General features: G+C 66.6%; 51 protein-coding genes and 1 tRNA gene (1 of these 52 only partly in view). 13 read left to right on the plus strand and 39 right to left on the minus strand.

What is annotated here, in order from left to right; all coding sequences use genetic code 11:
- The 3 genes from ACDC67_RS11730 to ACDC67_RS11740 form a co-directional block, all read right to left on the minus strand.
- Nucleotides 1-456 (minus strand): transposase (locus ACDC67_RS11730; protein WP_376693542.1); only part of this gene is annotated, 456 nt, incomplete at its 3' end.
- 227 nt (nucleotides 457-683) lie between these two features.
- A complete protein-coding gene (locus ACDC67_RS11735; RefSeq protein WP_376693353.1) occupies nucleotides 684-1133 on the minus strand; it encodes a hypothetical protein in 450 nt (149 codons plus the stop codon).
- The gene (locus ACDC67_RS11740) at nucleotides 1130-3052 is read right to left on the minus strand and encodes a CBS domain-containing protein (RefSeq protein ID WP_376693354.1); all 1923 of its coding nucleotides are present in this window, start codon (nucleotides 3050-3052) and stop codon (nucleotides 1130-1132) included. The genes ACDC67_RS11735 and ACDC67_RS11740 overlap by 4 nt, the downstream gene beginning before the upstream one ends.
- Nucleotides 3053-3209: 157 nt before the next feature.
- Between ACDC67_RS11740 and ACDC67_RS11745 the strand changes: the two genes are divergently transcribed.
- Nucleotides 3210-4898 carry an AMP-binding protein gene (locus ACDC67_RS11745; RefSeq protein ID WP_376693355.1) on the plus strand — a complete coding sequence of 563 codons (1689 nt, stop codon included), beginning with the start codon at nucleotides 3210-3212 and terminating at the stop codon, nucleotides 4896-4898.
- 10 nt (nucleotides 4899-4908) lie between these two features.
- Here ACDC67_RS11745 and ACDC67_RS11750 read toward each other — a convergent pair whose 3' ends face one another.
- From ACDC67_RS11750 to ACDC67_RS11820, 15 genes are all read right to left on the minus strand, one after another.
- A complete protein-coding gene (locus tag ACDC67_RS11750) occupies nucleotides 4909-5976 on the minus strand; it encodes a DNA polymerase IV (RefSeq protein WP_376693356.1) in 1068 nt (355 codons plus the stop codon).
- 17 nt (nucleotides 5977-5993) lie between these two features.
- Complete coding sequence (locus ACDC67_RS11755; RefSeq protein ID WP_376693357.1) at nucleotides 5994-6332, minus strand: PilZ domain-containing protein; 339 nt, start codon at nucleotides 6330-6332, stop codon at nucleotides 5994-5996.
- Nucleotides 6333-6336: 4 nt separating this feature from the next.
- A complete protein-coding gene (gene holB / locus ACDC67_RS11760; RefSeq protein WP_376693359.1) occupies nucleotides 6337-7287 on the minus strand; it encodes a DNA polymerase III subunit delta' in 951 nt (316 codons plus the stop codon).
- Complete coding sequence (gene tmk / locus ACDC67_RS11765; RefSeq protein WP_376693361.1) at nucleotides 7287-7913, minus strand: dTMP kinase; 627 nt, start codon at nucleotides 7911-7913, stop codon at nucleotides 7287-7289. The genes holB and tmk overlap by 1 nt, the downstream gene beginning before the upstream one ends.
- Nucleotides 7910-8908 carry an endolytic transglycosylase MltG gene (gene mltG, locus ACDC67_RS11770; protein ID WP_376693363.1) on the minus strand — a complete coding sequence of 333 codons (999 nt, stop codon included), beginning with the start codon at nucleotides 8906-8908 and terminating at the stop codon, nucleotides 7910-7912. The genes tmk and mltG overlap by 4 nt, the downstream gene beginning before the upstream one ends.
- Entirely contained in the window at nucleotides 8896-9714 is an 819-nt protein-coding gene (gene pabC, locus ACDC67_RS11775) for an aminodeoxychorismate lyase (protein WP_376693366.1), read from the minus strand. Before pabC ends, mltG begins: the two co-directional genes overlap by 13 nt.
- Complete coding sequence (locus tag ACDC67_RS11780; RefSeq protein ID WP_376693368.1) at nucleotides 9707-11044, minus strand: aminodeoxychorismate synthase component I; 1338 nt, start codon at nucleotides 11042-11044, stop codon at nucleotides 9707-9709. The genes pabC and ACDC67_RS11780 overlap by 8 nt, the downstream gene beginning before the upstream one ends.
- A complete protein-coding gene (gene fabF / locus ACDC67_RS11785; protein WP_376693370.1) occupies nucleotides 11041-12288 on the minus strand; it encodes a beta-ketoacyl-ACP synthase II in 1248 nt (415 codons plus the stop codon). The genes ACDC67_RS11780 and fabF overlap by 4 nt, the downstream gene beginning before the upstream one ends.
- A gap of 53 nt (nucleotides 12289-12341) precedes the next feature.
- Nucleotides 12342-12581, minus strand: a complete 240-nt coding sequence (gene acpP, locus ACDC67_RS11790) for an acyl carrier protein (protein WP_376693371.1) — start codon at nucleotides 12579-12581, stop codon at nucleotides 12342-12344.
- Between the two features lie 162 nt (nucleotides 12582-12743).
- A complete protein-coding gene (fabG, locus tag ACDC67_RS11795) occupies nucleotides 12744-13493 on the minus strand; it encodes a 3-oxoacyl-ACP reductase FabG (protein WP_376693373.1) in 750 nt (249 codons plus the stop codon).
- Nucleotides 13490-14437: an ACP S-malonyltransferase gene (fabD, locus tag ACDC67_RS11800; RefSeq protein ID WP_376693375.1), complete on the minus strand. Its 948-nt coding sequence runs from the start codon at nucleotides 14435-14437 to the stop codon at nucleotides 13490-13492. The genes fabG and fabD overlap by 4 nt, the downstream gene beginning before the upstream one ends.
- 55 nt (nucleotides 14438-14492) lie before the next feature.
- Nucleotides 14493-15458, minus strand: a complete 966-nt coding sequence (locus ACDC67_RS11805) for a beta-ketoacyl-ACP synthase III (RefSeq protein ID WP_376693377.1) — start codon at nucleotides 15456-15458, stop codon at nucleotides 14493-14495.
- A 25-nt stretch (nucleotides 15459-15483) separates the two neighbouring features.
- Nucleotides 15484-16485, minus strand: a complete 1002-nt coding sequence (gene plsX / locus ACDC67_RS11810) for a phosphate acyltransferase PlsX (protein ID WP_376693378.1) — start codon at nucleotides 16483-16485, stop codon at nucleotides 15484-15486.
- Nucleotides 16486-16502: 17 nt separating this feature from the next.
- The gene (gene rpmF, locus ACDC67_RS11815) at nucleotides 16503-16715 is read right to left on the minus strand and encodes a 50S ribosomal protein L32 (RefSeq protein WP_376693379.1); all 213 of its coding nucleotides are present in this window, start codon (nucleotides 16713-16715) and stop codon (nucleotides 16503-16505) included.
- Nucleotides 16716-16738: 23 nt separating this feature from the next.
- The gene (locus ACDC67_RS11820) at nucleotides 16739-17248 is read right to left on the minus strand and encodes a YceD family protein (RefSeq protein ID WP_376693381.1); all 510 of its coding nucleotides are present in this window, start codon (nucleotides 17246-17248) and stop codon (nucleotides 16739-16741) included.
- 47 nt (nucleotides 17249-17295) lie between these two features.
- Here ACDC67_RS11820 and ACDC67_RS11825 point away from each other — a divergent pair, with 47 nt between their 5' ends.
- The 5 genes from ACDC67_RS11825 (at nucleotide 17296) to ACDC67_RS11845 (ending at nucleotide 23743) form a co-directional block, all read left to right on the plus strand.
- A complete protein-coding gene (locus ACDC67_RS11825) occupies nucleotides 17296-17886 on the plus strand; it encodes a Maf family protein (protein ID WP_376693382.1) in 591 nt (196 codons plus the stop codon).
- A gap of 72 nt (nucleotides 17887-17958) precedes the next feature.
- Complete coding sequence (locus ACDC67_RS11830; protein WP_376693384.1) at nucleotides 17959-19944, plus strand: 3-hydroxyacyl-CoA dehydrogenase NAD-binding domain-containing protein; 1986 nt, start codon at nucleotides 17959-17961, stop codon at nucleotides 19942-19944.
- The gene (locus ACDC67_RS11835; protein WP_376693386.1) at nucleotides 19944-21419 is read left to right on the plus strand and encodes an acetyl-CoA C-acetyltransferase; all 1476 of its coding nucleotides are present in this window, start codon (nucleotides 19944-19946) and stop codon (nucleotides 21417-21419) included. The genes ACDC67_RS11830 and ACDC67_RS11835 overlap by 1 nt, the downstream gene beginning before the upstream one ends.
- 137 nt (nucleotides 21420-21556) lie before the next feature.
- Nucleotides 21557-21973 carry a CPBP family intramembrane glutamic endopeptidase gene (locus ACDC67_RS11840; protein WP_376693388.1) on the plus strand — a complete coding sequence of 139 codons (417 nt, stop codon included), beginning with the start codon at nucleotides 21557-21559 and terminating at the stop codon, nucleotides 21971-21973.
- A 57-nt stretch (nucleotides 21974-22030) separates the two neighbouring features.
- Entirely contained in the window at nucleotides 22031-23743 is a 1713-nt protein-coding gene (locus tag ACDC67_RS11845) for a serine/threonine-protein kinase (protein ID WP_376693389.1), read from the plus strand.
- A gap of 1 nt (nucleotide 23744) precedes the next feature.
- On the opposite strand, the gene ACDC67_RS11850 is transcribed toward ACDC67_RS11845, so the two are convergent.
- The 6 genes from ACDC67_RS11850 to folD are packed head-to-tail and all read right to left on the minus strand — an operon-like array spanning nucleotide 23745 to nucleotide 29441.
- Nucleotides 23745-24899: a LysM peptidoglycan-binding domain-containing protein gene (locus tag ACDC67_RS11850; protein ID WP_376693391.1), complete on the minus strand. Its 1155-nt coding sequence runs from the start codon at nucleotides 24897-24899 to the stop codon at nucleotides 23745-23747.
- 29 nt (nucleotides 24900-24928) lie between these two features.
- Complete coding sequence (locus tag ACDC67_RS11855; protein ID WP_376693393.1) at nucleotides 24929-26206, minus strand: TRAP transporter large permease; 1278 nt, start codon at nucleotides 26204-26206, stop codon at nucleotides 24929-24931.
- Entirely contained in the window at nucleotides 26203-26730 is a 528-nt protein-coding gene (locus ACDC67_RS11860) for a TRAP transporter small permease (RefSeq protein WP_376693395.1), read from the minus strand. Before ACDC67_RS11860 ends, ACDC67_RS11855 begins: the two co-directional genes overlap by 4 nt.
- Complete coding sequence (gene dctP / locus ACDC67_RS11865; RefSeq protein ID WP_376693544.1) at nucleotides 26717-27715, minus strand: TRAP transporter substrate-binding protein DctP; 999 nt, start codon at nucleotides 27713-27715, stop codon at nucleotides 26717-26719. Before dctP ends, ACDC67_RS11860 begins: the two co-directional genes overlap by 14 nt.
- Before the next feature lie 8 nt (nucleotides 27716-27723).
- The gene (locus tag ACDC67_RS11870; protein WP_376693397.1) at nucleotides 27724-28572 is read right to left on the minus strand and encodes a TRAP transporter TatT component family protein; all 849 of its coding nucleotides are present in this window, start codon (nucleotides 28570-28572) and stop codon (nucleotides 27724-27726) included.
- Nucleotides 28572-29441 carry a bifunctional methylenetetrahydrofolate dehydrogenase/methenyltetrahydrofolate cyclohydrolase FolD gene (gene folD, locus ACDC67_RS11875; protein ID WP_376693398.1) on the minus strand — a complete coding sequence of 290 codons (870 nt, stop codon included), beginning with the start codon at nucleotides 29439-29441 and terminating at the stop codon, nucleotides 28572-28574. Before folD ends, ACDC67_RS11870 begins: the two co-directional genes overlap by 1 nt.
- 53 nt (nucleotides 29442-29494) lie before the next feature.
- On the opposite strand from folD, the gene ACDC67_RS11880 reads away from it, so the two are divergent.
- Entirely contained in the window at nucleotides 29495-29974 is a 480-nt protein-coding gene (locus tag ACDC67_RS11880; RefSeq protein WP_376693400.1) for a hypothetical protein, read from the plus strand.
- Between the two features lie 27 nt (nucleotides 29975-30001).
- Here the strand turns inward: ACDC67_RS11880 and der are convergent, their stop codons facing one another.
- The 8 genes from der to ndk all read right to left on the minus strand — a co-directional run bounded on the left by der (nucleotide 30002) and on the right by ndk (nucleotide 37938).
- A complete protein-coding gene (gene der / locus ACDC67_RS11885) occupies nucleotides 30002-31408 on the minus strand; it encodes a ribosome biogenesis GTPase Der (RefSeq protein WP_376693401.1) in 1407 nt (468 codons plus the stop codon).
- Between the two features lie 12 nt (nucleotides 31409-31420).
- The gene (gene bamB, locus ACDC67_RS11890) at nucleotides 31421-32581 is read right to left on the minus strand and encodes an outer membrane protein assembly factor BamB (RefSeq protein ID WP_376693403.1); all 1161 of its coding nucleotides are present in this window, start codon (nucleotides 32579-32581) and stop codon (nucleotides 31421-31423) included.
- An 8-nt stretch (nucleotides 32582-32589) separates the two neighbouring features.
- Complete coding sequence (locus tag ACDC67_RS11895) at nucleotides 32590-33237, minus strand: YfgM family protein (protein WP_376693405.1); 648 nt, start codon at nucleotides 33235-33237, stop codon at nucleotides 32590-32592.
- A gap of 53 nt (nucleotides 33238-33290) precedes the next feature.
- The gene (hisS, locus tag ACDC67_RS11900) at nucleotides 33291-34568 is read right to left on the minus strand and encodes a histidine--tRNA ligase (protein ID WP_376693407.1); all 1278 of its coding nucleotides are present in this window, start codon (nucleotides 34566-34568) and stop codon (nucleotides 33291-33293) included.
- 86 nt (nucleotides 34569-34654) lie between these two features.
- Nucleotides 34655-35602, minus strand: coding sequence for a RodZ domain-containing protein (locus ACDC67_RS11905; RefSeq protein ID WP_376693409.1), 948 nt, complete (start codon nucleotides 35600-35602; stop codon nucleotides 34655-34657).
- On the minus strand, nucleotides 35595-36383 hold the full coding sequence (pilW, locus tag ACDC67_RS11910; protein ID WP_376693411.1) for a type IV pilus biogenesis/stability protein PilW: 789 nt from the start codon (nucleotides 36381-36383) through the stop codon (nucleotides 35595-35597). The genes ACDC67_RS11905 and pilW overlap by 8 nt, the downstream gene beginning before the upstream one ends.
- The gene (gene rlmN, locus ACDC67_RS11915) at nucleotides 36380-37498 is read right to left on the minus strand and encodes a dual-specificity RNA methyltransferase RlmN (RefSeq protein ID WP_376693412.1); all 1119 of its coding nucleotides are present in this window, start codon (nucleotides 37496-37498) and stop codon (nucleotides 36380-36382) included. The genes pilW and rlmN overlap by 4 nt, the downstream gene beginning before the upstream one ends.
- A 20-nt stretch (nucleotides 37499-37518) precedes the next feature.
- Nucleotides 37519-37938, minus strand: coding sequence for a nucleoside-diphosphate kinase (gene ndk / locus ACDC67_RS11920; RefSeq protein WP_376693414.1), 420 nt, complete (start codon nucleotides 37936-37938; stop codon nucleotides 37519-37521).
- A 302-nt stretch (nucleotides 37939-38240) separates the two neighbouring features.
- Here ndk and ACDC67_RS11925 point away from each other — a divergent pair, with 302 nt between their 5' ends.
- From ACDC67_RS11925 to ACDC67_RS11935, 3 genes are all read left to right on the plus strand, one after another.
- A complete protein-coding gene (locus ACDC67_RS11925) occupies nucleotides 38241-41150 on the plus strand; it encodes a ligand-binding sensor domain-containing protein (RefSeq protein WP_376693416.1) in 2910 nt (969 codons plus the stop codon).
- A 115-nt stretch (nucleotides 41151-41265) separates the two neighbouring features.
- A tRNA-Asn gene (locus ACDC67_RS11930) sits at nucleotides 41266-41342 on the plus strand.
- 64 nt (nucleotides 41343-41406) lie between these two features.
- Nucleotides 41407-42156, plus strand: a complete 750-nt coding sequence (locus tag ACDC67_RS11935; RefSeq protein WP_376693417.1) for an SOS response-associated peptidase — start codon at nucleotides 41407-41409, stop codon at nucleotides 42154-42156.
- A gap of 186 nt (nucleotides 42157-42342) precedes the next feature.
- Here ACDC67_RS11935 and ACDC67_RS11940 read toward each other — a convergent pair whose 3' ends face one another.
- Complete coding sequence (locus tag ACDC67_RS11940; protein WP_376693419.1) at nucleotides 42343-43770, minus strand: Y-family DNA polymerase; 1428 nt, start codon at nucleotides 43768-43770, stop codon at nucleotides 42343-42345.
- Nucleotides 43751-44413 carry a hypothetical protein gene (locus ACDC67_RS11945; protein WP_376693420.1) on the minus strand — a complete coding sequence of 221 codons (663 nt, stop codon included), beginning with the start codon at nucleotides 44411-44413 and terminating at the stop codon, nucleotides 43751-43753. Before ACDC67_RS11945 ends, ACDC67_RS11940 begins: the two co-directional genes overlap by 20 nt.
- A gap of 87 nt (nucleotides 44414-44500) precedes the next feature.
- Between ACDC67_RS11945 and ACDC67_RS11950 the strand changes: the two genes are divergently transcribed.
- Both ACDC67_RS11950 and ACDC67_RS11955 read left to right on the plus strand, forming a co-directional pair.
- Nucleotides 44501-47959: an error-prone DNA polymerase gene (locus ACDC67_RS11950; protein WP_376693422.1), complete on the plus strand. Its 3459-nt coding sequence runs from the start codon at nucleotides 44501-44503 to the stop codon at nucleotides 47957-47959.
- 77 nt (nucleotides 47960-48036) lie between these two features.
- Nucleotides 48037-49491: a hypothetical protein gene (locus ACDC67_RS11955; protein ID WP_376693423.1), complete on the plus strand. Its 1455-nt coding sequence runs from the start codon at nucleotides 48037-48039 to the stop codon at nucleotides 49489-49491.
- Here ACDC67_RS11955 and ACDC67_RS11960 read toward each other — a convergent pair.
- From ACDC67_RS11960 to smc, 4 genes are all read right to left on the minus strand, one after another.
- On the minus strand, nucleotides 49484-49924 hold the full coding sequence (locus ACDC67_RS11960) for a universal stress protein (protein WP_376693425.1): 441 nt from the start codon (nucleotides 49922-49924) through the stop codon (nucleotides 49484-49486). The two genes, ACDC67_RS11955 and ACDC67_RS11960, sit on opposite strands and share 8 nt — an antisense overlap.
- Before the next feature lie 86 nt (nucleotides 49925-50010).
- Nucleotides 50011-52035, minus strand: coding sequence for an NAD-dependent DNA ligase LigA (gene ligA / locus ACDC67_RS11965; RefSeq protein ID WP_376693427.1), 2025 nt, complete (start codon nucleotides 52033-52035; stop codon nucleotides 50011-50013).
- A 7-nt stretch (nucleotides 52036-52042) separates the two neighbouring features.
- Nucleotides 52043-52777 carry a cell division protein ZipA gene (gene zipA / locus ACDC67_RS11970; protein ID WP_376693429.1) on the minus strand — a complete coding sequence of 245 codons (735 nt, stop codon included), beginning with the start codon at nucleotides 52775-52777 and terminating at the stop codon, nucleotides 52043-52045.
- A 67-nt stretch (nucleotides 52778-52844) separates the two neighbouring features.
- Complete coding sequence (smc, locus tag ACDC67_RS11975) at nucleotides 52845-56330, minus strand: chromosome segregation protein SMC (protein WP_376693431.1); 3486 nt, start codon at nucleotides 56328-56330, stop codon at nucleotides 52845-52847.
- 65 nt (nucleotides 56331-56395) lie between these two features.
- Between smc and queF the strand changes: the two genes are divergently transcribed.
- Nucleotides 56396-56785: a preQ(1) synthase gene (gene queF, locus ACDC67_RS11980; RefSeq protein ID WP_376693433.1), complete on the plus strand. Its 390-nt coding sequence runs from the start codon at nucleotides 56396-56398 to the stop codon at nucleotides 56783-56785.
- 4 nt (nucleotides 56786-56789) lie between these two features.
- Here queF and ACDC67_RS11985 read toward each other — a convergent pair whose 3' ends face one another.
- Nucleotides 56790-56913 carry the 3' portion of a peptidylprolyl isomerase gene (locus tag ACDC67_RS11985; RefSeq protein ID WP_376693435.1) on the minus strand. The gene runs 716 nt beyond the window's last position, so 124 of the gene's 840 nt are visible here — the last part of the coding sequence; its start codon lies beyond the right edge, outside the window — the gene reads right to left on this strand; its stop codon occupies nucleotides 56790-56792.

Consider the following 56913-nt stretch of genomic DNA (forward strand, 5'->3'; position numbering starts at 1 on the left):
TTCGGTCATCTGGTCGATGACCGCGTCGGTGACTTTCGAGACCAGCGTCGACGAGACCTCGGCGCCGTACATCTCCTGGAAGGCCTCGACGATCTGGCGCGTCGTCATTCCCTTGGCGTACAGGCACAGGATCTGGTCGTCGAAGGCGGTCAGGCGGGTCTGGTACTTGCCCAGCAGCTTGGGTTCGAAGGTGCCGTTGCGGTCCCGCGGCGTGTCGATCTCGACCTCGCCGTGCTTGCCCTTGAGCTTCTTCGAGGACTTGCCATTGCGGCTGTTGCCGGTGTTGCGGCCCTCCGGGGCGTGCTTCTCGTAGCCCAGGTGGTGCTCCATCTCGGCGCCGAGGGCGGTCTCGACCGCCATCTTCGTCAACCGGTCGGAGAGTTCGCCGAGGTCCTTCTCCGTCTTGACGTCCTTGGCTAGCTCGGAAACCAGCTCCTTCAGCCTTTTTTCATCCACTACTGCGTCCATTGATAAACTCCTGATTTACAGTACGTATCAATGGGCAGTTACACAAATCTCAGGACAGTCCCCGGCATCGAAATAAGGGCAGCTATTCCTGATCGCGCTTCAACACCCTCCGCAAAGCCGTTCTTCTTTCAAGCCTTTTTGTCTTTTCAATCTGTGTTCATCTGTGTTCATCTGTGGACATATTTTTTCTTTTCACTATTTCTGATCGTTCAGCCTCATCCGCGACCCGCAACGGTCTCCCAGCGCGCCGAGATCAGCATCCATTCGTCGTCGTCGAGCCGCCAGCCGGTGGTCAGCTTGTACCAGCCGCCGGTCCGGGGGATCAGGCCCGTTCCGCCCGTCACGACCGCGTGCATGGTCGCGGTCGCCCGATTCTCGCCCTGAAGCTCGACTTCGATATCGGCCAGGCGGGCTCTGAGGCTGTCGTGGGCCATCATTTCCCGCCGCAGCAGGAGACCCGCCGCCCGGCGATCGAGGTTGCGGGTGGCGGCGCTGAAGTCCTCGGCGATCGGCGACATGAATGCGCGCGCCCGGCCTTCGGCCAGATCGGACTGCATGGTCTCGATGCGATCGCGGATCTGCTGCTCGGCCGGCGGGCGTTCGCCGCAGGCGGCCAGCATGGCGATACACAGAATCGGCACCCAGACCGACCGGCATGGGTTCACGTGAGCTGATCCTCGCTCAGGTAGGACTCGAGCAGGCGCGAGGCGACGACGATCAAGTCGTATTCGGTGACCAACCCGACCAGCTTGCCCCCCTCCACCACCGGCAGACTGCTCAGACGATTGTCCCGCATCAGGCGAATGGCCTCCACGGTGGTCGTGTCGGGCGAGACCGTGATGGGGTCCGGGCGCATGATATCGCGAACCGTCACGGCTTCCTCGCCGCGGTTGCCGCGGGCAATCAAGCGCAGGAGCTGACGATGGGAGACCAGCCCGAGCAGCTGACCGGTATCGTCCTCGACCGGAACGTGCCGGACATGGCGCCATTCCATCAGGCTGGCAGCAAAATCGACGATGTCGTCGGGACGCACCGTGAACAGGTCGGTGGCCATGAACTGGCCGACGTTTCGGTAGCTGTCGCGCCAGTCCTGCTGGCTGCAAAGGCTGGCCAGCGCCCAGTCCGAAACCGGCTTGCCGGACTCGGACTGTTCGACCATCGAGGAGACGAGGGCGCGCAGCCGTTCGTGCTCGTTGCCCTGCTCGCGCATGTTTTCCAGCGACTCGAGCTGCCAGCGCGCCCCGGTTCGGCGGTTGTCGACGCGGGCGCGGATGACCCCGAGGTAGCGGTCGATATCGCGCTCGTCGATGCCGGCCTCGAACAGCCCTTCGCGCGCCATCGGCAGCAGCTCGTCGATGATGAGTTCCTGGGCCGTGACCTGTTGGTTGTCAAACCACACTTGCTGCGCCCTGAGGCCCTCGCGCGCCGCGGCCAGGAAATTGCTCTTGGCGTCGCTGAAATTGAGGTGCTCGCGGATGTCGTCGACGGTATGCGACAGGCGCGACATCATGCCGAAGAAGAACGCGGCATTGGCCACTTCGTCGAGCACGGTCGGACCGGAGGGAATGACCCGGTTCTCGATGCGCAGATGCGGCTTGCCGTTGTCGGAAATGCCGTAACAAGCGCGGTTCCAGCGATAGACGGTGCCATTGTGCAGGCACAATGCGCGCAGCCGCGGCACCTCACCGCGGGCGACCATGCCGATGGGGTCCTTTTCGAACTCGGTGGTCAGCACGACCCGGAATCGCGCGATATCTTCCTTGAAGATCTCGATCACCGACTCGTCGATCCAGTGGTCGCCGAAGTGCACCCTCGGCTTGTGACCGCGGGCGGCGTGCGCCTCGGAACGGGCGTCGATGGAATGCTCGAACACGGCGATGCGCGTTTCGTGCCAGAGCCGCTTGCCAAGCAGAATGGGTGAATTGACGCAGCTGGCCAGCAGCGGCCCCGTGACGGCCTGGGCAATATTGTAGAGGTGCGCGAACTCCTCCGCGCCAACCTGGAAATGCACCTGGAAGCTGGTGTTGCAGGCTTCGAGCATCAGGTTGTCGTGATTGAAGCTGAGCTGGTCGATGCCCTTGATGGCGAACTGGAAATTGCTGCCGCGAAGGCGCAAGAGGGCCTCGTTGAGGGCGAAGTAGCGCGCCGTCGGCACCATCGCATCGAGCGACATGTGCTCGCGCGTGAGCGTCGGCAGGATACCCACCAGGGCGACACGGCTGCCGACATCGGCCGCCTTGCGGCGAGCAATTCCGAGCACCTCGTCGGCTTCCTTTTCGAGCTGCCGCAAACAGTCTCCCCCGAGCTCCAGCGGCGAGAGATTGGCCTCCATGTTGAACAGGCCCAGCTCGTGCGTGAAACGCGGATCCTCGATCGTCTCGAGAATCTGCATCGCGGTCAGGGCCGGCCGGGAGGCCTGGTCGACCAGGAACATTTCCTGCTCGGCACCGATGCGCCGGATGCCGGACTCGATCATTCCGGCGTCGAGCATGTCCTCGAGCGCGCGCACCTCGTCGAGCAGCGCCTTCATGAAGGCGCGACGCGTCTGCTCGTCGGCGGTTTGTTCGACGTTTTGTTCGCCCATGGGAACGCTCGCCCCTCGCTGACTTTCCGGGGATCATAAACGCCCCCCGTCAAAGGGGCAAATACAACCCTCCGGCGCTACCCGGGCGCTTGTCTCCGCGCACGTCCTGTGCCAAGCTTTAACGCTACCGAAACAGAACGGATGGAAGGGAGACCCGATGAGCGACAAGCCCTGGCTTGAACAGTATCCGGAAGGGGTGCAGGCCGAGATCGACATGGACGAATTCGATTCCGTCGTCGACGTGATCGATACCAGCTGCAACGAATTCCGAGACAAGGTCGCCTACTCGAATTTCGGTGCCGAATTGACCTTCGGCCAGGTCGACCGCTATAGCGCCGCGTTCGCCGCCCGCCTGCAGGCCATGGGCCTGGAAAAGGGCGACCGCATCGCGATCATGATGCCCAACGTGCTGCAGTACCCGATCGCGGTATTCGGCGCGCTGCGGGCCGGGCTCGTCGTCGTCAACACCAATCCGCTCTATACCGCCCGGGAACTCAAGCACCAGCTCAACGATTCGGGCGCCAAGGCGATCGTCATCATGGACAATTTCGCCAGCGTGCTCGAGGCGGTCATCGACGATGTCGAGATCGAGCACGTGATCCTCACGCGCATGGGCGACATGCTCGGCACCCTGAAGGGCGCATTGACCAATTTCGCGGTGCGCTATGTCAAGAAGATGGTGCCCGCCTACAACCTACCCACGGCGCAATCGTTCAACACCATACTGCGCGAGGGTGCCGAGGAGCGCTTTCTTCCGGTCGAGCTCGGGCACGAGGACATCGCCTTCCTGCAGTACACCGGCGGCACGACCGGCGTATCGAAGGGCGCGGTGCTCACCCACGGCAACATGGTGGCCAACATGCAGCAGGCCTCGGCCTGGCTGGGCGGCCGTCTCAACGTCGGTGAGGAAACCATCATCACCGCCCTGCCCCTTTACCACATCTTCGCCCTGACGGCGAACTGCCTGGTCTTCATCAAGCTCGGCGGGCGCAACGTGCTGATCACCAACCCGCGCGACATGGCGGGCTTCGTGAAGGAACTTTCGAAGGTGAAGTTCACCGCGATCACCGGCGTCAACACGCTGTTCAACGGCCTGCTCAACACCCCCGGGTTCGACGACCTGGACTTTTCCAGCCTGCGCATGACGCTTGGCGGCGGAATGGCCGTTCAGCGCGCGGTGGCCGAACGCTGGAAGAAGGTCACCGGCGTGACCCTGGTCGAGGCCTACGGGCTGACCGAGACGTCGCCGGCGGCCTGCATCAACCCCATGGACCTGGAAGACTACAACGGCGCCATCGGCCTGCCGATCTCCTCGACCGAATGCCGTGTGATCGACACCGAGGGCAATCCCCTGCCGGTAGGCGAAACCGGTGAGCTGTGCGTGCGCGGCCCGCAGGTCATGCGCGGCTACTGGAACCGCCCGGAAGAGACCGCCAAGGTCCTCGGCGACGATGGCTGGTTGAAGACCGGCGACATGGCGAAGATGGACGAGAACGGTTTCTTCTACATCGTCGATCGCAAGAAGGACATGGTCCTGGTCTCGGGCTTCAACGTCTATCCCAACGAGGTCGAGGATGTCGTCGCCACGCACCCGAAGGTGCTGGAGGTCGGCGCCATCGGTGCACCCGACGAAAAATCGGGCGAAGTGGTCAAGGTGGTGGTCGTGCGCAAGGACGACTCGCTGACGGTCAAGGAACTGCGCGAGTTCTGCCGCAAGGAACTGACCGGCTACAAGGTGCCCAAGTACGTCGAGTTCGTCGAGGAACTGCCCAAGACCAACGTCGGCAAGATCCTGCGGCGCGAGCTGCGCGATCTCTACGGCGAGGCGCGCAGTTCACAGGACTGAGGGCTCGCGCCTACTCGAGCAGGTCGGATTCGTCCGGCCGCTCTGACAGCCCGGATACGCCGACGCCGATCAGGCGCACGGCGAACTGCTTGCGCCAGCCGGCCCACCCCTCGATCAGCGACCGCGCCCCCTCGAGTATTCGCTCGGCGTCGCGCGTATACCCGCCCAGGCCCTGGCTGCGCGTAATGGTGGAAAAGCCGCTCGAGCGCAGCTTGATCGTGACCGTGCGCGCGTAGAGGCCGCGCTCGGCCATTCGCCGCGCTACTTTTTCCGCCTGCCCGCGCATGACCGTCGCCAGGCTCTCGATGTCGTGGTGGTCTTCGGAGAACGTCGTTTCCTGGCTGATCGAACGCCGCACGCGCTCGACGCTGACTTCCCGTTCATCGATACCGGCCGCGCGTTCGATCAGCTCCACGGCGTGATCCCCGAACACGCCCGACAGGACGTCGAGATTGGTGCGCCGAAGCTGGCCGACGGTGAACACGCCGATATCGTGCAATCGCTCGGCGGTGCGCGGGCCGATCCCCCACAGGCGCCGGATCGGCAACGGATCGAGAAAGCGCCGGACCCGGTCGGCCGGGATATGCACGAGGCCGTCGGGCTTGTCGTAGTCGGATGCGATCTTGGCGAGCAGCTTGTTGTGCGACATGCCGACCGAGGCCGTCAGGCCGGTTTCGGCGGCAATCCGCTGCTTGAGCCGGCTGCCGATCGCCACCAGCGACTCGCCGTGCACGTGGACGCGATCGGAAACATCGATAAAGGCCTCGTCGAGGCTCAGACCCTCGACGCGGTCGCCGATCTCGTGAAACAACTCGAACACACGGCGCGAGACATCGCGGTAGCGATCGAAGCGCGCTGCGACGAAAACGCCCGCCGGACAAAGCCGTCGCGCCCGCGCCCCCGGCATTGCCGATCGAACGCCGTACTGCCTGGCTTCGTAGCTGGCCGCGGCAACCACGCCGCGCGCGCTGCCGCCGCCGACCATCACCGGCCGGCCGCGCAGTTCGGGATGATCGCGCTGCTCGACGCTGGCGTAGAAAGCATCCATGTCGACGTGCAGGATGGCCCGCCGGGTCACGGGGACTCTTGCGTCAATCAGATGGTGCGCGTCGGCTTGTCGCTGTCGAGCATGCCGGCAAGCAGGGACACGATGGTGCTCTGGGCCTGCTGGCCTTCCGCGCTGTCGGAAAACTGCACGCCGACACCGCTGTTGGCGGTATGGCGTCCACCCGAGGGCGTCAGCCAGGCGACCTTGCCGGGAATCGCGATTCGCTCCTCGCCCATCAGGCCAAGCAGGATCAGCACCTCGTCGCCCAGCTGGAACTGCTTGCGCGTGGGCACGAACAGACCGCCGTTGATCAGGAACGGCATGTAGGCGCCATAGAGCTCCTGCTTGTTCTCGATGTTGTAGGAGAGGATGCCTTTCTGGGCCATATGGTCATTTCCGCGCCGGTTGGGACGCCTCCCATTCTAGCAGCCAACGCCCCAGAAGCAGATCCTGGCGCACCACGCCGCGCACCGCCTCGCGGTGGCCGTCGAGCGCCATCTGCCAGAGGCGGGCAAGGTCGCGACGATCGAGATCCTCGGGCAGGCGCTTGCCGGGGGGCTGCCAGCCGCCGGTGCGGCTGACATGCGCCATGAACACACCCATCCAGCGAGCCAACCACAGCCAGCTTGCCACCGGATCGGCCTGCCAGCGCTCCAGCACATCGGCGTGGGAGCGGGCCTCGACCAGGTCGTCGAGCAGGGCCAGGCCCGCGTCGAGGCCGCCCGACTCGAGCATCTCGCGTGCAGCCAGCGGCGCGCCGGCGCTGAGCTGCAGCGCGGCCTCGCGCCGCCCCGCTTCGGCATCCGGACACGACTCGGCCAACCACCGTGCGCCGACCTCGGCGTCGGGTGCCCGCAGCGGCCACTGCTGGCAGCGCGAGCGAATCGTGGCCGGCAGCCGGGCCGGCTGCTCGCTCAGCAGGATCAGCCAGGCGTCCGAAGGGGGCTCTTCGAGCGTCTTGAGCAACGCATTGGCGGCATTGCGATTCATGGCGTCGGCCTGCGGCACCAGGCCGACGCGATGCGCTCCCATGCTGGAGGTCAGCTGCATGCGCTCGATCAAATCGCGCACCTGGTCGACCCCGATGCCCTGCTTGTCTTCGGGCACTTCCATCACGAACAGATCCGGATGGCTGCCCCCTTCGATCAGGCGACAACTCTGGCAATCGCCGCAGGGTTCGCCGCCGCCGCGCTGTTGGCACAGCAGCAGGCGTGCGAGCCACTGGCCCAGCACGTGCTTGCCGATGCCGCGCGGCCCGTGAATGAGGGGGGCGTGTCCCAGGCGCTGGGTCTCCATGCGCTCGCGCAGCGCGCGGCAGTGCGGTTCGAGCCAGGGCAACATCAGTTCAGCCTCCCGGCCAGTGCGTTCTCGATGGCCCGCCGCACAGCCTCGAGCGGGCGCGTGGCGTCGATCACCACGAACCGTTCGGGCTCGCGCCGGGCCCGGTCCAAGTAAGCCTGGCGGACCCGTTCGAGAAACTCGGGAAGGCTCTGTTCCATGCGATCGGGGCCGCCGTGCCGGTCGCGGATACGCGCCATTCCGACGTCCACGGGCACATCCAGCAGCAGCGTCAGGTCCGGTTCGAGATCGGGATGCACCAGCCCGGCGAGCGTCTCCACGGCGGCCTCACCCAGCTCCCGGCCGGCGCCCTGGTAGGCGCGGCTGGCATCGGTGAAGCGGTCACTCACGACGTCGTCGCCCCGCGCCAGCGCCGGTCGAATCACCTGCGCCAGGTTCTCCTGGCGGGCGGCGAACATCATCAGCAGCTCGCTCATCGGCGTGAGCGGGCCGGTCGCCGGATCGAGGAGCAACTCACGAATGCGTTCGGCCGCGGCCGTGCCACCGGGCTCACGCGTGACGATGGCCTTGCGGCCTCGCGCGGCCAGCCATTCCCGGATGGTTTCCAGCACCGTGGTCTTGCCGGCGCCCTCCCCGCCTTCGAGCGTGATGAACAGGCCCCGGGTCATTGGCGCCCCCGGATGTAGCGGTCGACCGCGGCATTGTGCTCGGCCAGGGTGTCGGAAAACTTGTGGCTGCCGTCTCCGCGCGAGACGAAGTACAGCGCCGTACCGTCGGCCGGTCGCGCTGCGGCTTCAAGCGCGTCGCGGCCCGGCAGCGCGATCGGGGTCGGCGGCAAGCCGTGACGCGTATACGTGTTCCAGGGGTGATCGGTCCTGAGGTGAACGCGCCGCAAGCGCCCATCGAAATCCTCGCCCAGGCCGTAGACGACGGTGGGATCGGTCTGCAGGCGCATGCCCAGGTCGAGCCGCCGCACGAACACACCGGCAATCCGCGCGCGCTCGTCGGGCTGGCCGGTCTCGCGTTCGATCAGGGAAGCGAGCACCAGCAGGTCGTAGGGCTCGTCGATCGGCAGGTCGTCGCGCCGATTCGTCCAGGCCCGCTGCAAGGCGTCTTCCATGGCCGAGTAGGCGCGTTCGAGCAGTGCCAGGTCGCTCGAGCCGCGTTGGAAGAAATAGGTCTCGGGGAGAAAGCGTCCCTCTGCCCGGCAGCCGTCGCAGCCGAGGCGCTGCATCAATTGCTCGTCGGTGAAGTCGGCCGCGACTTTTTGCAGGCGCGTATCGACCGCAAGGCGAGCGCGCATCTCGGCGACCGTCCAGCCCTCGACGATGGTGAAGCGATGCTCGAGAACCCGGCCGGCCGCAACGGCGGCCAGCAGCTGGTCGACGGTCATGCCCGGCTCGATCCGGTATTCGCCCGCCCGAAGCACGGGCGCGTCGAGGCGGCCGATCAGGCGCCAGCGCCAGTCCTGGCGACTCAGCCCCAACCACTCGAGCCGGCGAACCAGGCTCCGGAAATTGCTGCCGCTTTCGAGCCACAGCGTGACCGGCCCATCCTGGGCGAGCGGGCTCGCGCGGAAGTTTTGCAGGTCGCGCAGGGCCCAGGCGGCCACGCCGGCGGCCAGCACGGCGATCAGCAGGATGCCGATGATCAGTCTTCGCATTCGAACAGTTCGTCCCAGAGTCGCTGCCAGCGGCGGCACGATTCGACGATCGTCAACGCTCGATCGTCGAGCACGCGCGCGGGCCGGATACCGGCGACCGAGTTTATCACCATGAGGCCTTCGGCCCGACGCAGCACATCGGCATCGATGGACTGCTCGATCAGCTTCGCCCCCAGTCGACGGCCGAGCGCCCGCAGCCCCACGCCGGCGACACCGGCGGCCGACAGATCGGGCGTAAGCGTTTCGCCGTCGACCAGCAGCACCAGGTTGCCGGTAATCGCCTCGACCACGCGCTCGTCGGCATCCAGAAGCACCGCCTCGTCCACGCCCGAGCGGCGCGCCTGCTCGGCGGCCAGCACCTGCTCGAGGCGGTTGCCGTGCTTGATGCCGGCCAGGGGACCGCCGAGGGCGAGTCGCACCGGGCTGGTGTGCATCACGATCCCGTCGCGGCGGGCGGCCACCAGCCCCGCCGGCCACGGCCGGCGGACCAGGATCCGCCGGGGCGCGGGGTCGGCGGGCGGCTCGTAGGCCCGACCGCCGCTGCCACGCGTGATCGTCACTCGCACGACCGCTTGTCGATGGCCCTCGACCAGCCGGGCGCATTCGGCCGCAAGCAGCTCGGGTTCGGGCGCGGGCATCAGCAGGCGCCGCGCGTCCCGGAGCAGGCGGGCCATGTGCAGGTCCCACAAGGGCGCCCGGCCGCGGACGAATGCGACCGTCTCGAACAGGTGGTCGCCGTAGAGCAGGCCGCGATCGTCGACCGGCACGGAATCCGCGGGCCGACCGTCGACCAGGGCCTCAGCCATGACCGATCGCGGCCAGCAGGCCGCGTGCCTTGTCTTCGGTTTCGCGCAGCTCGGCCGCCGGGTCGGAATCGGCCACGATGCCGGCGCCCGTGCGGAAGACGATGCGGTTGGCGTTGACCACCATCGAGCGGATCAGGATATTGAGGTCCATGCGCCCATCGCGGCCCAGGTAGCCGAGCGCGCCCGTGTAGCAGCCGCGCCCCTGGCGCTCCAGCTCCGCGATGATCTCCATGCAGCGCACCTTGGGGCAGCCGGTAATGGTGCCGCCCGGAAAGACCGCGCGAATGACATCGGCGGCTGTGACGCCATCGCGCAGTTGACCGCGAACGTTGGACACGATGTGGTGAACGTGGGCGTAGGACTCGATCACCATCAGTTCGTCGACCTCGACGCTGCCGACCCGGCAGACGCGGCCGAGGTCGTTGCGCTCGAGATCGATGAGCATGATGTGCTCCGCGCGCTCCTTGGGGTGCGAAACGAGCTCGCTGCTCAGGCGAGAGTCATCGTCCTCGGAGTGCCCGCGCGGTCGCGTACCCGCGATCGGCCGCGTCTGGACGCTGCGACCGTCGACGCTGACCAGCCGCTCGGGCGAGGAGGACACGACCGTTCCGCCGGGCAGGCGCGCCAGGGCGGCGAACGGGGCCGGGTTGCTTTCCGCCAGTGAGCGGTAGAGGGAAGCGGGATCGATATCCTCCTCGCCGACAGCCGCCCAGCCGCGCGAGAGATTCACCTGGAATACGTCGCCGTCGCGAATGTATTCGCGGATCCGCTCGACCCCGGCCATGAAGCGCTCGCCCGCATCCGCCTTCAGTTCCAGATGCGGGGTTTCCTCCTTCTCGGCGATGCCGGCTTCGCCGGCCGCCTGGAGCTCATCCAGCGCGCGCGCCAGTTCCTCCCGGGATTCCGCCACCAGCCAGGTGCGGCGCTCGAGGTGATCCTGCAAAACGGCACAACGACAGCGTCGGGCAAAAGCCACCGGCAGACCGTCGCCGGCGGCAGGAAGCTTCAGCCCGGGTTCGATCTCGCCGGCGAGTTCGTAGCCGAGATAGACGAACCAGCCCCCGCAGAACGGGAACCGGGTATCGATGCCTTCCGTACCGGCCTCGGCCTGCAGCCGGGCGAGCTCGTCGAGGAAGCGCGGCGCGTCGTTTGGGGCGACCGAATCGAGCACCAGCGGCGCCTCGTCGGCGGCGCGCAGGAGCATCGACCAGCGCCCCAGTTTGCCGGCCGAAGCCGAGCTGGCGAGCAGGAAGGGCCAGCGATCAGGGAACTTGCGATGAAGGGTGAGCAGCGACCCGAAGGCGCCCAGCTCACGCGCCGGGCAGCTCATTCAAAGCGTTTCAGCAGCAGCGTACCGTTGGTGCCGCCGAAACCGAAGGAATTGCTCAGGGCCGCGCGTATCGGCTTTTCGCGTGCCTGGTGGGGAACGAGATCGATATCGCGACAGTCCGCGTCGACCTCGTCGAGATTGATCGTCGGCGGAATGACGCCGTCGCGAAGCGCCAGCGCCGTGAAGATGGCTTCAACCCCGCCGGCGGCGCCGAGCAGGTGCCCGGTCATCGACTTGGTCGAGCTCATCATCAGCTTGCCAACGTGGTCGCCGAAGCAGGCTCGCGCGGCCGCGCACTCGGCCCGGTCCCCCAGCTGGGTGGATGTGCCGTGCGCGTTGACGTAGTCGACGTCGGCGGGATCGAGGCCGCCATCCCTGATGGCATTGGCCATGCAGCGAGCCGCACCCTCGCCGCCCTCGGACGGAGAGGTGATGTGGTAAGCGTCGCCGCTCATGCCGTAGCCGGCCAACTCGGCGTAAATATTCGCACCGCGCTTGCGGGCATGCTCGAGCTCTTCAAGCACCACGATGCCCGCGCCGTTGCTGAGCACGAAACCGTCTCGATCCACGTCCCAGGGACGGCTGGCGTTCTCCGGGTCTTCGTTGCGGGTCGACAGCGCCTTGGCCGAAGTGAAACCACCGTAGGCGGTCGGCGTGGTGCCGAACTCGCCACCGCCGGCGACCATCACGTCGGCATCGCCGTAGGCGATCAGCCGCGCCGCGTCGCCGATATTGTGGGTGGCGGTCGTGCAGGCGGTCACGATCGACAGGTTCGGGCCCTTGTAGCCGTACTTGATCGACAGGTTGCCGGCGATCATGTTGATGATCACGCCGGGAATGAAGAATGGCGAGATCCGGCGCGGCCCGCTTTCGAGATAGGTGTTGTAGGTCCGCTCGATGGTGGAAATGCCGCCGATTCCCGAGCCGATGGCCAGCCCGATTCGCTCGGCATCATCCTCGTCGTCACTCAGCCCGGCGTCGGCAATGGCCTGCATCGAGGCAGCCATGCCGTAGTGAATGAAGGGGTCGCACTTGCGCGCTTCCTTCGGCGACAGGTAGTCGCCGATATCGAAGTCGCGTATCTCGCCGGCGATCCTGGCCGGGAAGCGCTCGGCATCGAACGCCTCCAGCGGCCCGATGCCGCTGCGACCGTTGCAGATGGCATCCCAGGCGCTGGCCACGTCGTTGCCGACCGGCGAGATACAGCCCATGCCCGTAATCACGATGCGACGGTCACCACGCATGTGCGTCTCCGTTTTTCATTGACCCTGACTGAGTGAACAGACCTCGTCGACGATTACTTGTCGACGTTGGACTTGATGTAGTCGATCGCCTGCTGGACGCTGGTGATCTTCTCCGCCTCTTCGTCGGGGATCTCGCACTCGAACTCCTCCTCGAGCGCCATGACCAGTTCGACGGTGTCGAGCGAATCGGCGCCCAGGTCATCGACAAAGGAGGCGCTGGGGGTGACTTCTTCTTCCTTGACGCCCAGCTGTTCGATCACGATCTTCTTGACGCGTTCTTCAATGCTGCTCATTGGTGATGTCCTCGTTGATAAGGGTTGCCCAAAGCGGGCACATTGTAGTGAACAAATCCGCTCACTGCCAGTTTCCAGGTACCGAATGACAAGCTCACTTGCCGCGGACCTGCCGATTGGATAAATATACTATTCAGAAAGTTAGCGATAACAGATAAAGCGCTATGTCATGTACATGCCGCCGTTGACATGCAGCGTCTGCCCGGTCACGTAGGCGCTCGCGTCGCTGGCGAGGAAACCGACAGCGGCCGCAACGTCCTCGACCGCCCCCAGGCGATCGAGCGGAATCGTATCGGTCAGGCGCTGGCGCTGCTTGTCGTCGAGTTCGGCGGTCATGTCGGTCTCGATGAAGCCCGGCGCCACCACGTTGGCGGTAATGCCGCGACTGCCAAGCTCGTGCGCGATAGAGCGCGAGAAGCCGGCAAGGCCGGCCTTGGCCGCCGCATAGTTGCTCTGACCCGGGTTGCCGCTGTAACCGACAACCGATGAGATGCCGATGATGCGCCCGAAGCGGGCCTTGAGCATGCCGCGCAGGCAGGCGCGCGTCATGCGCATCACGCCCCGCAGATTGGTATCCAGGACCGCGTCCCAGTCGTCGTCCTTGAGCCGCATCAAGAGCTGGTCGCGCGTGATGGCGGCATTGTTGACCAGGATGGTCACGGCGCCGGCGCGCTCCTTGATGGTGGCGACCGTGTCGTTGATGGCGTCGACATCACCGACGTCCAGAACCAGGCCGCGCTCCTCGCCCAGGCGCTCGGCGATTCGCGCCGCGCCCGATTCGGTGGTGGCGGTTCCGAACACGTCACCACCCATGGCCTTTAGCCAGTCCGCCGTCGCCTGGCCGATGCCGCGACTGGCACCGGTCACCAGCACCACGCGACCGTCGATCCGATTTGCCGTCTCGGGCGTCATTGTTGCGACTCCTTGAAGTTGGCGATCGTTTCCTCGAGGGAATCGGGGTTCTCCAGACCGACCCAGCGCGCCTGGCGCTCGATCCGCCGGCCCAGCCCGCAAAGAACGCGACCGGGGCCGCACTCAGCGAAGTCCATGATACCCGCCTCGCCGATCGCACGCACCGTTTCGGTCCAGCGCACTGGATGGGTCAATTGCCGCACCAGGGCTTCGCGAATGGCGTCGGCATCGTCGTGCTGTGCCACGTCGCAGTTGTGCACCACGGGCACGGCCGGGCGGCCCATCTCGGTATCGGCCAGGATCTCGCGCATGGCCTCGGCGGCGGGCTTCATCAGGGGGCTGTGGGAAGGCACGCTGACCGGCAGCTTGACGGCGCGCCTGGCCCCCGCCTCGCTGCATTTGTGCAGCGCCCGTTCGACCGCCGCCCCGTGCCCGGCGATCACGATCTGGCCCGGCGAATTGTAGTTGGCCGGTCCGACGACCTGGTCTTCGGCGACTTCGCGGCAGATGGCGGCCACCACCTCGTCTTCGAGCCCCAGAATGGCCGCCATTGCACCGACGCCCTCGGGAACGGCCGCCTGCATCTGGCGACCGCGTTCGGCCACCAGCGCCACCGCGGTCTCGAAATCGAGTGCGCCGGCCACGACCAGCGCCGAGTACTCGCCCAGGCTATGCCCGGCCAGGCGGGACGGCGTCGGGCCGTCGAGCGCCTGCCAGACACGCCACACCGCGACCGCCCCGGCCAGTACCGCCGGCTGGGTCAGCTCCGTGCGATTGAGTTCCGCTTCGGGCCCTTCGCGGACCAGTTGCCACAGGTCGGTTCCGAGAATCTCGCCGGCCTGTTCGAAGGTCTGGCGCACCTGCTGGTGCTTTTCGGCCAGCCCGGCCAGCATGCCGACCGACTGCGAGCCCTGCCCCGGAAACAGCAATGCAAAATCCGTCATGCGTTCTCCCCTGGCGTTGGAATGCTTGAAATGAATGCGGGAATCGAAAGGCGGATCAGTAAGCGATCAGCGCCGCGCCCCAGGTAAAGCCGCCGCCGAAGGCTTCGAGCAACAGCTTGTCCCCGCGTTGGATACGGCCGCTCCTGAGCGCCTCGTCCAGCGCCATGGGAACGGAGGCCGCCGAGGTGTTGCCGTGCCGGTCGACGGTGACCACGACCTGGTCCATCGACATCTTGAGCTTGCGGGCGGTGGCCTTGATGATCCGCAGGTTGGCCTGGTGAGGGATCAACCAGTCCAGGTCCTCCTTCTCCAGATCGTTTGACGCCAGCGTTTCGTCGACGATTCGCCCCAGCGTGTTGACCGCCACCTTGAAGACTTCGTTGCCCTTCATCGAGACCGCCACGCCCCCGCGCGGTTCGGCCTTGAACCCCCGCGACACACCGACATCGACCTTGAGCAAGTCGCTGTAGCCGCCGTTGGCGTGGATGTGGGTCGACATGATACCGGGCGTATCGTCGGCGGTCAGAACCGCCGCCCCGGCACCGTCGCCGAACAGCACGCAGGTCGCGCGGTCGTTCCAGTCAAGCATGCGCGTGAGCGTCTCGGCGCCCACCACCAGCACGTTGCGCGCGTTGCCGTTGCGGATGTACTGGTCGGCGACCGACAGCGCGTAAATGAAGCCCGAGCAGGCTGCATTGATATCGAAGGCGCCGCATTCGGCCATGCCCATGCGGTGCTGCAGCAGGCAGGCCGTCGATGGAAAAACCAGGTCGGGTGTCGTGGTGCCCACCAGCAGGAGATCGATGTCACCCGGCTTGAGGCCGGCATCGTCCATGGCCTGTCGGGCCGCCTGCTCGGCCAGGTCGCAGGTTGTCTGACCCTCGGCCGCGACATGCCGCTGCCGAATGCCGGTGCGGTCCTGTATCCACTGATCGCTGGTTTCGACCATCTGCTCGAGGTCCTGGTTGGTCAGGATCTTCTCGGGCAGGTACCGGCCGGTTCCGATGATGCGAGCGTACATTGTGATTATCGTCCCTGCATGTCGGTCAGTAGCTGGCCCAGAGCGCCTCTTCGAGCTCGGGAATCAGGTTCCGGCGCGCCTCCAGCGCGGCCAGTCCGATGGCGGTGGCAAAACCGCGCTCGCAAGCGCCGCCGTGACTCTTGATGACGTTGCCGCGAACGCCCAGCAGCGGGGCACCATTATGCCGGGCCGGATCGAGCTTGTCATACACGCGCATCAGCGGGCGGCGAAACACGGCCCCGCGCCAGCCCTTCATTTCGCCGCGCAGCTGACCGAACAGCAGCCGGGCCATGCCCTCGGCGGACTTCAGCAGCACATTGCCGGCAAACCCGTCGCACACGACCAGGTCGACATCGCCGGCAAACACCCGGTCGGCCTCGACAAAACCCCGAAAGTCCAGCCCCGCTTCGGCCTCGATCAGCCGGGCGGCTTCGCGCACGACGTCGGGGCCCTTGCTGGGCTCGTGACCGATATTGAGCAGACCGATGCGCGGACGCCGATTCTCCAGCACGCCGACCGCGGCGCTGCCGATTCGGGCGAATTCGCACAGGCGCTGCGCATCGACACCGACATTGGCACCCAGGTCGAGCGCCCATACCGTGCGGTCAGCGGTCGGCAACGCCGCCATCAGGGCCGGGCGTTCGATGCCGGGCAGCATGCCCAGCACCTGCCGGGAGAGCGCCATCAGTGCACCCGTGTTGCCGGCGCTGACCACCGCGCCGCTGAGCTGCCCGGCCACGCGCTCGAGCGCGACCTGCATGCTGCTGCCGCGGCCGTGGCGAAGCGCCTGGGCAGGCCCGGCGTCCATCGGCAGCAGCCGCCCGGCCGCCGCCAGCGCGATCCGCTCGCCAGCAACGAGACCAGCCGCGGCCAGCCGCTCACGCAACAGTTCGGGGTCACCGACCAGGTCCACGGCGAGCTGTGGATCGGCATCCAGGGCACGGCGAACTGCTGCCAGCGCCACATCGACGCCGCCGTCGCCGCTCATGGCGTCGACGGCGACCCGGACCCTATCCGGGGCAGTCATGAATCAGCGGGAGCCGTTCAGCCCTGCGTTTCTTCGAGTTCTTCTTCGTCGATCTCGGGGGCCACTTCGACCACCTGCCGGCCGCGGTAGAACCCTTCGGCCGAGACGTGATGGCGGCGATGGATCTCGCCCGTGGTGGACTCTTCCGACACGGTCGGGCCGCTGAGGCTATCGTGCGAACGGCGCATGCCGCGCTTGGACGGGGTTTTACGACTTTTCTGAACAGCCATGGCTCACTAAGCTCCTTGAGTTATCAATCCTTGTCGCGATTCCTGCGCAACTCGTCGGCCAGGTCGGCAAAGGGCCGATGCGTGTCCGACGCCGGGGCCGGATCGCCGACCCTGGACGAGGCCGGATCGATCGCCACCAGCGGCAAGCCCAGCAGGACTTCCTCGCCGATGAGGCGCACCAGCTCGACCTTGTTGTCCGGGCACAGCAGCGGCTCGTAGTCTTCGGGCAAGGACTCGGCTTCCCGGTCATCGGGGACAATGCCCACCGTTGACCGGCTGTCGATCGGATGCTCGAAGACCTTGAGCGTCCGCTGACAATGCAACGGCACTCGACCGCTGACCGAAACCTCGACCCTGACCTGGCGCTGCTCGTCGTGCCCGAACACGATCCGGAAACCGATTTCAGCGTCGCCGGGATCGGCTATCATGCCTTCCAGGCGAGTCAGCCGCGCCAGCGGAACCGTGCCGCTGAATTCTCGTCCGGCCGCTGCCGCCTTTTCCGGGTCGATCCAGTCTGGAAAGTCTCGCGACATAAGCCGTCCATTATACCACCCAAAACGTCTTCACAACACTATTCGCCATGGCCGAATCAAGCGCTACCGAGAAGCTCGTTCTCGCCTCCGGCTCAGCCTATCGGGCCGAACTCCTGACCCGGCTCGGGCTCGAGTTCGAGCGCTACGCCGCGGACGTCGACGAAACGCCCGGTGGGGGCGAGTCCGGCCACGCCCTGGCCATCCGGCTGGCGCAGTCCAAGGCTGCGGCGGGCAGCGCGCGCTTTCCCGGCGCGATCGTGATCGGCTCCGACCAGGTCGCCGAATGCCGCGGGCGACTCATGGGCAAGCCCGGCAACCGCGATCGCGCGATCGAGCAGCTCGCCTTCTGCAGCGGCGCCGAGGTCACCTTCCATACCGCCGTGACCATCCGCCGCGGCCGGACGGCACACACCGCCACCGTTCCGACCGTCACGGCGCTGCGCCGGCTCGACCAGCACCAGATCGAGCGCTACGTCGACGCCGATCGCCCCTTCGACTGTGCCGGGGCAATGAAGAGCGAGGCGCTCGGTATCAGTCTTGCCGAGCGCATCACCAGCGACGATCCCACCGCGCTGATCGGTCTCCCGCTGACCCGCGTTGTCGCCCTTCTTGAACGCTTCGGGATCGCCCTGCCCTGAGCATCCACGCCGACACAAGCCGGGGAGCTTGGTGATAAGCTAACCATACGCACCAGAATGGAGTAGTTCCGGATGGCATCGACTGCCTCGCAAACCAGCGCCGGACGGCACTGGCGACTGGAATCCGACCTCGACGGAATCGCCTGGCTTTACCTCGACCGCGACGACGAAAAGGTCAACAGCCTCGGCTCAAAGGTTCTCGAGGAGCTCGAATCGATCATCGGGCGGCTTGAAGCCGACCATCCCAGGGGGCTGGTGCTGATGTCGGGCAAACCGGGATCGTTCATCGTCGGCGCCGATGTACGCGAGTTCGACGCCACCGATGACGTCGACGAGTTGCGCAGCAACGTGCGCAATGTTCACAAGCTTTTCCAGCGCATCGACGACCTGCCCTTCCCGACCGTGGTCGCCTTCGAAGGCTACTGCCTCGGCGGCGGGCTCGAGCTGGCCCTGTGCTTCGATTACCGCATCGCCCTGGACGCGGATCACACGCGCATCGGCTTCCCTGAAGTGAATCTCGGCATCTATCCGGGCTTCGGCGGCTCCGGGCGCAGCATCCGCGCCATGGGCGGTCTGCAGGCCATGCAGATCATGCTGACCGGCAAGATGCTCCGGGCGCGCGCGGCCAGGGGCCTGGGCCTGATCGACCAGACCGTCGACCAGCACGGCTCATTGCGATGGGCCGCCCGCGGCGCCGTGCTCAAGAAGCGCAGCTCGCGCCGGCCCGGCCTGACCGCCCGCGCGACAACCTGGGGCCCGGTACGCAAGTTCCTGGCCGGCCAGATGCGCAAGCAGACCGCCGCCAAGGCCCGCAAGGCGCACTACCCCGCGCCCTACGCCCTGATCGACGCGTTCGAGGAAGCCGGCGACTCGTGCACGCAGATGATCCGCATCGAGGCCGAGGAAGTACCCAAGCTGCTGGCCGGCGAGACCTCACGCAACCTGCGCCGGGTGTTCCGCCTGATGGAGGCGCTCAAGGCGCAGGGCAAGCGCAGCGAGTTCAAGGCCCGGCGCGTGCACGTCATCGGCGCCGGCGTGATGGGCGGCGACATTGCCGCATGGTGCGCTTCCCGCGGCCTGGAGGTCACCCTGCAGGACCGCGAGATGAAGTACATCGAGCCCGCGCTCAAGCGCGCCGCCAAGCTGTTCAAGCGCAAGCTCAAGACGCCCACGGCCGTGGCCGCGGCCAAGGGGCGGCTGATCGCCGACGTCGAGGGCAAGGGCGTGGCCCAGGCCGACGTGATCATCGAGGCGATCTTCGAGGACCGCGAGGCCAAGCGCGAGCTGTTCGCCAAGGTCAACAAGGACGCGCCGCGCGACGCGATCATCGCCACCAACACCTCGGCCATTCCACTGTCGGAGCTGGCCGACGTGCTGGATGACCCGTCGCGGCTGATCGGCCTGCACTTCTTCAACCCGGTGGCCAAGATGCCGCTGGTGGAAATCGTCCACGACACGAAGCTCACCGACGCCGATCGCGTCAACGACGGCTCGAGCTTCGCCACCCAGATCGGCAAATACGCGCTGCCGGTGACATCCACGCCGGGCTTCCTGGTCAACCGGGTACTCGGTCCCTACATGCGCAATGCCATGAAAATGCACCGCGAGGGCATTCCGAAGGAAGCACTCGACAAGGCAGCCGAGCAGTTCGGTATGCCCATGGGGCCGGTGGAACTGGCCGACACCGTCGGCCTGGACGTCGGCCTGGGCGTGATCAAGACCCTGATGGGCGACGACGCCGGCGAGGACCGCAAGGTACTCGAGCAGATGGTCGAGGCCGGCAAGCTGGGCAAGAAGTCCGGCGAAGGCTTCTACCGCTGGAAGGACGGCAAGCCGCAGCGCGAGGACGACGCCCACAAGGGGCATGATCTCGACGATCTCGCCGAGCAGTTGATGCAACCCTACTTCGACGAATGCCGAGCGTGCCTGGCCGACAAGGTGGTCGAGGATGCCGACCTGCTCGACGCCGGCATGATCTTCGGCACCGGGTTTGCGCCCTTCCGCGGCGGCCCGATGCACTATCTCGAATCCGCCCGAGCCGACAAGGAGGCGTCCTGATGCCCGACAAGAACCTGCGCCGTATCGCCATTGTCGGCGGCAGCCGCATCCCGTTCTGCCGCTCCGGCAGCCTGTATGCCGACCAGACCAACCTGGACATGCTTACCGCCGCCTTCCGCGGCGTCGTCGATCGCTACAACCTGTCGGGCGAGAAGCTCGACCAGGTCATCGCCGGCGCCGTCACGACCCACTCCAAGGACTGGAACCTGGCGCGCGAGGCGGTGCTCTCAACCGATCTGTCGCCGCTGACCCCCGCGGTCACGATGCAACAGGCCTGCGGCACCAGCCTGCAGGCGGCCTTGCTGGCCGGCAGCCAGATCGCATCGGGCGAGATCGAGTGCGCGCTGATCGGCGGCACCGACACCACGTCGGACGTACCGATCGTGTTCAAGCGCCGCTTCGCCCAGCGCCTGATGCAACTCAACAAGGCCAGGTCGTTCGGGCAGCGCCTGAAGGCGTTCAAGGGCTTCAGCTTTTCCGAGCTCGCGCCGCAGCCGCCGCGCAATTCCGAGCCGCGCACCGGCCTGTCGATGGGACAGCACTGCGAGCGCATGGCGCGCGAGTGGAACATCACGCGCAAGGAACAGGACGAACTGGCGCTGGACTCACACCATAAAGCCGCCGAAGCCTGGGAATCGGGCTTCTTCGACGAACTGGTGCGACCGCACAACGGCGTGCTTCGCGACAATATCGTACGGCCCGACTCCAGCATGGAAAAGCTCTCCAGCCTCAAGCCCGCTTTCGATCGTTCGAAGCACGGCACGCTCACGGCGGGCAATTCCACCAGCCTGTCGGACGGCGCGGCCGCGGTCCTGCTGGCCTCGGAAGACTGGGTGCGCGAGCACGACCTGCCGGTCCTGGCCTGGCTGACCCATTCACGCACCGCCGCGGTCGACTACGTCGACGGCGACGAGGGTCTGCTGATGGCGCCCACGGTCGCCGTCGCCGAAATGCTGCAGCGCGCCGACATGAAGCTGCAGGACTTCGATTTCTACGAGATCCACGAGGCCTTCGCCGCACAGGTGCTGTGCACGCTCAAGGCCTGGGAGAGCGAGAACTACTGCACCGAGCGTCTCGGCCTGGACGGCGCGCTGGGCAGCATCGACCGCAGCAAGATGAACGTCCACGGCGGCTCGGTCGCGATCGGACACCCCTTTGCCGCCACCGGCGCGCGCATCGTCTCGACCCTGGCCCACATCCTCGAGAAAGCCGGCTCCGGGCGCGGGCTGATCTCGATCTGCACCGCCGGCGGCATGGGCGTGGCCGCGATTCTCGAACGCGACAACAACGGCTCCGGCCGCACCGGCGCCAGGAAGACGACCCGCAAGCCTTCCACCAAGAAGAAATCCAGCAAGAAGACAAGCAAGAAGGCGAGCAAGAAGGCGAGCAAGAAAGCGGCCCAAAAGAAGACCGCGGGCGAGAACGAGACAACTTCGTCGCCGGCCGGGGATACCGCCGGGGAGCAGACCAGCTGAAAGGTCGAAGCCACCCGCTGGCCACCGCCCTGCTCTTCCAGGGCGGCCTGATTCTCCTGGCGGTCGGCCTGGCCTTCCTCTTCGGACTGCGACCCTGGTCCGAGATCCACCCCTCCTGGGCCGCCCTCGGCCTGTCGGTGGCGGCCACCCTGCCCCTGGCGGCGAGCCTCCTGGCCCTGCCGGCAGAACGCTGGCGATGGGCGGAGGAGCTCACCCGCCTGGTGCGGCGCTTCGTGGCGGTGCTTTTTCGCCGCACCCGCCCGGGTGCCGTCGTGCTGGTTTCGGCCCTGGCCGGGATTGGCGAGGAACTCCTTTTTCGCGGCGTCATCCAGGCCGGCCTGGTCGCCTGGTTGACACCCGCAAGCGGTATCGTCATCGCCTCACTGCTTTTCGGCCTGGCCCACGCCGTGTCCTTCAGCTACCTGCTGCTGGCCACACTGATGGGGCTCTACCTGGGCCTGCTCTACCACTGGACCGGCAACCTGCTGGTTCCGATCCTCGTCCACGCCCTCTACGACTGGGTTGCGATCCGCTACTACCTGCGCCGGGCGTAGATTCGCCATCGACCCGATGGGTTAACATGGACGCTCCACGACAGGGGAAGATCTCGAATGGAGCGCATCGGCCGCTACCGCATCGAACGCGAACTCGGGCGAGGCTCGATGTCGATCGTCTACGAGGCCTTCGATCCACACATCAACCGTCACCTCGCGGTCAAGGTGCTGCGCGAGCGCTATGCCCGTGAACTGAAAAGCCGCCAGCGCTTCCTGCGCGAGGCGCGCTCGGCGGGCGGCCTGAGCCACGCCAACATCGTGACCGTGTTCGACGTCGGCCAGCACGAGGGGCTTCCGTTCCTGGTGATGGAGCGGCTCAAGGGTCAGAGCCTCGAAGAGTTCCTCGACGAGGGCGGCCAGCTGAGCGTTCACGAGATCCTTTCGATCGGCATCCAGCTTGCCGGCGCGCTCGACTATGCCCATGATCGGGGCGTGATTCACCGCGACGTCAAACCGTCCAATATCTACTTCGACCAGGAATCCGGCCTGGTCAAACTGGTCGATTTCGGCATCGCCGCGATCAATGACCGGAACCGGGCCAGCGGCGACGATGTCGAGACGATCGCCGGAACGCCGAAGTACATGTCGCCGGAACAGATCCAGGGCGGGGAACTCGACGGCCGGGCCGACCTCTACGGCCTGGGGGTGGTGCTCTACCGGCTGCTTTCCGGCACCGTGCCCTTCCAGGCCGATTCCATCGGCGCCCTCATCCACCAGATCGTGCACCGGTCGCCGGCCCGTCTCCAATCGCGCGACGACCGCACACCCATCGACCTGATCGAGCTCGTTCACCGTCTTCTCGCCAAGGATCCCGAAACAAGACCGTCCAGCGGCGCCCTGCTGCTGGAAGAGCTGCAGGAGATCCGCGCCGATCTCGACCGCGGCCTGCTCAACACCGTACGGGGCCAACCCGGCACCTGGCGCTGGCTGGCAGCCCTGACCCTCGCGCTGATGATCGTGCTCGGCGGCGGTCTGACCTGGGTCTACCACAGCCAGACCGAGGCAATGGAGGAGTCGACCTACGGCTACGGCGATGCCCTGACCAGCGTGATCGCCCGCGAAACGGCGGAGGCGCTGCTGCTCGACGACACGACGGCCCTGTCCAACCTGGTCTCGGATTTCTCAGTCAACCCGCGCATCACCTATCTTCACATCAGCGCCCGCGACGGTCGTGTCCAGGCGAGCACCGATCCTTTCCTGCAGGGCGAGTCCCGACCCGAACCCGGCCGGGCCACCATCGAGCGCGAGCAGGGTGGCGTGCGCCTGCTTTCGAGGGAGGACGGCAATCTCGAATTCCAGACGCCGATCCGCTTCCAGACCCAGCGGATCGGTGAAGTCCAGCTGGGCATCGACGGCGACCAGCTCCAGACGGCCGCCCGCACGACGCTGACCATGCTCGCCCTGGTGTTCGCCGTGACCCTGATCGTCGTCGGAAGCGGGTTCAGCCTGCTGGTGCGACGACAGCAGCGCTCGATCCAGCGCGCCAGCCGCGGACTGCAGCGGATTGCCCGCGGGCAGTACGACGCCCGGCTCGAGAGCGACCGACAGGACGTCTTCGCGCCCCTGTTCCAGCGATTCAACGACATGGCCAACCGACTCGAAGAGCGGCACGGCTACCTGAAGTACAAGCCGGCGCGGCAGCCGCTTCCGGACTTCGATGACCGCGACGATCCCGATGTCGAGGAAACAATGGAAATGGAACGGCCCGTGGAGGAATCCAACATCCTGCCCCTGTCCGAGCGCAAGAATTCGGGCGGCCGAGGCGACTGACTCAGCCGTCTTCCAGGCTGCGTAGCTCGCGCTGGGCGCGGCGCGCGCGTTCCAGGTAGCGAATGGCGGGTTCGAATTCCGGGTTGATGCGCAAGACCCGATCCCACAGCTCCACGGCCTGATCGACCTGCTGATCGCGCCACGCGGTCAGAGCACTGCCGTGATAGTGTTCGCCGAGCGCGGCCTCGAGCCGCTCCAGCCTCTGCCGATGCGTCTCGCGCAGGCCCTCGTCAAGTTCGCGCGCGAGCAGCAGCGCATCGAAGGCGGCAGCGTGGTCGCCACGCGCCAGGGACTGTTCGGACCGGCCAAGCGCCAGCCTCGCCTCGACATGTTCGCGCTGGCGGACGAAGTCGCTCGACTCGGCCTCGACGCCCAACCAGGGCAAGGCCTGGTCGAGAAGCTTTCTCGCCCGCGCCGGATCATCCTCGCGACAGGCGGCGCGGGCCAGGGCAAGCGCCGATTGCGCCAGCAAGGGGCGATCGGCCTCGCGCAGCTTGCCGGCACGCGCGGCACTCAACAGCAGCGCATAGGCCTGGTTGTGGCGTTCGCGTTCAATCAGGTTCGCCGCCGTCGTTCCGAGCTCGACATTGCCCTCGTCAACCGGGCTCTCCTCCGAAGCCGGGGGCTCCAGGGCCTGCATGTTTTCGAACTCGTCTTCCGGCACGCTCGGAACGCGAATGCGCTGGCCCGCTCGCAACAGGCGGGGGACATCGATGTCGTTGAGCCGCGCGAGGGAATAGAACAGCAGCTCGTTCTCGATCGTACGCCCGGCAATGGCTGAAAGGCTGTCGCCCGACTGCACCTCCATGACCTCGAACGATTCACCCAGCAGTTCCTCGGGCGGCTGACGAATCTGGGCCAGCAACAGCCTTGCGGTTGCATCCTCCGGATTGTCGGCCAGGATCCCGGCGAGCATCTCCTCGGCACGCTTCTCTTCCCCGTCCTGGAGCAGGGTCATGGCCTGTCCGATCGAGTCGGTGATCACCTGCTGACCGTTGACCGATTCGCCCTCGCTACCCGACGGCGATGCCGGCTTCTCGGCCCGTCGTTCGAACGGCCAAGACTGACAGCCCGCAAGTAACAGGCAAGCCAGGACAAGAGAGAACCAGTTGATTCGCCGCGCAGCAGTCTGGGGAATGGCTGAATTCGAGGACATTGTGGAAACAGTTTAGCGCAGCGGCGTGTTCAGTCCGCCAGCATCGAAGGCAGCGCCAGGCTCAGCGCCGGCCACCAGGTGATAATCAGGAGTGCCGCCAGGAGTATGGCCAGAAACGGCAAGGTGGCCCGGTAGACCGTCAGGATGTCGCGTTCGAAACGATGACTCGCAAGGAACAGGTTGATGCCGACCGGCGGCGTGCAATAGCCGATCTGCAGGTTGGCCAGGAACACGATCCCGAGATGAACCGGATCCACCCCGAACGCCATGGCGACCGGGATGAGCAGCGGCGCGAGAATCACCAGCGCGGCAAAGATATCGAGCAGCATCCCCGCGACCAGGAGCATCAGGTTGACCGCCAGCAGGAACACCAGCTGACTGTCGATGAGCGGCTCGACCCACTCGAACAGCCGCTGCGGTACGCCGGCGTCGATCATCACGTTGGTCGATGCCATCGACATTCCGAGCACGACCAGGATGGCGGCCACCAGAACCATGGCCTCCGTGACGATCTCCGGTAGCCGTCCGAACCGGATCTCACGACGAACCAGCACCAGGCTGACGAGCACCCAGGCGGCCGTCACCACGGCCGCTTCCACCACCAGCAGCCAGCCGCTGTAGATGCCGCCGAGCACCACGATGGGCAGCGGCAGCTCCCAGGCATTGTCGCGCAGCGAACGGCCCAGCGGTTGACGCGGCCGGTCGTCCGGCGGCAAACCGCGATGGATCCAGGCCGCGTAGCCGCCCATCATGACCAGCATCAGCAGGCCCGGTAGCAGTCCGGCAAGAAACAGGTCGTCAACGCTGATGCCGGCCCGCGGCGCGACCTGCTGGGCAACCACCGCATAAAGGATCAGGGGCAGCGAAGGCGCGAACAACACGCCCAGGCTCGAGCCGGCCGTGACCATCCCGAGGCTGAAGCGCTGCGGATAACCGCCCTGCACCAGCGCCGGCAGCAACAGGCTGCCGAGGGCCACCACGGTAATGCCCGACGCGCCGGTGAAGGCCGTCATGAGGGAGCACAGGACGAGCGCCAGGATGGCGAAACCGCCGGGCATCCAGCCCAGTGCCGAGCGGGTCAGCTCGACCAGGCGCTGGGGTGCGCCGCTGTGGGCCAGCAAGACGCCGGCGAAGGTGAACAGCGGCAGGGCAACCAGCACCGGCAGCTCGCCGATGCGAACGAACTCCATGCTCGCAAGGACCGGATCGAGTCCGGCGCGCCAGTAGCCGCCCAGCGCGCCCAGGGCGATGACAGCGAACAGCGGCATGCCCACGAGCGCGAGCACGAGCAGGATGACGAAAATCATTCCGGCTCACCGTCACCGTGCAGGGGCAACACCGTGACCGAAGGCGGGGCGACCGCCCAGGCCAGGAAGCGGGCGGCCATCAGGCCGAAGCCGATCGGGACGATGACCTGGACCATCCAGTTGGGCACGTCGAGAAAGGCCACGGCCTGGAACTCGTACTCGAGGGCGACAATATCCAGGCTGGTCCAGGTCAGGGCCAGGCAGACCAGCGCCGTGGAAGCGAACACGAAACGCCGCAGCCAGACCACCCCCACCGGCGGCAGCCAGCGTTCGACAAGATCGATACGGATGTGGCGCAGGCGACCGGTGGCCACCACCCCGCCGACCATGGCCAGCCAGAGCACGATGGCTCGCATGGCGCCGTCGGCCCAGGGCAATGCCATGCCGGCCAGGTTCCGGAAACCGATCTGGGCGAGGCCGAGCACGACCAGCGAGAGGAACAGCGTGGTCAATACACCGGCTTCGACGCCGCGTATGACGCGGGCGGCCGTATCGGATTCGGCGGCTCGATCAGTTCTCGGCACGCAGTCGCTCCAGCGCCGTTTCGAGACGATCGAGATGCGGCAACTCGAAGCTGCCGGATTCCACGGCATCGCGACGAATGCGGTGCGCCAGTTCGTGCCAGAAATCGACCAACTCCGGTTCGGGCTCGGCCATCCGGATCCCCCGTGCGGCCAGGGCTTCCCGGGCCTCGGCGTTGTCCTCGAAATTGTCCGATTCGATCTGCTCGAGGGTGGCAGCGAGCTCTTCGCGCAGAATCGCGCGATCGGCCTCGGACAGGCGCTCGAGCGCACGCGCATCCAGACCTATCGTGCCGGCCGTCATCAGCAGCGGCATGTCGAGCATGGTTTCGGCCCGGGTATGCCACTGCAGGATGATGGTCGCCGAGGGCGTGCTGGCGAAGGTATTGACCGCACCGGTCTGCAAGGCCGTGTAGACCTCGGCGAGGGGCAGCGGCACCGGCGTCGCACCGGCGCGTTCGAGCGTTCGCTGCGACAGCCGGTCGCCAGTGGGCACCCACACCCGGTAAGCGCCGCCGAGCGCCTCGGGATCGTCGGTGGGCAGTTCGCGATCGCTGAACAGATAGGCGAACCCGCCCAGGGCGATGCCCGGAGCGACGATGCCGCCCTCTTCCAGGGCTTCCAGCACCAGCGGGTCGAAGGTCGCGCGCAGGCCCCGGGCTTCCTCCGCGTCCCGGAAGACGAAGGGCATGGAGTAGAGATTGGCCGCGGGCGCCACCGACGCGAGTTCGCCCAGGGTGAACGAGCCGCCGTGCAGCTGCCCCAGCCGCATCCGGCGAAGAACGGACTGCGCGTCCCCCATGACCCCGCCGGGAAAGAAGCGAAGGCGTACCGCGCCGTCGGTGCGTTCCTCGATACGCTCGGCGGTCGCCCGCATGCGCTCCATCCAGCCCGACCCATCGGGTGCGAAGGTCGCCAGCTTCAGTTCGGCGGCCAGTGAAGGCGCGCCCAGACAGATCATCGTCAAGGCCGCTGCGGCCAGCATCATTCGTTGCACTAGTCAAAAATCCTTTCAGTTTCGTTCAGCAGTTCTTCCGCCCGTTCTCGCGCCACCGCGTTGGCCAGGCGGTACTCGGGGGCGTCGACTTCGCTTTCGATCACGCGCTCGAGCGAGGAAACGAACAGCTCGCGATCGAACAGCAGGCGGGCGTAGTGATCGGCCAGCATGACATCGACCAGCAGATTGCGTCCCGCCGAGACGCGTCGGGCGCGCTCGAAATGGCGCCGGGCCAACTCGGGCCGACCGCCGGCCGCGGGCGGTCGTTGCGAGTGCAGCACGGCCAGATACAGCCAGGCCGCGCCGTCGTCATGCTCGGGCGCAATCTCGACCACCCGGTCCAGCAATGCCTGGGCGCGCGGCAGGTCGGCCAGCGCGGCGTAGTCGTCGGAGTGCGTATCGATCCATCCCACCCAGGCCGTCGCCAGCAGGTACGCCGCCTCGAGCTCAGAGCGATTCAGGTCCGCGACGCGCTGCTCGAACGATTCGAAACCGATCTCTTGCAGGTCGCAAAGTGTTGTGGCACGCAGGCAGGCGCCCTTGCGGGCGTGCGCCAGAGCGCGGGCACTGAGCCGCCGCGCCGAAGCTTCCCCGCCGCCGAAAAGGGTCGCGTAAGTGCCGGTCAGCCGGGCCGTGGTCAGGTACAGTCCCGCATCCTCGGGGCGTGACTGCAGACGCGCTTCGAGCAAAAGCAGATAAGCCGGAATGGCATCGGCCACGGTGGCCGGGTCGTCGTACTGAAGGATGGCCGTCTCCAGGTCACCCGACAGCTGCGCGGTCTGCCGCTCGACGATCGCCGAGCAGCCGGCCAGGCCGAGCAGCAGGGGAAACAGGAACAAACGCGACATCACGGCGCCCGAACCACCAGGCCGGCGGCCTCGACGGTGTTCTGCATCAGGGTCGCCACGGTCATCGGCCCGACGCCGCCGGGCACCGGGGTGATCCAGCCGGCACGCCGGGACGCGGGCTCGAAATCCAGGTCACCGTGGAGCTTGCCGTCCTCGCCGCGGTTGATGCCGATGTCGACGACGATGGCACCTTCGGCGATCCATTCCGACCGAACGATTCCCGGCTTGCCGACCGCGACACAGACCACATCGGCGCGCGCGACGTGCGACTGGAGACCACGCGTGAAGCGATGGGCGACCGTCACCGTGGCACCGGCGAGCAACAGCTCGAGCGCCAGCGGTCGACCCACGATGTTCGATGCGCCGACCACCAGGGCGTTCATGCCCTTGGTGTCGATGCCGTGAGCGCCCAGCAGGGTCATGACGCCGCGCGGCGTGCACGGGCGCAGTCCCGGATCACGCAGAGCCAGCCGCCCCATGTTGGCGGGGTGAAAACCATCGACGTCCTTGTCCGGCGAAATGCGCCGCGTCACCGCGCGCTCGTCGAGATGGGAGGGCAGCGGCAGCTGCACCAGGATTCCGTCGACGGACTCGTCGCGATTGAGCGCGTCGATCAGCGCCAGCAGTTCGCCCCGGCCGACACCGTGGGCCAGGCGATGCGCGGTCGAGACCATGCCGGCACGCTCACAGGCGCGGATCTTGTTGTTGACATAGATCTCGGATGCGGGATCGTCGCCGATCAGGATCACCGCCAGCCCCGGCGGCCTGCCGCCGGCGTCGACGTGATGGGAAACGGCGTCGGCCACGTTGGCGATCAGCCGGTCAGCGACGGCGCGACCGTCGAGAATGCGCGCTGGGGATTTCGTCATGAACGCTATTGTAAGGTAGGATTCTGATCGAATCCGACTCGGAGCAAGACCGCGTGAACCTGTTCAATCATCTGTTCGTGGACCTGTCCGGCGCGCGCATTTACCTCGAGCGCTACCGCAATCAGCCTTTCCTGATCGTCAACATTGCGACCGAAAGCCGGTTCGTGCCGCAACTTCAGCGCCTTCAGCAACTCCACACCCAGTTCAACCGTCACGGCCTGGTGGTGATCGCCATGCCCTGCAACGATTTCGACGAGGAACCGCGCGACGAAGCCGGAATCGACGAGTTCCTGCGCGAGAACTATCCCTACAGCTACATCGTCACGCAGCGCTACGCGACCACCGGCCCCGAGGCCCATCCCCTGTTTCGCGATATCCTGCAGGAACAGGGCGCGTCGGCCCTGCCCCAGGCGACATTCCACAAATACCTCTTCGACCGTCGCGGCGAACTGGCCGAGCGCTTCCCGCCCGAAACCCCGCCCGACGATCCCATGCTGGTCCGCTGCATCAATCAGCAGCTCGGCGGAATCTAGTCGGCCTTGCGGTTAGGTAGGTACCGGTCAGCGCTTGCGGTTCTTGCGCTGGACGAACTGCTTGAGCCGTCTGCGCTTTTGCTGCTGGCGCGGCGTGAGCGGGTTGCGGCGTCCAGCATAGGGATTCTCGCCCTCTTTGAAGACAAGGCGAACCGGCATGCCGGTCAGGCGGAAATGCTTGCGGAAACAGTTGATCAGGTAGCGCTGGTACTGGTCGGGTATGCCGCGGCAGCGCGTGCCGTGAATCACGATGCGCGTCGGGAAATGGCCGCCGCTGTGGGCGAAGCGCAGCTTGGGCACCTTGCGCTGCACCGCCGGCGGCGGGTGCGAGGCCACGGCGTCGCGCAGCACGCGCGTGAGCGCGGAGGTGGAGAAGGTCTGCTCTCCGGCCTCGTGCACGTGTTCGACGGCGTCGGTCAGCTCGCCCAGCCCGCTGCCGTGTAGCGCCGAGACCGTCACCACCGGCGCGAAGCGAGCGAAATCGAGCCGATCGGCGACTTCCACCAGTACGGCGCGGCGTCGATCATTGTCGATCGCATCCCACTTGTTGAGCACCACGACCAGGCCGCGACCGGCTTCGATGACGTGCCCGGCCAGGCGGGCATCCTGTTCGGTGATCCCTTCGAGGACGTCACAGATCAGGCAGACGATGCGCGCCTGTTCGACCGACTGCAGGGCCTTGATCGTGCTGAAGCGCTCCACGCCCTCGTGGCTGCCGCGTCGACGTCGGATTCCGGCGGTATCGATCAGGTGGTAGCGCACGCCGTCGCGTTCGACGGTTGCGTGGATCGGATCGCGCGTGGTGCCTGCCACCGGCGTGGCCAGGGCGCGCTCTTCGCCGAGCAGGCGGTTGAGAAGAGTCGACTTGCCCGCATTGGGTCGACCGATCAAGGCCAGGCGCAGGCCGTCGTCATCGGGTATGTCCGAGCCCGGATCTTCCGGCAGCCGCTCGGACATGGCCTGGCTGAGCTGCTCCAGGCCGCGCCGGTGGCTCGCGGCGATCGGCCAGATCTCGCCGAGCCCCAGCTCGGCCGATTCGGCCTCGGCCATCTCGACTTCCAGCCCGTCGGTCTTGTTGAGCACGTGCAGCACCGACTTGCCGCGCTGGCGCAGATCGGCCGCGATCTCGTGCTCGACCGGCAAGATCCCCGAACGGGCGTCGGTCAGCATCAGCACGAGGTCGGCCTCGTCGATGGCGAGATGCGTTTGCACCTGGGCACCGGTTTCGACCTCACCGCCCGCCTTGTCGAGTCCACCGGTGTCGACCAGTATCACGTTGCGTTCGCCCAGCCTGGCGCGACCATAGATGCGGTCGCGCGTCACGCCCGGGGTATCGGCGACCAGCGCATCGCGCGTGCGCGTGAGCGCATTGAACAAGGTCGATTTCCCGACGTTGGGGCGCCCAACGATGGCGACGACCGGCAACGAGGACATGTTCGCGCCTGCCTAGTCCGAGCGACTGACGCGCCAGGCGCTGAGCCTTCCGTCCTCGTCGAACAGATAGAGCGTATTGCCCACGACCAGGGGAGCGGCAGCCGGAGCATCGTTGCCGGCTTTCACGCGCGAGACGATCCGGCCGCTGTCGGCGTCGAAAAAGTGGATGTAGCCCTCGAAGTCCGCCACCGCCACGAGCCCGCCGAGAAACGCCGGGCGGGTCAGCTGTCGGCGCAGGAGCTGATTGTCGCGCCAGAGCGTGGAACCGTTACGTCGGTCGATCAGCCAGACATTGTCATCCTGGTCGGTCACCGCGAGCTGCGTGCGGCGCAGGCTCAAGCCGCTCGCCGAGGCAACGTCCTTGACCCACAGGATTCGGCCGGATTCCAGCGCGAGGCCGGCCAGGCGACCGTGATAGGTCACCGCGTACAGCTCGGTACCCACCACGAGCATGGGGCCGTCGATATCGGCCAGGCGATCGAGCTCGGTACGCCCTTCCGGTTCGCTGACACGCTGCTCCCACAATACCGATCCGTCGGAGACGCGCAGCGCCGTGACCTGACCGTCGTCGTAGCCGATGTAAGCCTGTCCGGCGCGGGTCAGCGGATCGCCGTTGCCGCGCAGGGTCAGCAGCGGAACGCTGCGATCGTGAACCCAGATCCGCGCCCCGTCGCTGCGATCGATGCCGAAAACGCGCCCGTCGATGCAACGCACGACCACGATGCCGTCGTGCAGCACCGGTTGGGAGAGGATCTCGGAAGACAGCTGCGCTCGCCATTCGATCCGACCGCTGTCGCGATCGATGACCACCAGCTCGCCGTCGAACGTGCCGACCATGATCGCGTCGGGCGTCACCGACGGTCCGGCCGAAATGGGAAGATCGATGTCGATTTCGCGTTCGACTCGCCCCGAATCAGCGTTGACCGCGGTGATCAGACCCTCGTGATCGGCGACCCAGATCAGTTCACCGTCGACGACCGGCCGGATGCGCGGCTTGCTGCGGTTGATGCCGTCACCGGTATCGACCGACCAGGCGCGTTCGATCGGAACGGACTGGCGAATTTCGGTCAGCTCCGCCGGCTCGGCCTCGTCGTCGCCGCCGCTGAACCAGCCGCCCATGGTCTGACAGCCCGACAGGGCAGCCAGGGCGGGAATCAAGATCAAAAGGCGCATCCAACCGATCACGAAGGATCTCCGCCGGTGCGGGCAGCGTCAATCTTGATTTCCAGCATGCGCGGGTTGCCGCCGTCGGCGCTACGCCGCGACAGCGCCTCTTCCCATGCCGCGCGCGCCTCGTCCAGGCGGCCACGCTCGAACAGCAGATCGCCGCGGGTCTCGGCCCAGGAAGCCTCGAAACCGGGAGGCGCGTCGCCTTCGAGCAGCGCCAGCCCTTCCTCATGTTCGCCCTGCGCCTCGAGCACGCGCGCCAGGCGCAGCTTGGCCACGGGCCACAGCGACTCCAGACGGCGATTGTCGATGATGTCGCGATACACGCCGGCGGCCGGGGACAGCCGACCGTCATCGACCCAGGCCGCGGCCAGGTGCATACCCGCCAGCCCGGCATAGGCCGTACCACCCACCGCTTCGCGCATGGTTTGGTAATCCGACTCGGCCTGCTCCAGGTTGCCATCGGACACCTGCTGACGCACGACCTGGTAGTACTCCGAGCCCATGATCTGTTGCTCGGCGCGATGATCCTGCCACTGGCGAAAACCGAAAATGCCGCCGAATGCCAGTATCAGGCCGACAATAATCGTCGAACTGTATTCCTTGATCCAGCGCCGGACGCGTTCGCCCTGCTCGTGTTCGTCGTAAAGCTCTACGGCCATGTCGAGTTGATCCTTGCGGTAGGCATGATGAGAAATCGACCGACTATGATAAATCAGTCGCCCGGGTCGGGGGCAAGCAATGAAAGCAGGCGCCGGGGCAAGCGCTCCAGCGGTACGAGCTCCTGTTCGGTATCGCCGCGAAGATCCTTGATCGCCGCCTGCCCGTCGGCGAATTCGGCTTCCCCGAGAATGATGCACCAGCGCGCGCCGCTGCGATCAGCTCGCTTGAACTGGGCGCGCATGCTGCCTCCGGCCAGGGCGGTTGCCAGCGACAGGCCCGGCACCTCGTCGCGCAGGCGCTCGGCGAGCGCCAGCATGTCGCCGGCGGCAACCCGGCTGACCAGGAAGACATCGGCGGACTGCTCGTGTTCGACCCCCGCCGCCTCCAGCATGGCCAGCAGTCGTTCGACACCCAGCGCAAAACCGATGCCGGGCGTGTCGCGGCCGCCCTGCATCGCCACCAGGTCGTTGTAGCGTCCGCCGGCGCAAACGGTTCCCTGCGCCCCGAGCTCGTCGGTCACCCACTCGAAAACCGTTCTGCAGTAGTAATCGAGGCCGCGCACCAGGCCCGTGTTGACGGTGTAGGCGATTCCCAGTCGATCGAGCAAAGCGCAGACATCCTCGAAATGGGCGCGCGCTTCATCCCCGAGCGCATCGGCCAGCCGGGGGGCGTCGGCCATGATGGCGCGCGTTTCCTCGTTCTTGCTGTCGAAGATCCGCAGCGGATTGGTCGCCATCCTGCGCTGGCTGTCGGCATCGAGACGGTCGCGGAAGGGCTCGAGGTACTCGACCAGCTCCTGCCGGTAGCGTTGCCGGTCGGCGCGATCACCCAGGCTGTTGATTTCCAGGCGAACGCGGCCGGACAGGCCGAGCTCCCGCCAGAGCCGCTCTCCCAGGGCAATCAACTCGGCATCCGCGGTGGCCTGCTCGAGCCCGAAAACCTCGGCCCCGAACTGGTGAAACTGGCGCTGACGCCCTTTCTGCGGACGTTCGTGCCGAAACATCGGGCCCTGGTACCAGACCTTCAGACCCGGCGTATGGAGCAGGCCGTGCTGAATCGCCGAGCGCACAACGCCCGCGGTCCCTTCCGGCCGCAGGCTGAGCAGGTCGCCGTTGCGGTCCTCGAACGCGTACATCTCCTTCTCGACCACGTCAGTCGATTGCCCGATCGCCCGGGTAAAGACCTCGGCCTTTTCCAGGATGGGGAGCCGAATTTCGTGAAAATCATAGGCCGAGAACACGCGCGACAGCCGGCTTTCCAGCCAGCGCCAGAGCGGCGTCTGCTCCGGCAGGATGTCGTGCATGCCGCGAATCGACTGGATATTCTTCATCAGATCTATTCCGTCAGAAATGACAAGCCCGCCAACGGCGGGCTCACACCTACAGGCCGGGTCGTGCCGGGACCGTCAGCCGTGTTTCAACGCTGAACCTCGCCGTCGGCCATCACGGCCAGTTCGGCCACGTCGCCGCTGTCGTGCCCGTCCCAGGTGATCGACTGTCCATTGACCTGCAGGCGAACGGCGCTCGATCGACCGAGCAGGAGCCGGAACGGCGCCCGGCCTTCGTAACTGAAGGTTTGCCCACTGCGCAGTAAATCGTACTCCAGGCGCGCGCCCTCGGCATCATGGATCTCGACCCAGCTGTCCTCGAGCACTTTGACTTCGAGCGCGCTCGTCGCCGCCCCTAGCTCCCCTTCGACCGTTTCGAGCGGGGATGGACTGATCACCGTCGCGGGCTCGGGCGATACCTCCCGGGCCGGACGAATCGGCTTGAGCGGCAGAGCCGAGGCGGAAACGTGGCGCGCGCTCGACGAATCCGACTCACCCTGCCCGGCTCCGGACGAATCGGGCGATGAACGGGTCTCGCGCTGGTCGGGCTGAGCCGCTCCGGCCACCTCGCGCGATTCGCCGGAGGCGGGATCACGCTCGAGCATGCGCATGCCACCGGCGATGAAAAAATAGACCAGGGGCGGGATGATGGCGACCGTGACGATCGCATAAGTGGCGATCTTGAGATAGCGCTCCAGCCGCCAGTCTCCCCTCGACACCGGCAGGACTTCCTTGAGCTCGGGCGGGACATCCTCGCCGGCCTCGGCCAGAAGCGCGTCGGGATCGAGTTCCAGCAGCCGGGCATAGTTCCGGATGTAGCCGCGCCGGTAGAGACTCGAGAGATCCTCGACCTGGCCGGACTCGATATCGTTGACGACCATGCCGGGCAGGTGGAGTTGTGCCGCGACATCGGCCTGTTCGAGGGAAAGCGCTTCCCGTCGTCGCCGAAGTTCGGCGCCGATGCGCTGGTAGTGATGTTCTTTCTTCTCGGTTTTCTGCTGCCTGGTTTCGTTGCTGGTGCTGGTCTCGTCAGTCATCTTGGCTGGTCTGTTGTCTTAAATTCCGAGCTTCGGACGATTTGGGGAACTGGTCCTCGAGACGTCTGAAGTAGCGGGCGGCCTCCCGCTCGTTGCCAAGCCGTTGTTCGATCCGGTAGCCGAGCATTAGCGCTCCCGGATCGTCCCCTGTTGCTGCCTCGTATCGCTGCAGGAAAGCGCGCGCCCGAAAAGCGTCGTCTCGCTGCAGGAAAAGGCGTGCCAGATGGTAAAGCGCGTCGGGATAGTCCGGATTGACCTCCAGCGCTTCACGCAGATACTCTTCGGCCGTCGCCGGTTGCTCGCCTCGAATCGCGCAGGCGCCGGCATTGGTGTAGGCGACCTCGCGCGTGTCGTAGAACGGATCATCGATCGCGCGGAGAAACAGCTCGTCGGCCTCGCGGTACTCGCCCTGACGGCACAGGAAGGTGGCGTAGCTATTGAGCGTCGCACCGTCCTCGGGCGCCAGACGCATCGCTTCGCGATAGTAGCGTCGCGCCCGCGCCTCCCGACCGAGTTGCTCCTGGATCATGGCCAGCGTGACGTACGCCGGCACGTGCGCCGGGTCGAGCTCGATCGCCCGCTCGAGCTTGTCGATGGCAATCTGCAGGTCGCCGCGCTCGAAATAGCCCACGCCCAGGCGCGCATTGACATCGGCCCCGCTCACGGGGCTGACACGATCCATGCCGGTGCGACCGGCTTCGCCGCGCTCGGGCTGGGTGGTGGCGCAGCCGCTGACCAGCGCGAGAACCGTCAAGAGCGCGACCAGCTTCAGTCTTTTCATGACGCCATCGCCTGCCGGGCCAGCTGCTGCTGCACGACGACCCGGCGCTGGTTGGGACTCAAAAGCTGGCCCACGAGCTGACCGCAGGCTGCGTCGATGTCTTCACCGCGCGTCTTGCGCACCGTCGTGATCAGGCCGGCGGCGCGGGTAATCTTCTGGAATTCGTAGATCGCCTCGTCGGAAGAGCAACTGAACGGTGTACCCGGAAACGGGTTGAAGGGAATCAGGTTGATCTTCGACGGCAGCACGCTGAGCAGCCGCACGAGCGCGCGTGCGTGCTCGGGGCGATCATTGACGCCGTCGATCATGGTGTACTCGAACGTCACCGACCGTCGCGGCCTCGCCTTGATGAAGCGCTTGCAGGCGGCGATGAGTTCCTCGACGGGGTACTTGCGGTTGAGCGGCACCAGCCGGGTTCTGAGGTCGTTGTCGGCCGCGTGCAATGACACCGCCAGGGCGAACTCGTCACCTTCGGCCAGATCGTCGATGCCGGGCACCACACCGGAGGTCGAGATCGTGACCCGACGCGAAGCCAGCCCGTAGGCCAGGTCGTCGCGCAGCAGCGAAAGCGTGGGTCGCACCGCGTTGAGATTGAGCATGGGTTCGCCCATGCCCATGAACACGACGTTGGTCACGCGCTGCTCATCACCGTAAAGCTCGCGCAGCCGGTGAACCGCCTGCCACACCTGGCCGATGATCTCGGCGGTATCGAGATTGCGATTGAAGCCCTGCGTGGCGGTCGAACAGAAGGTGCAGTTGAGCATGCAGCCCACCTGCGAGGAGATGCACAAGGTTCCGCGGCTGGTTTCGGGAATATAGACCGTCTCGACGGCATTGCCGCCGGCGATCGACATCAACCACTTGACGGTGCCGTCGGCCGACTGCTGCTCGCGCATGATCGACGGCGGCGCAACGCCCGCGGTGTGATCCAGCCGCTCGCGCAGGGCCCTGGACAGGTCGGTCATCTGGCCGAAATCGGTCACGCCGCGCTGGTGAATCCATTGCAGCAACTGGCGCGCGCGAAACGGCTTCTCGTCGAGGTCGACGAAAAACCGTTCGAGACCCGCTCGGTCGAGACCGAGCAGGTTAGTGATTTCCTGAGGCCCTGCGGGCATTTGCGTACTTTCGCTGATAATTACCGTGAGTATATCTCATCGGCGCCGAAAAAGAAGGCGATCTCTTCCTTTGCGGTGTCCTCGCCATCGGAACCATGCACGGCATTGGCGTCGATGCTGGTGGCGAAATCGGCTCGAATGGTGCCCGGAGCGGCCTGACGCGGATCGGTCGCGCCCATCAGTTCCCGGTTGCGCGCGATGGCATCCTCGCCCTCGAGCACCTGGACCATCACGGGGCCGGAAATCATGAACTCAACCAGGTCCTTGAAGAACGGACGCTCGCGATGGACGGCGTAGAAGCCTTCCGCCTCTTCCCGCGTGAGGTGCTTCATGCGGGCCGCAGAGATCTTGAGACCGGCGCGCTCGAATCGGGCATAGATTTCACCGATGACGTTCTTGGCCACGGCATCGGGCTTGATGATCGACAGTGTGCGTTCCATTCCTGCTCCTTCGGGAAAGATTTAGATTATTCGGGTCGGGTCGTCAGTCAGGGACTGATCGTCAAAGACTTGTCCGACGATCAAGGCGCCGCCGGGCAAACCGGCAATTGTATACCTGAATCGCACGGAATTCATGCGCATCGCCCGTCAGTGAGCGGATTCGGCGGCAAAAATCACTTGTACTGCGACCAAACCGATGCTCATAATGACGGTCGGGGTTCGGGGCGCGCCGCTCGCAAGACACGATCGGCCAACGCAGAATCCGGGCCAGGGACTCAAGGACGCTTTCTTCGGGAAGGGAAATGCGCCATCCCCACCAAATTTCAGCAGCCCTGGCGCTGCTGTATCTCGTACTGCCCGGCGCGGTCTGCGCCCAGGTCGACCATCTGCCGTTCGAAGACCTGCATCAACAAACCTGGACCACGCGCCAGGGTATTCCGCACAACACCATCAACGACATCGCCCAGACCCCCGACGGGTACCTGTGGTTCGCCACATGGGAAGGCATCGCACGCTTCAACGGCCATCGTTTCAGGCTGTTCGAGCGCGGCGACGAGACCGGACTGCCCGACGCGGGCGTCCTTTCCCTGTCGGTCGACCGAACGGGCGGGTTGCTGGCGGCCGGCGCGCGCGGCGGCCTGTCGCTGACCGACGGCCGTCAATGGCAGGGCCTGTCACGGGCGCCGACCATGATCACGCATGCCGTGCTCGATTCGCATCGGCAGCTGTGGATCGCGACCCAGGGCGCCGGCATCCTGCGCCGCCAGCTCGACGAGTCCGGGGGCACCTTGAGCCAGGAGACCTACCTGGCCGGCGCATCCTCGCACCGGGTTCTCCCGGAGCAGCGCGGCGCCTGGGCCGCGACCAGCCAGGGCCTGCTGCACATCTCCGGCGACGGCGAATCCCGGCTGGCAGGCGAGGGTGAGTTGCCCGACGCGCCTGCCCTGAGCCTGCTGCGCGACTCGCGCGGGCGCCTGCTCGTCGGCACCGAACGGGGTCTGTTCGTCCGCGACCATGCCGACGCGCCGTTTCGCCTGCTGCACGCCGACTTCGGCAACCTGGCCACCAGCGCCCTCCTCGAAGGCGACGACGGCGCCCTGTGGGTGGGCACCATCAACTCCGGACTGTTTCGCCTGCACGACGGTCGGGTCCATCAGCTCAACACCGAACAGGGCCTGCCCAACAATCGCGTCCTCTCCCTCTACATGGACAGGGAGAACAGTCTCTGGGTCGGCACCAACGGCGGTCTGTTCAGGCTGCGCTCGGCGCCCTTCGTCACGATGACCCGGGCGCAGGGCCTGGCGGGAAACTACATCCGGGCGGTGATGCCGCATTCCGACGGCAGCCTCTGGGCGGGAACCAGCGAAGGCGTCACGCGCATTGCCGACGGCGCGACCGAGGCGGTCCTCGACGGCGACGACCCGATCGCCCTGTCGACCCTCAGCCTCGCCGAGCTTCCCGGCGGCGACGTGCTGATCGGCACCCATTCCGAGGGCGCACTGCGCTGGAAAGCGGGCCGCATCGTCGATCGACACGATCGCGACAGCGGACTGCCGTCCAACGACATCCGCTTCATCCACGCCGATCGACGCGGTCGGATCTGGATCGCGACGGCCAGCGGCCTGGCCCGGGTCGGACCGCAGGAAACCCGGATCTTCCGCCCCGAGGACGGCCTGCCCGGGGATTTCGTCATCGCGGTCGAGGAAGACAGCCGGGGGGAGATCTGGATCGGAACGGGATTCGGCCTGGCCCGGTTCGTCGACGAGCGCTTCGAGCCGATCTCACTCCGTCACCTCGACGAGGCGATGTACGTCTACGGCATTCACGAAGACCGCGAGCGCTACCAGCTCTGGCTCGCTACCGACCGCGGGCTTGTCCGCTACCAACCGGAGTCGGGACGGGCCAGCCTGGTCGGTCGCGACGCCGGCATGCCGGTCGACAAGCTCTTTCATGTTGTCGACGATCGTCATGGCGCATTCTGGCTGACCAGCAACCGCGGTATCGTCCGCGTGCTGAAGCGCCAGGCCGAGGAAGCCGCCGATGGCGACCGCGCCACGATCGACTTCGAACTCTACACCGAGGGCGACGGCCTGCTCAGTGCCCAGGCCAACGGCGGCGCGGGGCCACCGGCCGCCTGGCACCGCGGCCGGGTATGGGTGGCGACCGCCGTCGGCCTGGCCAGTGTCGATCCGCAACACCTCACGCGCTACGAAGACGCCACGCTACCGGTCAGCATCGAGCAGTTCGAGGCCGACGGAGCCAGCATGCCGGCGGACGGGCCGGTGGAACTACCCGCCGGCACCGGGCGGGTGACGATCCGGTACGCCGGCCTCGGCTTCATCATGCCGCAGCGCATCCGCTACCGGACCCTGCTCGAGGGCTTCGACGACGGCTGGGTCGATCGCGCCGCCCAGAGCGTGGCCGAGTACACCAATCTCGGGCCGGGCGAGTACGTTTTCCGGGTTTCGGCCGCCTACCCCTACGGCGACTGGAACGGTTCAGAAACGAGCCTGCGCTTCTCGATCGCCCCCCTGCCCTGGCAGCGCACCTGGTTCTGGATCCTGGTCGTCGCGGCATTGATCGGACTGATCGCCCTGGCAACGCAGTGGAGAATGCGCCGTCTGGAGCAACGCGCCGCCGAACTGCGCGCCCAGGTCGACGAGAAAACCCGCGAACTGCAGCGGCAGGCTGCGAGCTTCGAACGGCAGGCGCGCATCGACCAGCTGACCGGGCTGGCCAATCGGCGAGCCTTCGACGAATGGCTGGCCGAGGAGTTCCGCCGCAGCAGGCGGGAGGACCGCCCCCTGAGCCTGGTCGTCATGGACCTGGACCACTTCAAGCTGATCAACGACGGATATTCGCACCTGATCGGAGACGAAGTAATGCGGATGGTCGCCGATGTGCTGCGCAAGCATGTCCGCACCGGCGATCAGGCCGCGCGCTGGGGTGGCGAGGAATTCACCCTGACCTTCCACGACATCGATGCCGGACAGGCCGAAGGCATCAGCGAGAGGATTCGCGCGTCGATCGAGACGGCCGATTTCAGCCACGCCGCGCCCGGCCTGAGCATCACCGCCAGCTTCGGTGTCAGCGACAACCGCCACGCGGGCAGCTACGAGGAGTTGCTGCGCCAGGCCGACCAGGCCCTGTTCCAGGCCAAGGCGCTCGGCCGGAATCGGGTTGTCGTCCACGCTACCGACAAGCACACTTGAAGCCCACTCCGCTTCCCCTGGCGATGAAACACGCGGGCCGGGACGGAAAGCAAAAAAGTCGTCTGCGATGCTTGACGAGCCCGGCCCGCATGCGCACAATATGCGGCTTGACGATTCCCCGGTAGCTCAGCTGGTTAGAGCGGGTGACTGTTAATCACTAGGTCGTTGGTTCGAATCCGACCCGGGGAGCCAGATCCGAAAAGGCCCTGCACGGTATCATCCGTACAGGGCCTTTTTCTTTTCCGGGGTATGTCCGATGTGCGGACGCGGTGGTCACGAGTTTTCCTGGCGGCAAGTCCATGAATACCTCGACTTGTTCGGCAACCCGCCCGATGACGGGCTGCGACTGCTCAACGTCGCGCCCTCCACGCGCCGTGGCGATACCGTCCGCTGGACCGTCCTGCCGGCGGCCATCCTCGACGAGCAGGGCCGCCGCGTGCTCGATCACATGGTCTGGCCGCTGATTCCCGCCTGGATGAAGGGCGATCTGCCGAAGTTCTCGACCGCCAACTGTCGCAGCGAGCCCGATACCCCGTTTTCCGAGACCGTCTCGAAAAAACCGACTTTCCGCAGCGCCTGGAAGCACGGCCGGCGCTGCCTGGTGCCCTTTTCCTGGTTCTACGAGTGGGACCAGCGCAGCAAGCCCAGGCAGCCCTGGCGCGTGATGCCGGCCGCCGCCCCGATGCTGATATTCGCCGGGCTCTGGGACGTCTCGACCACCCCCGAGGGCGAAACACGCCGCTCGTTCACGCTCATTACCACCGAACCCAACGGCCTGCTGCGCGACATCGGTCACCACCGCGCGCCGGTGATGCTCGACGAAGATCAGTGGTCCACCTGGCTGGGCGGTTCGCCGGAGGAAGCCGAAAGACTGCTCGAGCCACCGCCGGAAGGCAGCCTGCGCGCCGAGCCGGTCACGACCCGCGTCAACAATCCCGAATATCAGGGGGAGGACTTGCTCGAACCGGTTGAACTCCCGCAAGGACAAGCTGGGCTGGATATTTAGTGGCTCCGATCAAGAAAAATTTTCAAATCACAAGCACCAATTTTCAAACAAATCTCGATGACCGAATTTTCAAGTGACCGAAACGAATCGGGGCACTTCGAATGCCTGAGGCCATGTTTTGATCATTCGATCATTGAAACATTGGTCCTTGTTTGAGAATTGGTGCTTGGGATTTGAAAATTTGAATCAATCAAACAAGCCGTGAATAAACCACCCCTCCCGCGGCCGGTGTTCGTGGAAAACCCATAGCCGACGGCCGTGGCGGTCGCGGGCGACGAAGTAGTCGCGTCGGCAGTCTTGTTCATCCCACCAGCCGGCCTCGATGCGCTCCGGCCCATCCTCCAGGCGCAAGTTCTCGCGCCGGCAGGGCCGGGGCTCGGGCAATAGCCAGGTCGGGCGCGGTCGTTTGTCGCTGCAGCATGCCGGCGTGCCCGGCTCGACCCAGCGCCAGGCCTTTTCCGGGCGATGGTCGGACTGCGGGGCCAGCCCGGACAGGCCCTCATCTCCGAGCCTCGCCTTGAGCCGGTCCAGCAGCGCCGGCCAGGCATCGCCGCGGTTGTTGCCGTTCCACAGGTCCGCCTGGGGCGGGCGATGCTCATCGGTGCTTTCGGCGCGCAGCTCGACGGCTTCCACCGGACCGGGCAACTCGAGCTTGTCGAGCTTGAGCGCAAGCAACTCCAGCAAGCGCTCGGCATCCATGCCGGGACGCGACAGGCCGACCCGAACGGGTACGCTGCCGCCGCCGTCCTCTCGCTGAAGCGCGATGTGCAGGCGCGTGAGCGCCCGGTCGCGGACTTCGAGCCAGTGTGCCGTGCGGGCGACGGCACGGCGCAGCACGAACAACAGGGCCGAACTGTCGCTGCTGGCCGCGGGCAGCTCCAGACGCAGCCGGAACGTTTCCGGCGGCTGCCAGGCGATCAGCGGCGTGGATACCCGCCCTTCCAGGCAAGCCAGGTGCCGGTTCAGCTCCGGCCCGAAGCGCCTTGCCCGCTCGGGCGCCGGCAGGCGCAGCAACTCCGCCACGGAACTCAACCCACAGCCCGCCAGCGCCAGCGCCTGGCTGTCGTCCAGGGCCAGGGCGGTCAGCGCAAGCCCGTTCAGGGTCCTGCGCATGGCGCCGCGGCTTGCCGCATGCAGGCCGTGGCGGGCAAACAGCCGGGCCGTGACGGCCACCGGCGCCGACCCGGTTCGCACCGGCAGGCCGGCTTTCTCGAGCTGCGCGCAGAGCGTTTCGACCAGCGGCCGCAGACCGCCGTAGAGGCGGCGGCTGCCGGCGATTTCCAGCAGTACGCCGTCGGGTGGCGCCAGCACCACCTGGCTGCTGCCGCGCCAGGCGCCCAGCGCCAGCTGTTCGAGCAGCGAGCGTTCGGCCGCCGAATGACGTGGCCGGCTGTGCAGGGCCGGCGCGACGGCCAGCGCCGTGCTCAGCGGCTGGCCCGGCAGCACCCCGGCCCGGCGCGCGGCCGCGCCGGCCTGCAGGATCACGTGGCGCCCCCGCTGGTGGCCGTGCACGGCGTGCAGCTCGGGCATCTCCCGGTCGCACTGCCAGGCCGCCAGCAGGGGCAGCTGCGGGCAGTGCAGGCCCAGCCAGAGTTCAGGATGAGGCGCGGGCATGACGACGGTAGTGCTCCAGGTCGAGAACGGATTCGGAGGCGGGGCCCAGGCGCCTCGACTCGACCAGCCCGGCCGGACTGCGCAGGATCTCGACGCCGCAACCGGGGCTCAGGCCCAGGCGCAGGGCAGAAACGGAGGGCGGCGGCGACTGCTCCGGGCGATAGACGACAAAAGTCGGCCCCGGGCTGTGCTCGGCGGCCAGCTGCAGGCGGCGCACGGCGCGCTCCCCTACCCGCCCGGCCGGTGGCCAGACCGCGACGCTGCCGCACAGGCCGCTTTTGAGGCACTGCTCGGCCGCCCACAGCACCTCGGAGGCCTCGCGCACCACCAGCAGGTGTTCGAGCACCACGCCCGCCCCGGCCATCGCCTGCGGCCCCGGCACCATGACCGGGCCGGCCAGCACCACCGGCTGCCCCTGTTGCGTGCAGCGCGCCAGCAGCGGCAGCAGCAGGCCCAGTTCACCGCAGCCGCTCACGCGCGGCAAAAGCTCGGTCAGCCGTCCCAGCGGCCAACCGCCGCCCGGCAGGCCGCGGTCGAGCCAGTCCAGGCCGGTAGGCACCGCCGGCAAAGACCTGCGGGCGCGACCGCGCCACAAGTCGGGGCGGTGATCCAGCAGTTGTTCGAGTCGTGCTTCGGCCGACATTGCGGGCTCCGTTCGGGTGGACCAGAATACTGTATAAGTTTACAGTTTCTCAGAACCCGCGAATTCACCCATTCACCGGAACCCGTCTTGGCCGATCCAGTCACGCCGACACCCGAATACGCCGAACTGCACGCCCTGAGCGCCTTCAGCTTCCGGCGCTCGGCCGCGCAGCCGGAAACGCTGGTCCGGCGCGCCGCCGAGTGCGGCTATTCGAGCCTGGCGATTACCGACGAGTGCTCGATGGCCGGTGTGGTGCGCGCCCACGAGGCCACCCGCGAATGCCGCATCCACCTGGTCATCGGCAGCGAATTCCACCTCGACGGACACCACCTGGTATTGCTCGCTCCCGACCGGCACGCCTACGCACAGATCTGCCGCCTGATCACCCGCGCCCGTCGGCGCGCCGGCAAGGGCGAATACCGGCTGCTGCCCGGGGACCTGGACGAGGGACTGGACGATGCGTTGGTCATCTGGAAACCGCCCGAATCTTCAAGCCCAGAAAAGCAGGAACCACCGAAGACACTGAACACACCGAAGAAAGGACAGGACGATGAGTCTTCATTCGGTGCTTTCGGTGTCTTCGGTGGTTCCGCAAACGAAAGAACGGCCATTTGGCTCAAGGAGCGCTTCGGCAACCGCCTCTGGCTCGGCGCCACCCGCCTGCTCACCCCCGGCGAGCGGGAATGGTTCCGCGCGCTCGACGAGCTGGGCCGCCGGCACGGCATTCCGCGACTGGCCTGCGGCGACGTACGCCTTGCCAGGCGCGAGGACAAGCCCCTGCTCGACGTCTTCACCGCGCTGCGCCTCGGCCGGCCGGTGGCCGACTGCGGCCTGGCGCTGGCCGCCAGCGGCGAGCAGCATCTGCGCTCGCGCGAGGTGCTGGCGAAGCTCTACCCGGCCGAGTGGCTGGCCGAGACCCTGAAGGTGGCCGCGCGCTGCCGCTTCTCGCTCGACGAGCTGCATTACCACTACCCGCGCGAACTGGTGCCGGCGCCCCTGAGCCCCATCCAGCACCTGCGCCAGCTCGCGCTCGAGGGCGCAGGCAGGCGCTACGGCGCCCGTGTGCCGGAGCAGATACAGGTCCTGCTCGCGCGCGAACTGGCGCTGATCGAGGACATGGGCGTGGAGGCCTTCTTCCTGACCGTGCACGACCTGGTCGAGTTCGCCCGCTCGCGCGGCATCCTCTGCCAGGGCCGCGGCTCGGCGGCTAACTCCGCGGTGTGCTACTGCTTGGGGATAACCGAGGTCGACCCGTCCAAGCAGCAGCTGCTGTTCGAGCGTTTTTTATCGAAAGAGCGCAACGAGCCGCCGGACATCGACGTCGACTTCGAACACGAACGGCGCGAGGAGGTGCTGCAGTACGTCTACGAGAAATATGGCCGCGAACGCGCCGCCCTGGCCGCCACGGTCATCTGCTACCGCCCGCGCAGCGCCATGCAGGACGTCGGCCGCGCGCTGGGCTTCGAGCCCGAACGGGTCAACCGCCTGACCGCCTCCCTGGCCTGGTGGGACGAACCCGATGCCTGGCCCGAACGCCTGCGCGAGTGCGGCCTCGACCCGGACGCGGCGCTGACGAAGCGCTTTGTCGAACTGACCGGCCGCCTGATCGGCTTCCCGCGCCACCTGTCCCAGCACGTCGGCGGCATGGTCATCTCCGATCAGCCCCTGCACGAACTGGTGCCGGTCGAGAACGCCGCCATGGAAGAGCGCACCATCATCCAGTGGGACAAGGACGATCTCGAGACCCTGGGATTGCTGAAAGTCGACTGCCTGGCGTTGGGGATGTTGACGGTGATTCGGAAGGCGATGGAGCTGATCAATCGGGACTCGGGACTCGGGACTCGGGACTCGCAAACCTCGTCCGTCGCGGATGCGACCGCGACCTACGCGGAACCTCAAGCTTCCAACATCGATCAGAGCCAAAGCGCATCACGGAATGCCCCAACACCCCCAGTGGCGAGTCCCGAGTCCCGAGTCCCGAGTCCCGACCTTTGGGATCACAACGAAGGCACACGATTGTCACTCGCCACCATCCCCCGCGAAGACACCGAGACCTACGACATGCTCTGCCGCGGCGACGCGGTGGGGGTGTTCCAGGTCGAGTCGCGTGCGCAGATGGCGATGCTGCCGCGGCTGAAGCCGCGCCGCTTCTACGACCTGGTCATCGAGGTGGCGATCGTGCGTCCCGGGCCGATCCAGGGTGACATGGTGCATCCCTACCTGGAGCGGCGGCGGCATCCCGATCAGGTCACTTACCCGAGCCCGGAACTGGCCGAAGTGCTCGAACGGACGCTGGGCGTGCCCATCTTCCAGGAGCAGGTCATGCAGATTGCCATGGTCGCGGCCGGCTTCAGCGCCGGCGAAGCCGACCAGCTTCGCCGGGCGATGGCGGCCTGGCGCCGGCGCGGCGGCCTGGAACCGTTTCGCGAACGGCTGCTGTCGGGCATGCGCGAGCGCGGCTATTCCGACGAATTCGCCGAGCGCATCTACAGGCAGATCTGCGGCTTCGGCGAGTACGGCTTTCCCGAATCGCACGCGGCCAGCTTCGCCCTGCTGACCTACGTCTCCTCCTGGCTGAAATGCCACCACCCGTCCGCCTTCGCCTGCGCCCTGCTCAACAGCCAGCCGATGGGTTTCTACGCCCCGGCCCAGATCATCAACGATGTGAAACGACACGGGGTGCGGGTACTGCCGGTGGATGTGCGCTACAGCGACTGGGATTGCGAGCTTGAAAGGTTCGAAAAGACACGGGAACCACCGAAGACACTGAAGACACCGAATGGAAAGAAAAAGGAAAAGCATTCCTTCGGTGAATTCGGTGTTTTCGGTGGTTCCGGAAAAGAACCCGCCATCAGGCTGGGCTTGCGCATGATCAAGGGTTTTCGCGAGGACGTGGCCGCTCGGATCGTCGCCACGCGATCGAAACGGCCTTTCCGCGACGTCGACGACCTGGCCGAGCGGGCCGGGCTGGATCGGGCTGCCCTGCGCAAGCTGGCCGATGCCGGCGGGCTCAAGGGCCTGGCCGGGCATCGCCATCGCGCGCGCTGGGCCGCGCTCGGCGCGCGGCGCCAGGGCGACCTGCTGGCCGGCACGGAAATCCGCGAACAGCCGGTGCAGCTGTCCCTGCCCGATGCACGCAAGGAGTTGCTCGACGACTACGCCAGCCTGGGCCTGAGCCTGGAGCGGCATCCGCTGAAACTGCTGCGCCGGCGGCTGGGCCGGCAGAGCCTGCGAGCGAATGAACTGCCGCAACAGGCCGACGGACGGCGCGTGTCGGCGGCCGGCCTGGTCACGCACCGTCAGCGACCGGGCACGGCCTCAGGCGTGGTGTTTCTCTCACTGGAGGACGAGACGGGCATCATCAACGTGGTGGTGTGGCCGAAACTGCTCGAGCGCTACCGCCAGGCCGTGCTCGGCGGGCGCATCCTGCGCGTGCACGGCAAGCTGCAGAACGTCGAGGGCGTGTGCCACCTCGTGGCCGAGCGGATCGACAGTCTCGATGACTGGCTGGCCGAACTCGACAGCCGATCACGGGATTTCTGTTGACTGCTGAAGGCTCGGACGGTACAACGAAGCCACCCGATACCACAGAGTCCCCGGTGCGCATCACGATACTCGCAACCTTGATCATCCTGGCAAGCTTCGAACTCCACGCGGAATGGAGCGACGACCCGGCCGTCAACAACCCGGTCGCCCTGGCCGACGGCGAACTCATCCAGCCCCGGACGGCGGTCGCCGACGACGGCAGCTTCTACGTGAGCTGGTTCGAGAACACCGGCGACGGCTACGACGTTCGCCTGCAGCGCCTGGATGCCGACGGCAACCGGCTGTGGGATGAAGCCGGGCTGCTCGTCGCCGATCGCGGCTTCTCCTCGACCGAGGACTACGGGCTCGATATCGATGCCGAGGGCCACGCCGTGCTCGTCTTTCGCGACGACCGCTTCGGCTCCGTCGACATTACCGTCAGCCGCGTCAGCCCGATCGGTGAAAGGGTGTGGGGCGAGAACGGCGTGCAGCTGACCGACGGCACTGCCGCCGTGGCCTCACCGCGGATCACGGCCACCAGCGCCGAAGCGTCGGCGGGCTTCATCGTCGCCGGCTGGTACCAGGACGGCAATGCGGCCCTGGCCGCGCTCGATGCCGACGGCAACATCCACTACGAAACGCAGATCAGCGCCGATACCGGCGTGGCGGTCGCGAGCCTGCACGCCTCCGACGCCCCGCAGGAATCCGGCCAGGTCATCGTGCTGATGGTCACGCTCGACGGCTTCAGCGTGCCGCGACACCTGTTTGCACAGAAGCTCGACGGCGCCGGACAGGCGCTGTGGGGGAGCGAGCCGCTGGCCGTGTTCGACGACGGCAGCATGCAGTTCGGCTATTTCCCCGATTTCGTGCCCGACGGCAGCGGCGGCATGGTGGCGGCCTGGTACCGCAGCACGCCCGACCTGCAGGTACTCGTCCAGCACGTCGAGTCCGACGGCACGAGTCGCTTCGCCGACGGCGGGCTGGCGGTGGCCGACACGCCGGGACAATCACGAACCAGCCCGACCGTCGCCCACGACGGCAGCGATTACTACCTGTTCTGGCGCGAAACCGATGCGGCCACGCAAGGCGACATCGGCCTGTACGGCCAGCGGCTCGATAGCGCCGGCGAACGCCAGTGGGGTGACGGCGGCATCGCGTTTCGGGCGCTTGCAGCCAATCGCGAAATCGCATCGATCCAGGTGCGCATGCACCCGCAGGGCGCGGGGCCGGTCGCCAGCTGGATCGAGGCCGACGATACGCTCAAGGCCCTGCATGCCGACACCAGCGGCAACCGGGTCTGGACGCCCGACCCGGTCGTATCCGAGCCGGGCGCCGGGCTGGCGCGAGCCGGCCTCGTGGGCGACGGCCTCGGCGAGGGCTTCTACCTGGCCTGGCAGGATGGCCGCAACGGCGACAGCGACATCTACGCCCAGCGTCTCGACGCCGACGGCGAGCTGGGCGGTGGCGATCCGCCCGACGCGCTCTTTTCGGATCGTTTCGAGCTGCTCAAACCCCAGGCCTTCCTGTTCCGCCCGGCTTCGACGATCAGGTAATGATCGTGACCGGGCTCTTGGCGTGGCGGCTGACCTTGTCGCTGACGCTGCCAAGCACCAGGGACTTCATGCGCGACAGGCCGCGGCGGCCCATGATGACCATGACGCCGGGATCGTCCTCGGTATAGCGCACGATCTCCTCGGCCGGATCGCCGATGGAGGTCTCTTCCTCGAGATCCTTCGGCGCCCCGTCGCCGAGCGCCTCGCGCGTCTTGTCGAAGGCACGCTGTGCAGCCGCCTGGGCGGCCTGGTCGATATCGTCGCGTGACATGCCGGCCATGCCGATGACCTCGACCGAGGCGGCCGGGAAGACGTAGAACAGGCGCATCGGCACCTGCAGGGCCGAAGCCATGCTCGCGGCGAATCCCACGGCACGATTGGCGTTGTCGGAGCCGTCGACCGGCACCAGAACTTCCTTGACCGGATGGTTCATGTCTGTCCTCCTGCGTTGATTGTCGTTGTCGCTCAAGCCTCGATTCTGCGGATTCTGCAAGCGTGCTGTCTTGATCTGAAACAAGTTCAGCCGTCGTGTTCCTCGAGCAGCTTCACGAGCGCGGTCTCGTCGAGCACCTCGATGTCCAGTTCCCGGGCGCGGTCGAGCTTCGAACCCGGGCTGTCGCCGGCGATGAGCGCCGTCGTGTTCTTCGACACGCTGCCGGTCACCCGCGCGCCCAGCGCCTCCAGGCGCTGCTTGGCCTGCGATCGCGTCAGCCCCGACAGCGAGCCGGTCAGCACGTAGGTGCAGCCGGCCAGGGGCAGCGCCTCGGCCTGGCCCGTCGCCTCCTCGGGCTCATAGCGTACACCCGCGTCGAGCAACTCCTCGATCACCCGACGATTGTGCGCCTCGTCGAAGAAGGCGCGCAGGTGACGGGCCACGACGGGGCCGACGTCGCGCACGGCCTCGAGGTCTTCGACCGGGGCCGCCGCCAGCGCATCGAGCGTACCGAAGTGCCGGGCCAGGGCCTGGGCGGTAACCTCGCCGACCTCGCGAATACCGAGCGCATAGAGCAGACGAGCGAGCGTGACCTGCTTGCTGTCGTCGAGCGCCGCGATCAGATTATCGGCCGATTTCCCGCCCATGCGCTCGAGCTCGACGAGCGTGTCGCGGTCGAGGCGGTAGAGATCGGCCGGGCTGTGCACCAGATCGCGTTCCACCAGCTGGGCGATGACCTTCTCGCCCAGGCCGTCGATGTCCATGGCCGCGCGGCTGGCGAAATGCTCGAGGGCGCGTTTGCGCTGGGCCGGGCAGACCAGGCCGCCGGTGCAGCGAACCGCCGCTTCGCCTTCGACCTGCTCGACCGCCGAACCGCACTCGGGACAATGCGCCGGCATCTGCCATTGCTCGAGCGCTTTCTCGCGTCGCTCGGGAATCGAACGCACGATCTCGGGGATCACGTCGCCGGCGCGGCGCACGACCACGTAGTCACCGGGGCGGACGTCCTTGCGGCGGACCTCGTCGATGTTGTGCAGGGTTGCATTGGTCACCGTCACGCCGCCGACGAACACCGGTTCGAGCCGGGCGACGGGCGTCAGCGCGCCGGTACGACCAACCTGCACTTCGATGGCGATCAGCCGGGTCGTCTCTTCCTGGGCCGGGAACTTGTGGGCGATGGCCCAGCGCGGCGCCCGCGAGACAAAACCCAGTTCCTGCTGCTGATCGAGGTCGTCGACCTTGTAGACCACCCCGTCGATGTCGTAGTCGAGCCGGTCGCGGCGCTGGCCGACATCTTCGTAGTAGTCGAGCAGGCCCTCGAGGCCGCGCACGGTGCGCGCTTCGGGGCTGACCGGCAGACCCATCTCGCGCAAGCGCTCGAGGATCTCGGAGTGACGCCCCGGCAGGTCGTCGGTGGTGGCGGCCTGATAGCAGTAGAAATGCAGCGGACGCTGCGCCGTCAGCCGGGCGTCGAGCTGGCGCAGGCTGCCGGAGGCGGCGTTGCGGGGATTGACGAAGGTCTTCTCGTCGGCATCGGCCAGGCGCCGGTTGAGTTCGGAAAAGCCCGAGCGCGTCATGAAGATCTCGCCGCGCACTTCCAGCGTGTCCGGAATCGCGTCGCCGCGCAGCTTCAGGGGAACGGCCCGGATCGTGCGCACGTTGGCGGTCACGTCCTCGCCGCTGCGCCCGTCGCCGCGAGTGGCGGCCAACTGCAGGCGCCCCCGCTCGTAACGCAGCGCGATGGCCACACCGTCGAGCTTCGGCTCGGCGCTGTAGACGATCTCCTCGAGGTCGAGCTGCGCGCGCACGCGGCGATCGAATTCGGCGACTTCGTCCGGGTCGAAGGCGTTGCCCAGCGACAGCATGGGAATGCGGTGCGCAACCGTTTCGAAGCCTTCGGCCGGCGTGGCGCCGACGCGCTGCGTGGGCGAGTCCCCGGTGACCAGTTCCGGATGCTCGGACTCCAGCTGCTCGAGCTCGCGCAGCAGGCGGTCGTACTCGGCGTCCGTGATGATCGGATCGTCGAGCACGTAGTAGCGGTAGTTGTGTTCCTGGAGTTGCTCGCGCAAGGACTCGACCCGCGCTGCCGCGTCTTTTCCGGACTGGCCCATGGACGCCCTACTCCGGCTTGATCATGCCCGACTGGCGATCGTACTCGCGCAATTCCTCGCGGATCTGGGCGATGCGCTGGCGCGTGAGCAGGCAGCGGGCGTCGTCGAGCACGTCGGCTTCGAGCAGCTTGCTGATGCGTTCGGCGGTGGCCAGCATGGCGTCCCAGGCGTCGAGTGCGCTGACCGGTGCGGGCAGGGTCAGGAACAGTGTCACGCCGGGCGTATCGAACACGTTCCACTGCGCGGGATCGAAGTGCCCCGGCGGCGTCAGGTTGGCCATCGAGAAGACCGGCTTTCTCGCGCCCTCGTGCCGGCGATGGAAGATGTTCATCTCGCCGAAGTTCAGGCCCGCCTTGATGGCGGCATCGAGCAATTCCGAACCGCTGATGCGCTTGTCGCCGCGGCGGCAGATGTAGAGATAGACGATCTTGTCGGGCGGCTCGTGCGTGCTGGTCTTGCCGCGCGCGAGGTGGTCATCGCCGGCGGTTTCCGCCGCTTGCTCGACCGCCGGCCAGAGCGATGCGTTCTCGGGTTTCTCGCGCCCCTTGCGGTCGGAACCGGCGCGGTCGGAATCGGAGTCGTCGTCGGTCGGTCCGTCGAGCTCACCCAGGGTCGGCTCGCGTCGGGCGGCCCGCCAGCGCGCATGGTTGCGCTTGGACTCCCCTTCGGGCTTGTGCAGCAGCACGATCAGGGCCAGCACCACCAGACCGATCAGAACCAGGATCAGGCGCAGATTGTCCACGTTTATCGACCTTGCCCGTTGCGATGCCCGCAAGTGTAACCGAAGGCGTCCGCCATCCCCGGGCCGATCAGGCCTCGGAAAGCGCCACGGCGCGATCGAGATCGACCGAAACCAGGCGCGACACACCCGGTTCGCGCATGGTCACCCCGAGCATCTGGTGAGCGACTTCCATCGTGACCTTGTTGTGCGTCACGACCAGGAACTGAACCTGTTCGGACATCTCGCGAACCATGTCGGAGAAGCGACCGACGTTGGCGTCGTCGAGCGGTGCGTCGACCTCGTCGAGCAGGCAGAACGGCGCCGGGTTGAGGTTGAAGATCGAGAACACGAAGGCCACCGCGGTGAGCGCCTTTTCCCCGCCCGAAAGCATGTGGATGCGGGCAATGCGCTTGCCCGGCGGGCGCGCCAGGATGGCGACGCCGGCTGAAAGCCAGTCCTCGCCGACCATCTCCAGGTGGCCGTGACCGCCGCCGAACAGCCGCGGGAAAAGGGCTTCCATGTTCTTGTTGACCTGTTCGAAGGTCTCGCGAAAGCGCGTGCGCGTATCGCGGTCGATGCGGCTGATCGCCTTCTCCAGCGTCTCCAGCGCCTCGACCAGGTCGTCGTGCTGGCGGTCCAGGTAGGCCTTGCGCTCGGACTCGCTTTCGAACTCGTCGATGGCGGCCAGGTTGACCGGCTCGAGCCGGCGGATCTTCTGCTCCAGCTGCTCGAGTTCGCCCTGGTATTTTTCGGTTTCGGCGCCTTCGGGCAACTCAGCCAGCAACTGTTCGAGATCGGCGTCGAGCTCGGTGATCCGCCCGGCGATGGACTCTGCCTTGAGCTCGGTTTCCTTCAGCGCCAGCTGGCGGCTGGACTGGTCGGCGCGGACCTGTTCGGCCTCGCCGGCCGACTTCTGGCGAATCTCGTCCTGCTCGCGCCACTTCGCTTCGAGTGATTCGAGCCCTGCCCGCGCCTCGCGCAGGCGCTCCTCGATCCTGAGGCGCTCGTCGAGCAGCTCGTCGCGCTTTTTCTGCTGCGCGGCCACGGGCTCGTCGCCCTGGGCCAGGGCCTCGCTGAGCTCGAGGTAGCGCGACTGCAGCTGACCGACCTGGTTGTCCATGCGCTCGATCGACTGGCGCAGCGACTCCAGCCCGGCCCGGCTCGATTCGACCTTGAGCGACAGCGCCTCGCGCTGCTTGCGCGCCTCGGCCAGCCGCGCCCTCGCCTGCTGACGCGCCTCGTCGAGCTCACGCCGCTCGCGCTGCAGCGGCTCGCGGCCGGCTTCGGCTTCCTGCATTCGTTCGAGCGCGGCTTCCATGTCGCGCCGTGCCGCGCTCACGGCTTCGCCGTCCTCGGCCTGGCGCGCCTTGAGCGTCTCGACCTCCTCGCGCGCGGCCTGCCGCTGTCGCTCGAGGTTCTCCAGCCGCGACTCCAGGCTGCTGAGTTGCCCCTGCAGCCGGGCATGCTCGCGCTGGCCGGCTTCCAGCTCGGAGACTTCGTGCGAGACTTCGGCCTCGAGGCGCTCGCGTTCCTCGCGTGCGTCGGCCAGCTGCAACTCGATTTCCGCAATGCGCTGCTCGTCGCTGTCGATCTGCTCGACCAGTTCGCGGATCTCCTGCTCGCGCTGGAGCAGGCCGGAATCGTCGGCCGCGGCCGCCGGCTGGCGCAGCCAGCCCTGGCCAAGCCACACGCCCTCGGGCGTGATCACCGATTCGTGCGCATCGAGATCGGCCAACCGTGCACGCGCCGCGTCCAGGTCCGGCTCGCAATGAACCCTCGACAGCACGGCGCTCAGCGCGCCGGCGCCGCTGACCTTTTCGGCCAGGGTGCCCGGTCGGGCCGCAAGCTCGCTGCCGTCGGCCATGCGCAGGCCGGCCGTCGGAAGCGCTTCATCCAGGTGGGCATCGATGCCGTCGACCCGGACCGCCTGCAGCCAGTCCTCGAGCACCGTCTCGACGGCGCGGTTCCACTGCCTTTCGGAGACGTCGAGCTGATGCAGCACGCGCGCTTCGGCGTCCAGCCCCTGCGCCTCCAGCCAGCGCGCGATTTCCTCGCCGTTGTCTTCGCCGCGATTGAGCAGGCGCAGCGATTCCGCCCGCGCCTGCCGCTCGTGCCGCTCGGCCCGGGCGGTCTCGAGTTCGTTGCGCAGTTGTTCGATCCGCGACCGCATCTCAGCCAGCTGGCCGCGCTTGCCTTCGATGGCCTCGCGCATTTCGGCCAGGCGGGCGTCGCTGGCGGAAACCTGCTCGGTCAGCGTTTCCTTCTCGCCGGACAGGCGCTCGAGCGCCGAGTCGCCGCTTTGCTCGTCGAGTGACTTGAGCCGTTCGGCGGCGCGGTTCATGCGATCGTCGAGATGCTCGATGCGCTGGCGCAGCAGTTCGGCCTCGCTCGATGCCGACCCGGCGCCTTCCTGGTGCGCCTGCCAGCGCTCCTGCCAGGATTCCAGCCCCTGGTCGACGCGCTCGACCTCCGACTGCGCCTCCTGCTCGGCCGCCTTCGCGGCTTCCAGTTCGGGATTCAGGCGCGCCAGGAGTTCCGAGGTCTCCTTGACCTGGGCCTTGTCGAGGACGAGGTGCTGCTTGAGTTCGTTGAGCTGCGATTCGGTCTCGCCGTACTCGGCCTGCTGACGCTTGCGGATGTCGCGCTGGTGCTCGATGGCCTGCTCGATCCGGGCGATCTCGGCGGCCACCTCGTAGAGTTCGCCCTGTACCTTCGAGACCGCGTCACGCGCTTCGTGCTGGCCCTGGCGCAGCGTCTCGAGCTCCTTCTCTGCCCCGCGCTGGGTCGACAGCGCCGACTGCAGCTGGTTCTCGACCTCCCTGAGTGCTTTCTCCTCACCCTCCGAACGCGTCTTCATCTCGCGCCAGCGAAGCGCCATCAGGCGCGCCTCGTCGTTGCGGTAGCGCGCCTTGAGCTTCTTGTAGCGCTCGGCGGCGTTGGCCTGGCGCTGGAGCTTGTCGAGGTGCTTGCTCACCTCCTCGCGCAGGTCGCTCAATCGCTCGAGGTTCTCGCGCGTGTGGCGAATTCGGTTCTCGGTCTCGCGGCGGCGTTCCTTGTACCTGGAAATGCCGGCGGCTTCCTCGAGAAAGGCGCGCAGGTCCTCGGCCCGGGCCTCGACGATCTGGGAGATCATGCCCTGCTCGATGATGGCGTAGCTGCGCGGCCCCAGGCCGGTGCCCAGGAAAAGGTTGGTGATGTCCTTCTTGCGGCACTTGGTGCCGTTGAGCCAGTAACCGGACTGGCCGTCGCGCGTGACCTGGCGCTTGACCGAAATCTCGTTGTAGTCGGCGTACTCGCCGCCGGCCCGTCCATCGCTGTTGTCGAAGATCAGCTCCACCGTGGCCGTGGCCACCGGCTTGCGCGCGCTCGATCCGGAAAAGATGACGTCGCTCATCGACTCGCCGCGGAGCTGGCGGGCCGATGTCTCGCCCATGACCCAGCGCACGGCGTCGATGATATTGGACTTGCCGCAGCCGTTCGGCCCGACGATGCCCATCAGGTTGGAGGGGAATTGTACGGTGGTCGGCTCCACGAAAGACTTGAAGCCGGACAGTTTCATTGCGGTCAGTCGCATCGAAGCAGAGTCTTTATTCTAGGTGTTGTAATGTACGCGCTTTCAACGCCAGGAAGCCGACCGAAATGGCCATCGAACCCAGCAGAAACCTGGAAACCTTTCCCAACCCGCAGCCGGAGCGGGATTATACCATTCGCATCCGGATCCCCGAGTTTACCTGCCTGTGCCCGAAAACCGGGCAGCCCGACTTCGCCGAACTGCTGATCGAGTACGTCCCGGAGGCCGAATGCGTGGAACTGAAGGCGCTCAAGGGCTATGTCTGGAGCTATCGCGACGAAGGCGCATTCCACGAAGCCGTCACCAACCGCATTCTCGCCGACCTGGTCGAAGCCGTCCAGCCACGCTTCATGCGCCTGAGTGCCGAGTTCAACGTCCGCGGCGGCATCTACACCACCGTGGTGGCCGAACACCGGGCCGAAGGCTGGCAGGCGCCGGAGCGCGTGCGCCTGCCCTGAGCCGCTACTGCTCTGGGGACTCGGGCTCGGCTTCCTCCAGCGGCAACATCGGCGTGATCTCGGCCTGGTCGTAGAGCGATTCGACCAGGGCCTGGCGCTGCTCCTGCTGCATGGATTGTGCAATTCCG

It is taken from the genome of Wenzhouxiangella indolica, assembly GCF_042310355.1.
GTDB lineage: Bacteria > Pseudomonadota > Gammaproteobacteria > Xanthomonadales > Wenzhouxiangellaceae > Wenzhouxiangella.

Coding starts and splice junctions, on each gene's coding strand:
- ACDC67_RS11820 (WP_376693381.1), bottom strand. CDS start 17,248: ATGTCGCGAGACTTTCCAGACTGGATCGACCCGGAAAAGGCGGCAGCG.
- ACDC67_RS11745 (WP_376693355.1), top strand. CDS start 3,210: ATGAGCGACAAGCCCTGGCTTGAACAGTATCCGGAAGGGGTGCAGGCC.
- mltG (WP_376693363.1), bottom strand. CDS start 8,908: ATGCGAAGACTGATCATCGGCATCCTGCTGATCGCCGTGCTGGCCGCC.
- rlmN (WP_376693412.1), bottom strand. CDS start 37,498: ATGCCCGCAGGGCCTCAGGAAATCACTAACCTGCTCGGTCTCGACCGA.
- acpP (WP_376693371.1), bottom strand. CDS start 12,581: ATGAGCAGCATTGAAGAACGCGTCAAGAAGATCGTGATCGAACAGCTG.
- ACDC67_RS11830 (WP_376693384.1), top strand. CDS start 17,959: ATGGCATCGACTGCCTCGCAAACCAGCGCCGGACGGCACTGGCGACTG.
- ACDC67_RS11895 (WP_376693405.1), bottom strand. CDS start 33,237: ATGGCCGTAGAGCTTTACGACGAACACGAGCAGGGCGAACGCGTCCGG.
- ACDC67_RS11960 (WP_376693425.1), bottom strand. CDS start 49,924: ATGAACCATCCGGTCAAGGAAGTTCTGGTGCCGGTCGACGGCTCCGAC.
- queF (WP_376693433.1), top strand. CDS start 56,396: ATGGCCATCGAACCCAGCAGAAACCTGGAAACCTTTCCCAACCCGCAG.
- plsX (WP_376693378.1), bottom strand. CDS start 16,485: ATGACTGCCCCGGATAGGGTCCGGGTCGCCGTCGACGCCATGAGCGGC.
- holB (WP_376693359.1), bottom strand. CDS start 7,287: ATGTTGCCCTGGCTCGAACCGCACTGCCGCGCGCTGCGCGAGCGCATG.
- der (WP_376693401.1), bottom strand. CDS start 31,408: ATGTCCTCGTTGCCGGTCGTCGCCATCGTTGGGCGCCCCAACGTCGGG.
- ACDC67_RS11835 (WP_376693386.1), top strand. CDS start 19,944: ATGCCCGACAAGAACCTGCGCCGTATCGCCATTGTCGGCGGCAGCCGC.
- tmk (WP_376693361.1), bottom strand. CDS start 7,913: ATGACCCGGGGCCTGTTCATCACGCTCGAAGGCGGGGAGGGCGCCGGC.
- dctP (WP_376693544.1), bottom strand. CDS start 27,715: ATGATGCTGGCCGCAGCGGCCTTGACGATGATCTGTCTGGGCGCGCCT.
- ACDC67_RS11870 (WP_376693397.1), bottom strand. CDS start 28,572: ATGTCGCGTTTGTTCCTGTTTCCCCTGCTGCTCGGCCTGGCCGGCTGC.
- ACDC67_RS11755 (WP_376693357.1), bottom strand. CDS start 6,332: ATGGCCCAGAAAGGCATCCTCTCCTACAACATCGAGAACAAGCAGGAG.
- ligA (WP_376693427.1), bottom strand. CDS start 52,035: ATGGGCCAGTCCGGAAAAGACGCGGCAGCGCGGGTCGAGTCCTTGCGC.
- ACDC67_RS11845 (WP_376693389.1), top strand. CDS start 22,031: ATGGAGCGCATCGGCCGCTACCGCATCGAACGCGAACTCGGGCGAGGC.
- fabG (WP_376693373.1), bottom strand. CDS start 13,493: ATGACGCCCGAGACGGCAAATCGGATCGACGGTCGCGTGGTGCTGGTG.
- fabF (WP_376693370.1), bottom strand. CDS start 12,288: ATGCGTGGTGACCGTCGCATCGTGATTACGGGCATGGGCTGTATCTCG.
- ndk (WP_376693414.1), bottom strand. CDS start 37,938: ATGGAACGCACACTGTCGATCATCAAGCCCGATGCCGTGGCCAAGAAC.
- ACDC67_RS11855 (WP_376693393.1), bottom strand. CDS start 26,206: ATGATTTTCGTCATCCTGCTCGTGCTCGCGCTCGTGGGCATGCCGCTG.
- ACDC67_RS11740 (WP_376693354.1), bottom strand. CDS start 3,052: ATGGGCGAACAAAACGTCGAACAAACCGCCGACGAGCAGACGCGTCGC.
- ACDC67_RS11935 (WP_376693417.1), top strand. CDS start 41,407: ATGTGCGGACGCGGTGGTCACGAGTTTTCCTGGCGGCAAGTCCATGAA.
- ACDC67_RS11825 (WP_376693382.1), top strand. CDS start 17,296: ATGGCCGAATCAAGCGCTACCGAGAAGCTCGTTCTCGCCTCCGGCTCA.
- ACDC67_RS11905 (WP_376693409.1), bottom strand. CDS start 35,602: ATGACTGACGAGACCAGCACCAGCAACGAAACCAGGCAGCAGAAAACC.
- folD (WP_376693398.1), bottom strand. CDS start 29,441: ATGACGAAATCCCCAGCGCGCATTCTCGACGGTCGCGCCGTCGCTGAC.
- pabC (WP_376693366.1), bottom strand. CDS start 9,714: ATGGCTGAGGCCCTGGTCGACGGTCGGCCCGCGGATTCCGTGCCGGTC.
- bamB (WP_376693403.1), bottom strand. CDS start 32,581: ATGCGCCTTTTGATCTTGATTCCCGCCCTGGCTGCCCTGTCGGGCTGT.
- rpmF (WP_376693379.1), bottom strand. CDS start 16,715: ATGGCTGTTCAGAAAAGTCGTAAAACCCCGTCCAAGCGCGGCATGCGC.
- ACDC67_RS11925 (WP_376693416.1), top strand. CDS start 38,241: ATGCGCCATCCCCACCAAATTTCAGCAGCCCTGGCGCTGCTGTATCTC.
- ACDC67_RS11805 (WP_376693377.1), bottom strand. CDS start 15,458: ATGTACGCTCGCATCATCGGAACCGGCCGGTACCTGCCCGAGAAGATC.
- ACDC67_RS11945 (WP_376693420.1), bottom strand. CDS start 44,413: ATGTCGGCCGAAGCACGACTCGAACAACTGCTGGATCACCGCCCCGAC.
- fabD (WP_376693375.1), bottom strand. CDS start 14,437: ATGACGGATTTTGCATTGCTGTTTCCGGGGCAGGGCTCGCAGTCGGTC.
- hisS (WP_376693407.1), bottom strand. CDS start 34,568: ATGAAGAATATCCAGTCGATTCGCGGCATGCACGACATCCTGCCGGAG.
- ACDC67_RS11780 (WP_376693368.1), bottom strand. CDS start 11,044: ATGAGCTGCCCGGCGCGTGAGCTGGGCGCCTTCGGGTCGCTGCTCACC.
- smc (WP_376693431.1), bottom strand. CDS start 56,330: ATGCGACTGACCGCAATGAAACTGTCCGGCTTCAAGTCTTTCGTGGAG.
- pilW (WP_376693411.1), bottom strand. CDS start 36,383: ATGAAAAGACTGAAGCTGGTCGCGCTCTTGACGGTTCTCGCGCTGGTC.
- ACDC67_RS11940 (WP_376693419.1), bottom strand. CDS start 43,770: ATGCCCGCGCCTCATCCTGAACTCTGGCTGGGCCTGCACTGCCCGCAG.
- ACDC67_RS11850 (WP_376693391.1), bottom strand. CDS start 24,899: ATGTCCTCGAATTCAGCCATTCCCCAGACTGCTGCGCGGCGAATCAAC.